This is a genomic window from Neorhizobium alkalisoli, from assembly GCF_007829835.1.
Lineage (GTDB): Bacteria > Pseudomonadota > Alphaproteobacteria > Rhizobiales > Rhizobiaceae > Neorhizobium.
Window position 1 is genome coordinate 277,844 of sequence record NZ_VIWP01000002.1, and the last position, 57,671, is coordinate 335,514.

General features: G+C 59.5%; 52 protein-coding genes (2 of these 52 running past the window's edge). 33 read left to right on the forward strand and 19 right to left on the reverse strand.

The genetic code is table 11. From position 1 onward, the window contains the following. A protein-coding gene (locus FHW37_RS07160) for a type I polyketide synthase (protein WP_145634406.1) crosses the window boundary here: on the reverse strand, nt 1-1,053 show its 5' end (the start). It extends 6,387 nt beyond the left edge of the window; only the first 1,053 of its 7,440 coding nucleotides appear in the window; the start codon lies at nt 1,051-1,053; its stop codon lies beyond the left edge, outside the window. 737 nt (nt 1,054-1,790) lie between these two features. Here FHW37_RS07160 and FHW37_RS07165 point away from each other — a divergent pair. Further along, nucleotides 1,791-2,651 carry a DUF6030 family protein gene (locus FHW37_RS07165; RefSeq protein WP_145634408.1) on the forward strand — a complete coding sequence of 287 codons (861 nt, stop codon included), beginning with the start codon at nt 1,791-1,793 and terminating at the stop codon, nt 2,649-2,651. Between the two features lie 5 nt (nt 2,652-2,656). Here the strand turns inward: FHW37_RS07165 and FHW37_RS07170 are convergent, their stop codons facing one another. The 8 genes from FHW37_RS07170 to clpP form a co-directional block, all read right to left on the reverse strand. Beyond that, nucleotides 2,657-6,109: an ATP-binding protein gene (locus tag FHW37_RS07170; RefSeq protein WP_145634410.1), complete on the reverse strand. Its 3,453-nt coding sequence runs from the start codon at nt 6,107-6,109 to the stop codon at nt 2,657-2,659. 1 nt (nt 6,110) lies between these two features. Then, nucleotides 6,111-7,352: a metallophosphoesterase family protein gene (locus FHW37_RS07175; protein ID WP_145634412.1), complete on the reverse strand. Its 1,242-nt coding sequence runs from the start codon at nt 7,350-7,352 to the stop codon at nt 6,111-6,113. 113 nt (nt 7,353-7,465) lie between these two features. After that, entirely contained in the window at nt 7,466-9,652 is a 2,187-nt protein-coding gene (locus tag FHW37_RS07180) for an esterase-like activity of phytase family protein (protein WP_145634414.1), read from the reverse strand. A 225-nt stretch (nt 9,653-9,877) separates the two neighbouring features. After that, nucleotides 9,878-10,483, reverse strand: coding sequence for an inorganic diphosphatase (locus tag FHW37_RS07185; protein WP_145635938.1), 606 nt, complete (start codon nt 10,481-10,483; stop codon nt 9,878-9,880). A 218-nt stretch (nt 10,484-10,701) separates the two neighbouring features. After that, nucleotides 10,702-10,977 (reverse strand): DNA-binding protein HupB, encoded by a 276-nt coding sequence (hupB, locus tag FHW37_RS07190; RefSeq protein ID WP_085423022.1) that lies wholly within the window; start codon nt 10,975-10,977, stop codon nt 10,702-10,704. A gap of 194 nt (nt 10,978-11,171) precedes the next feature. Then, complete coding sequence (gene lon, locus FHW37_RS07195) at nt 11,172-13,592, reverse strand: endopeptidase La (RefSeq protein WP_145634417.1); 2,421 nt, start codon at nt 13,590-13,592, stop codon at nt 11,172-11,174. A gap of 446 nt (nt 13,593-14,038) precedes the next feature. Next, nucleotides 14,039-15,316, reverse strand: a complete 1,278-nt coding sequence (gene clpX / locus FHW37_RS07200) for an ATP-dependent Clp protease ATP-binding subunit ClpX (protein ID WP_145634419.1) — start codon at nt 15,314-15,316, stop codon at nt 14,039-14,041. 283 nt (nt 15,317-15,599) lie between these two features. Then, on the reverse strand, nt 15,600-16,232 hold the full coding sequence (clpP, locus tag FHW37_RS07205) for an ATP-dependent Clp endopeptidase proteolytic subunit ClpP (protein ID WP_145634421.1): 633 nt from the start codon (nt 16,230-16,232) through the stop codon (nt 15,600-15,602). A gap of 363 nt (nt 16,233-16,595) precedes the next feature. On the opposite strand from clpP, the gene FHW37_RS07210 reads away from it, so the two are divergent. Next, entirely contained in the window at nt 16,596-17,840 is a 1,245-nt protein-coding gene (locus FHW37_RS07210; RefSeq protein ID WP_145634423.1) for a GGDEF domain-containing protein, read from the forward strand. Nucleotides 17,841-17,944: 104 nt separating this feature from the next. Next, nucleotides 17,945-19,699 (forward strand): gamma-glutamyltransferase, encoded by a 1,755-nt coding sequence (ggt, locus tag FHW37_RS07215; protein WP_145634425.1) that lies wholly within the window; start codon nt 17,945-17,947, stop codon nt 19,697-19,699. A 13-nt stretch (nt 19,700-19,712) separates the two neighbouring features. On the opposite strand, the gene FHW37_RS07220 is transcribed toward ggt, so the two are convergent. Beyond that, the gene (locus FHW37_RS07220; protein WP_145634427.1) at nt 19,713-20,552 is read right to left on the reverse strand and encodes a hypothetical protein; all 840 of its coding nucleotides are present in this window, start codon (nt 20,550-20,552) and stop codon (nt 19,713-19,715) included. A 124-nt stretch (nt 20,553-20,676) separates the two neighbouring features. On the opposite strand from FHW37_RS07220, the gene FHW37_RS07225 reads away from it, so the two are divergent. The 5 genes from FHW37_RS07225 (at nt 20,677) to FHW37_RS07245 (ending at nt 23,869) form a co-directional block, all read left to right on the forward strand. Continuing rightward, complete coding sequence (locus tag FHW37_RS07225; RefSeq protein WP_145634430.1) at nt 20,677-21,924, forward strand: cytochrome P450; 1,248 nt, start codon at nt 20,677-20,679, stop codon at nt 21,922-21,924. A gap of 79 nt (nt 21,925-22,003) precedes the next feature. Next, nucleotides 22,004-22,222: a hypothetical protein gene (locus tag FHW37_RS07230; RefSeq protein WP_145634432.1), complete on the forward strand. Its 219-nt coding sequence runs from the start codon at nt 22,004-22,006 to the stop codon at nt 22,220-22,222. Beyond that, on the forward strand, nt 22,219-22,605 hold the full coding sequence (locus FHW37_RS07235; RefSeq protein ID WP_145634434.1) for a type II toxin-antitoxin system VapC family toxin: 387 nt from the start codon (nt 22,219-22,221) through the stop codon (nt 22,603-22,605). Before FHW37_RS07230 ends, FHW37_RS07235 begins: the two co-directional genes overlap by 4 nt. 240 nt (nt 22,606-22,845) lie before the next feature. Further along, the gene (locus FHW37_RS07240) at nt 22,846-23,184 is read left to right on the forward strand and encodes a CidA/LrgA family protein (protein WP_145635941.1); all 339 of its coding nucleotides are present in this window, start codon (nt 22,846-22,848) and stop codon (nt 23,182-23,184) included. After that, on the forward strand, nt 23,171-23,869 hold the full coding sequence (locus FHW37_RS07245) for an LrgB family protein (protein WP_145634436.1): 699 nt from the start codon (nt 23,171-23,173) through the stop codon (nt 23,867-23,869). Before FHW37_RS07240 ends, FHW37_RS07245 begins: the two co-directional genes overlap by 14 nt. Nucleotides 23,870-23,890: 21 nt before the next feature. Here the strand turns inward: FHW37_RS07245 and FHW37_RS07250 are convergent, their stop codons facing one another. Continuing rightward, complete coding sequence (locus FHW37_RS07250) at nt 23,891-24,694, reverse strand: SDR family NAD(P)-dependent oxidoreductase (RefSeq protein WP_145634438.1); 804 nt, start codon at nt 24,692-24,694, stop codon at nt 23,891-23,893. A 167-nt stretch (nt 24,695-24,861) separates the two neighbouring features. Here FHW37_RS07250 and FHW37_RS07255 point away from each other — a divergent pair, with 167 nt between their 5' ends. Next, nucleotides 24,862-25,350: a MarR family winged helix-turn-helix transcriptional regulator gene (locus tag FHW37_RS07255; protein WP_145634440.1), complete on the forward strand. Its 489-nt coding sequence runs from the start codon at nt 24,862-24,864 to the stop codon at nt 25,348-25,350. On the opposite strand, the gene FHW37_RS07260 is transcribed toward FHW37_RS07255, so the two are convergent. Next, nucleotides 25,340-25,684: a cupin domain-containing protein gene (locus FHW37_RS07260; protein ID WP_145635944.1), complete on the reverse strand. Its 345-nt coding sequence runs from the start codon at nt 25,682-25,684 to the stop codon at nt 25,340-25,342. The two genes, FHW37_RS07255 and FHW37_RS07260, sit on opposite strands and share 11 nt — an antisense overlap. 2 nt (nt 25,685-25,686) lie before the next feature. After that, nucleotides 25,687-26,283 (reverse strand): TetR/AcrR family transcriptional regulator, encoded by a 597-nt coding sequence (locus FHW37_RS07265; RefSeq protein ID WP_210249276.1) that lies wholly within the window; start codon nt 26,281-26,283, stop codon nt 25,687-25,689. A gap of 85 nt (nt 26,284-26,368) precedes the next feature. Here FHW37_RS07265 and bdcA point away from each other — a divergent pair, with 85 nt between their 5' ends. The 3 genes from bdcA to FHW37_RS07280 all read left to right on the forward strand — a co-directional run bounded on the left by bdcA (nt 26,369) and on the right by FHW37_RS07280 (nt 28,116). Continuing rightward, a complete protein-coding gene (bdcA, locus tag FHW37_RS07270; protein ID WP_145634442.1) occupies nt 26,369-27,082 on the forward strand; it encodes an SDR family oxidoreductase in 714 nt (237 codons plus the stop codon). Nucleotides 27,083-27,217: 135 nt separating this feature from the next. After that, entirely contained in the window at nt 27,218-27,562 is a 345-nt protein-coding gene (locus FHW37_RS07275; RefSeq protein ID WP_145634444.1) for a DMT family transporter, read from the forward strand. Beyond that, nucleotides 27,562-28,116: a TetR/AcrR family transcriptional regulator gene (locus tag FHW37_RS07280; RefSeq protein WP_348642831.1), complete on the forward strand. Its 555-nt coding sequence runs from the start codon at nt 27,562-27,564 to the stop codon at nt 28,114-28,116. The genes FHW37_RS07275 and FHW37_RS07280 overlap by 1 nt, the downstream gene beginning before the upstream one ends. 10 nt (nt 28,117-28,126) lie before the next feature. On the opposite strand, the gene FHW37_RS07285 is transcribed toward FHW37_RS07280, so the two are convergent. Continuing rightward, nucleotides 28,127-28,999 (reverse strand): LysR family transcriptional regulator, encoded by an 873-nt coding sequence (locus FHW37_RS07285; protein ID WP_145634449.1) that lies wholly within the window; start codon nt 28,997-28,999, stop codon nt 28,127-28,129. Between the two features lie 99 nt (nt 29,000-29,098). On the opposite strand from FHW37_RS07285, the gene FHW37_RS07290 reads away from it, so the two are divergent. After that, nucleotides 29,099-30,040, forward strand: a complete 942-nt coding sequence (locus FHW37_RS07290; RefSeq protein WP_145634451.1) for an AEC family transporter — start codon at nt 29,099-29,101, stop codon at nt 30,038-30,040. 27 nt (nt 30,041-30,067) lie between these two features. Here the strand turns inward: FHW37_RS07290 and FHW37_RS07295 are convergent, their stop codons facing one another. Beyond that, complete coding sequence (locus FHW37_RS07295) at nt 30,068-31,351, reverse strand: O-acetylhomoserine aminocarboxypropyltransferase (RefSeq protein ID WP_145634453.1); 1,284 nt, start codon at nt 31,349-31,351, stop codon at nt 30,068-30,070. A 146-nt stretch (nt 31,352-31,497) separates the two neighbouring features. Here FHW37_RS07295 and FHW37_RS07300 point away from each other — a divergent pair, with 146 nt between their 5' ends. Continuing rightward, the gene (locus FHW37_RS07300; RefSeq protein ID WP_145634455.1) at nt 31,498-31,926 is read left to right on the forward strand and encodes a DUF6455 family protein; all 429 of its coding nucleotides are present in this window, start codon (nt 31,498-31,500) and stop codon (nt 31,924-31,926) included. 6 nt (nt 31,927-31,932) lie between these two features. Here the strand turns inward: FHW37_RS07300 and FHW37_RS07305 are convergent, their stop codons facing one another. After that, on the reverse strand, nt 31,933-32,361 hold the full coding sequence (locus FHW37_RS07305) for a CoA-binding protein (RefSeq protein WP_145634457.1): 429 nt from the start codon (nt 32,359-32,361) through the stop codon (nt 31,933-31,935). An 887-nt stretch (nt 32,362-33,248) separates the two neighbouring features. Between FHW37_RS07305 and rplM the strand changes: the two genes are divergently transcribed. Together rplM and rpsI are read left to right on the forward strand one after the other, a co-directional pair. After that, a complete protein-coding gene (gene rplM / locus FHW37_RS07310) occupies nt 33,249-33,713 on the forward strand; it encodes a 50S ribosomal protein L13 (protein WP_145634459.1) in 465 nt (154 codons plus the stop codon). 2 nt (nt 33,714-33,715) lie between these two features. Then, nucleotides 33,716-34,183, forward strand: coding sequence for a 30S ribosomal protein S9 (gene rpsI, locus FHW37_RS07315; protein WP_145634462.1), 468 nt, complete (start codon nt 33,716-33,718; stop codon nt 34,181-34,183). A gap of 163 nt (nt 34,184-34,346) precedes the next feature. Here the strand turns inward: rpsI and FHW37_RS07320 are convergent, their stop codons facing one another. After that, a complete protein-coding gene (locus FHW37_RS07320; protein WP_246690697.1) occupies nt 34,347-35,519 on the reverse strand; it encodes a Tad domain-containing protein in 1,173 nt (390 codons plus the stop codon). A gap of 297 nt (nt 35,520-35,816) precedes the next feature. Here FHW37_RS07320 and speB point away from each other — a divergent pair, with 297 nt between their 5' ends. From speB to FHW37_RS07335, 3 genes are all read left to right on the forward strand, one after another. Further along, on the forward strand, nt 35,817-36,767 hold the full coding sequence (gene speB / locus FHW37_RS07325; RefSeq protein ID WP_145634466.1) for an agmatinase: 951 nt from the start codon (nt 35,817-35,819) through the stop codon (nt 36,765-36,767). Between the two features lie 74 nt (nt 36,768-36,841). Next, nucleotides 36,842-37,774 (forward strand): N-acetyl-gamma-glutamyl-phosphate reductase, encoded by a 933-nt coding sequence (gene argC / locus FHW37_RS07330; RefSeq protein ID WP_145634468.1) that lies wholly within the window; start codon nt 36,842-36,844, stop codon nt 37,772-37,774. Then, entirely contained in the window at nt 37,774-38,640 is an 867-nt protein-coding gene (locus tag FHW37_RS07335) for an aminoglycoside phosphotransferase family protein (protein WP_145634470.1), read from the forward strand. Before argC ends, FHW37_RS07335 begins: the two co-directional genes overlap by 1 nt. Before the next feature lie 15 nt (nt 38,641-38,655). On the opposite strand, the gene FHW37_RS07340 is transcribed toward FHW37_RS07335, so the two are convergent. After that, nucleotides 38,656-39,756, reverse strand: a complete 1,101-nt coding sequence (locus tag FHW37_RS07340; RefSeq protein ID WP_145634472.1) for a COX15/CtaA family protein — start codon at nt 39,754-39,756, stop codon at nt 38,656-38,658. 240 nt (nt 39,757-39,996) lie between these two features. Between FHW37_RS07340 and FHW37_RS07345 the strand changes: the two genes are divergently transcribed. Next, the gene (locus FHW37_RS07345) at nt 39,997-40,209 is read left to right on the forward strand and encodes a DUF2842 domain-containing protein (RefSeq protein WP_186458177.1); all 213 of its coding nucleotides are present in this window, start codon (nt 39,997-39,999) and stop codon (nt 40,207-40,209) included. A gap of 121 nt (nt 40,210-40,330) precedes the next feature. Next, nucleotides 40,331-41,560: a GNAT family N-acetyltransferase gene (locus FHW37_RS07350; RefSeq protein WP_145634477.1), complete on the forward strand. Its 1,230-nt coding sequence runs from the start codon at nt 40,331-40,333 to the stop codon at nt 41,558-41,560. 24 nt (nt 41,561-41,584) lie between these two features. On the opposite strand, the gene FHW37_RS07355 is transcribed toward FHW37_RS07350, so the two are convergent. After that, nucleotides 41,585-43,921 carry an exopolysaccharide transport family protein gene (locus FHW37_RS07355; protein ID WP_145634479.1) on the reverse strand — a complete coding sequence of 779 codons (2,337 nt, stop codon included), beginning with the start codon at nt 43,919-43,921 and terminating at the stop codon, nt 41,585-41,587. A gap of 214 nt (nt 43,922-44,135) precedes the next feature. On the opposite strand from FHW37_RS07355, the gene FHW37_RS07360 reads away from it, so the two are divergent. From FHW37_RS07360 to FHW37_RS07410, 12 genes are all read left to right on the forward strand, one after another. After that, nucleotides 44,136-44,711: a polysaccharide biosynthesis/export family protein gene (locus FHW37_RS07360; RefSeq protein WP_145634481.1), complete on the forward strand. Its 576-nt coding sequence runs from the start codon at nt 44,136-44,138 to the stop codon at nt 44,709-44,711. Continuing rightward, entirely contained in the window at nt 44,689-45,891 is a 1,203-nt protein-coding gene (locus tag FHW37_RS07365) for a glycosyltransferase family 4 protein (protein WP_246690698.1), read from the forward strand. Before FHW37_RS07360 ends, FHW37_RS07365 begins: the two co-directional genes overlap by 23 nt. An 83-nt stretch (nt 45,892-45,974) precedes the next feature. Continuing rightward, nucleotides 45,975-47,528, forward strand: a complete 1,554-nt coding sequence (locus FHW37_RS07370) for an undecaprenyl-phosphate glucose phosphotransferase (protein WP_145634483.1) — start codon at nt 45,975-45,977, stop codon at nt 47,526-47,528. Nucleotides 47,529-47,599: 71 nt separating this feature from the next. Beyond that, the gene (locus FHW37_RS07375) at nt 47,600-48,793 is read left to right on the forward strand and encodes an O-antigen ligase family protein (protein ID WP_145635953.1); all 1,194 of its coding nucleotides are present in this window, start codon (nt 47,600-47,602) and stop codon (nt 48,791-48,793) included. Between the two features lie 99 nt (nt 48,794-48,892). After that, nucleotides 48,893-49,186 (forward strand): helix-turn-helix domain-containing protein, encoded by a 294-nt coding sequence (locus FHW37_RS07380; protein WP_145634486.1) that lies wholly within the window; start codon nt 48,893-48,895, stop codon nt 49,184-49,186. 164 nt (nt 49,187-49,350) lie between these two features. Further along, a complete protein-coding gene (locus FHW37_RS33480; protein WP_186458178.1) occupies nt 49,351-49,500 on the forward strand; it encodes a hypothetical protein in 150 nt (49 codons plus the stop codon). A 97-nt stretch (nt 49,501-49,597) separates the two neighbouring features. Continuing rightward, nucleotides 49,598-49,786, forward strand: a complete 189-nt coding sequence (locus tag FHW37_RS07385; protein WP_145634489.1) for a hypothetical protein — start codon at nt 49,598-49,600, stop codon at nt 49,784-49,786. A gap of 179 nt (nt 49,787-49,965) precedes the next feature. Further along, complete coding sequence (gene zigA, locus FHW37_RS07390; RefSeq protein WP_145634491.1) at nt 49,966-51,171, forward strand: zinc metallochaperone GTPase ZigA; 1,206 nt, start codon at nt 49,966-49,968, stop codon at nt 51,169-51,171. Between the two features lie 1,010 nt (nt 51,172-52,181). Then, the gene (locus FHW37_RS07395) at nt 52,182-53,525 is read left to right on the forward strand and encodes a tyrosine-type recombinase/integrase (RefSeq protein ID WP_145634493.1); all 1,344 of its coding nucleotides are present in this window, start codon (nt 52,182-52,184) and stop codon (nt 53,523-53,525) included. Further along, complete coding sequence (locus FHW37_RS07400; protein ID WP_145634495.1) at nt 53,522-55,354, forward strand: hypothetical protein; 1,833 nt, start codon at nt 53,522-53,524, stop codon at nt 55,352-55,354. Before FHW37_RS07395 ends, FHW37_RS07400 begins: the two co-directional genes overlap by 4 nt. Before the next feature lie 138 nt (nt 55,355-55,492). After that, entirely contained in the window at nt 55,493-57,472 is a 1,980-nt protein-coding gene (locus FHW37_RS07405) for a hypothetical protein (RefSeq protein ID WP_145634497.1), read from the forward strand. After that, nucleotides 57,459-57,671, forward strand: the 5' end (the start) of a protein-coding gene (locus tag FHW37_RS07410) for a hypothetical protein (RefSeq protein ID WP_145634500.1). 285 nt of this gene lie beyond the right edge of the window; 213 of the gene's 498 nt are visible here — the first part of the coding sequence; it begins with the start codon at nt 57,459-57,461; its stop codon lies beyond the right edge, outside the window. The genes FHW37_RS07405 and FHW37_RS07410 overlap by 14 nt, the downstream gene beginning before the upstream one ends.

Sequence of the window (57,671 nt, forward strand, 5' to 3'; positions counted from 1 at the left end):
CAGGCCGGAGACCGGCTCGGTATGGCCGATATTCGACTTGATCGAACCGATCGGCAGCGGCGCCGGGCGCTTCTGGCCGATGACGGTGCCGATTGCCCAGACTTCGGCCGGGTCGCCGACGCGCGTGCCGGTGCCGTGACCTTCGATGAAGGCGACGCGGTTCGGGTCGATGCCATTGCCCTGATAGATCGTCTTCAGGAGCTCGGCCTGCGCCTCGCGGGACGGAAGGCTGATGCCGTTGGTGCGGCCGGACGAGTTGACGCCCGTCGCGTGGATCCGCGCATAGCTGCGGTCCTTTTCGCGCTTTGCGCGGTCGCTGCGGCGAAGCACGATGGCAACACCACCTTCGGAACGCACGTAACCGTGGCCGTTGGTGTCGTAAGCGCGGCAAAGGCCTTCCGGCGACAGCATGCGCGCCTGCGCAAAACCGACGAAGGACAGCGGGTGAACGAGGATGTTGACGCCGCCGACGATCGCGGTGTCGATATCGCCACGCTCAAGGGCGCGCGTTGCCTGATCGAGGGCAAACAGCGAGGACGAGCAGGCCGTATCGATCGTCATGCTCGGGCCGTTCAGGCCGAAGACATGCGAGATACGGTTGGAGACGATCGACAGCGTATTGCCGGTCATGAAATACGGGCTGCCCGAAGCCGGATCTTCCGACGACAGATTGCCGCTTTCGAGGCTGGACGCGCCGATATAGACGCCGACCCGTTCATTGGCGAGCGTGCTCGGCGCGAGACTTGCGTCTTCCAGCGCCTGCCAGACAAGCATCAACAGGACACGCTGCTGCGGGTCCATCTGCATCGCTTCGCGCTGGGAAAGCCCGAACAGCGACGGATCGAAATCATAGACGCCGTCGATAACGCCGGCTGCGTAAGTGTAGGTCTTGCCGGGCACGCCCTGTGCTGGATGCCAGAACCGCGCAAGATCCCACCGGTCTCCAGGGATCTCGGTGACTGTGCACCGTCCTGCGCTCAGGATCTTCTGGAGTTCCTTGATGGATTTTGCACCAGGGGCGACACACGCCCTACCAATAATGTCGATCGTCATTGTCACTCTGTGTTCGTCACAGCTAAAATGGCGGACGTGGGAGTACCGCGTCAGATAACTTTAACAACATACTTATCCGCAGTTGTCACGAGAAAAGCAAAAACAGACGCCGTACCAAGTCGAGACGGCGGCTAAACAGCAACGGACGAAACGGCCCACTTGATCAACGAGAAGCATGTCGATCACCCGATCGCCTGGAGAATCAGATTGGCCCACTCCAATCCAAAACCCCGACAAAACCTCGATTCCCACCGTCCGACAGGCCCAAGGACCGAGACGGGATTCGACGCTCTTAAGCATATGGAGCGTCCGACAACAAGCCGGACCTTTCGCAACGCAGCGAAAAATAAAATCTGTGCGTTCTTTTGGCGCGGCAGCGGCACGCGCAAGGCGAGCCTCCAAGTTACCGCCACCTGTGTCATGCAGAGAGCCGCAATTTTCGACACAAATCCTGCTGTAACGAAGTAACTCCCTAGGAAACAACGATTTTACCTGTATCGCATTTGAAGCCTTGCGACGATGTGTTATGCCGATCGGGTTAGGTCCTGTGGACAATAGGAATTTTCAACCCGTGCGGGAAATTCAGCGCATCACGCAATATGCAGCCAAGGGGAAGGATTTTTTCCACAAGGCATGTCATGTGCTGATCAAACCGTGCGGAATGTCGGCCCTGCCCCGCCGCGATCTTTCCGTTGTCTGCGCATAGTCACCAGGCCTTCCTCAACCGGAACCCGCCTATGCCGCCGCATGAGGAAAAGGTAAAATTCGCCACCCCCGCTGATCGCCGCCGCCGGCGCAGTGGCGGGTTTCTCGTGTTCTGGCTTCTGCTGGTCGCCGTTCTCGGCGGGCTTGCTGCAACCGTGCTTGCCGTCAATGACGGACGAAATTACCTGCGGCTGGTGCATCAGTTCCACCTCGAGCAATACCTCTTGCCCGCCGCACCGGCACCGGACCTCAAGATCAACCGCCAGCGCCAGCTCTCACCGGCAATCCGTTATCCGGCGTCGCTTTATCCCGGATGGCTTCTGCGAGCCTCGCTGGAGCGCGCCACGACCTTGAGGGCAGCATCCGGTCCTGCGATGGAAGATCGTTGCCGTCAGCTCGGCGGCGAGAGCGGGCCGGTTGCCGAATACAAGGCGCGCGGCCATGAATGGGAGTGCAACTATCTGCGCCCGTTCGGAGACGCGCCGGAAGCGGCTTCACTGTTCGTACAGGCGAAAGGGATCGTTGCGGGAGAACTGCATACGTTCCGCATCAAGACGAGTTTTACCGATCCCGCCCAAGACGATGAAGTATTGGCCAGTGCGATAAGCGCGATCGACCAGTTCGAGCTGCGTCTCAGCCCCGAAAGCCGCGCCTATCTGGAAGACAAGCTCAGGAACCGGGTCAGCTTCAAGTCGACACTCGAAAACTTTCGCGCCGTGTTCGGGCCGGAAATGCTGGACCAGCGCCGGTTCAACCTCGTTCTCGTAGCACGCCCGGCGACGAGCGAATGCCGGAGCGTTCCGGAAACGGCCTTGACCTCCATTACCGCCGTTTCAATCGCCTGCCTGCCACTGCAAAGCGGTCGTTCCTGGGCACCACCAGCCGCAGGCTGAGTGGATCACAGCCTTTCCAGCCTCACCACATCGACCGCATCGCCAAGCTCCTTTTCGGCCGCATCGACAAGGCTCAGCTGATGGGTAAACAGGATTGTCTGGAACCGGTCGCCGGCAGCTGCCAACACCTTGAGGCCTGCAGCCGTGCGCTCGTCGTCGAAAGTCTGAAAAACGTCGTCGAGGATCAGCGGCGCCGGCTCGTTGCGGCTGCAGTAATCCTCCAGAAATGCCAGCCGTAGCGCCAGATAAAGCTGATCACCCGTTCCTTCGCTGAGACCTGAAAGCGGCACCTGCTCGCCTGCCTGACGTTCGACAGCAAGCCGCAGCTCGTCCGCCTCGTCATAAAGCTGCACGAGGCGGGAGAAACGGCCATCTGTCAGGGCGGAAAATACCTCGCCGGCCCGCATCATCACGGGATCGGCCTGCTGCTCGCGATAGGTCTCCATGGAGCTTGCCAGCAGATCGGCTGCGAGTTTGAGCACGACCCAGCGCCGGGCAAGCTCCCTCGCCTCCTCTTCGGAAGCACGCTTCTGGAAAACGGCCCGCTCGGCGCCGATCCCCGTCTCCAGTTCCTGCCGCCGGCGCTCATTGTTGGCCTGGGCGATGCCGAGCGTCCGCAAGGTCTCGACCTGACGATCGTCCTCGGCCTGCAGCCGTTCGATCTCGATGCCGGCCGCGATGCGGTCGAATTCGGCGAGATCCGTTCGGATATCCGCTTCCAGCGCCCCGTCCGCCTGTTCGGCGAAACGCCGCCGCGACTGAGTGAGAGAGGTTTCAACTTCGCGGCGCTCGCGCAGATCGGCGAGCAATCGATGCAGTTCGGCGGGCTCCACCGCGGCCTGCTCTGCGGACCGCGTCAGTGCGAGGTCGACCGACGATGCCTCTTCGCTCCAACGGGTGGATGAAAGCTCGGCACGGGCCAGTCCTTCCAGGAGCGTCGCACGACGGTGTTCCGCCGTCTGTGCCTCGATCGCCCGGCTATTGAGCTGGCCTGCCGCGACATCGGCCGGAAGCGATGTCAGTTCGGCTGCGATCCTGCTGCAGAGCCCCGATACCGTCTCTTCGAAATGCTCCATATCGCGGGACATGCCGCGCACGCGCCTTTCGCGATTGTCACGCTCTGACATGATCGACGGTATCGTGCGCCAGACATCGAGGGCCGCGAGCGCCATCTCGGTCGTCGCATCGTCACCAAGGCCGGCCCGTGTCAGGGAGAGCATAAATCTCTGGCGCCATTCCTCGACCCTTTCATCGAGGCCTGCCTGCTGCTCCTCGAAACGACCGAGCTGCTCCCTTGCTGAGGACTGCAATCTCTCCAGCGTGCGGCGCTCGTTCCAGCTCGTACCCAACTCCTCCAGCCGCCGTTCCAGTTCGCGGGCGAGGCTCGTGAGCGGCAGGACACCACCTGCAACGCCGACGGCATCGGCAAGCGCCTGCATGGCCGGTTGCAACGCCTCTTCCTTCAGGCGCAAGGTCTCGATGGCATCGCGGGCGTCGGCAAGGGTGCCCGAAAGGGCAAAGATTCCATCCAGCGACCGCCGCCATTCGATCATCCGCTCCGGCGTTGCCAGAGACACGGGAACAACCTGAAAAAGGTCCTCAAACTCGGTGACGGCATCGGCGGCAGCGATGGATGCTTCGTTCGCCGCCCGCCTGGCAGCGGCGGCCTTCTGATCCAGTTCGCGCTGGCGGATGACGAGCTGCGTATGCTTCAGCACGCGTTCGGCATCGTCGAGAGCGGCATCAGACAGACGGTCGGCATCGGTCACAGCCTGTCTTGCCGCATCCATTGCAGCAGCCGAAGGCTTTTCTGCCAGAAGGCCGATCAGGGCGTCTCGGCCTTCCCGCGCCTCCGCGATTTTTTCACGAGAGACGATCTGCCCTCCGCCTTCCAGCGCCGCCAGCGCGGCGGTGACGTCGGCCACGTCCTGCTGCAGCTGTGCTACCTTCTGCGCAGCCTGGGCACTTTCCAGCCTCGCCGCCTCTATGACGCGCTGCTGGCTGACCAGGGTGGCAATCTCGGGAAGGTTTACCGAAAGCAGACGCTCGACATCGCGGACCGGTGGATCGAGACGGGCGGCGGCAGCGGCGAGATCGCTTTCGGCACGCTTCACCCGCACCGTCAGATTTTCGATGGCCGACAATTCGGCAAGATCCGGTCTGAGCGCGATCAAGCGATCGGACCAGGGTTTTGGATCGACAAGCCGCCCGCCCGCCGCATCGGCTTCCAGCTTCCGCAGGGCGTCGCGTTCCTCATCGATACGCTTGCGCAGCTGCTTCAGTTCGCGATCAAGATTTTCGCCCTCTCCGACAAGCTCCTTCAGACGCACGAGATCCGCATCGGCAGGCTGGGCGCCTTCGAGATCGGTCGCGCGTGAAAAGCCGAGACGCCGGGCCGAATGCAGCAATCTGGTCTCGAAATCCTCGACCTCGGCACGAACACGGGCGATATCTTCGCGTGCCTTCAGATAGGCGCCCTTGTCAGCGTGCACAGCAAGGATTGCCGGAGCAGAAGCGATCAGCTCCTCATCGACATGCACCGTGGCGATCTCGTCCTTCAGGCGCGAGACTTCCGCCCCTGCGGCCTGATGGGCTTCCGCAACCTGCCGGGCGCGATCGAGCAATGTCGCCAGTTCCTCTTCGAAACCGGCCGGGAGCGTGGCCAGCCCGGCATAGGCCGCCAGCCTGTCGCGTTCGAGGTCGATCTCGCGCAGCAGCGGCTGCAGTCTGAGTCGCCTGTTCAAGCGGTCGAGCGTGCCTTTCGTATCGACGCGCGCTGTCTGCACGGTCTTGATCGAAGCCTCGATCTCGGCCTGTTCGGCAATCAGCTTTTTCCAGTCACCGGCCTTCAGCTCGTTGTCGCGCTCGGCGCGACGTGCCTCATCATGGGCGTCGAGGACCTGATAGAAGCGGCGGTCCTTGGATTTGCGCTGGCCATAAATGCTATCGGCCTCGGCCTCCAGCGAGCGCCGCAGATCCGAGAGACCGTTGAGGCCTGACGCTGCCGAGAAAAGCAGGCTGCCGATCTCGCCGCCGCTTTTCAGCATCGTCTCGCCGCCGGCCCGCAGGCTGTCGGAATCAAGGCCAAAGGCCCGCTGAAAAACATCGCGGGAGAGATTGCCGAGGAAGGGCGCCAGCGCATCGTCTGAGAGCGGCTCTTCCGCCTCCGTGGCAGCCAGAAGCGTATTCTTGCGGCCCTTGCGGCGACGGAAATTTAACGTGCCGCCATCGCGAGACAGGATCTCGGCACCGACCCGCAGCGAGGCGGAATCGTGGCGGAAGGTATAGTCGGACTTTTCCGGGAAGCCGAACAGGAGGTCGGATATGGCCGAAAGCGCCGAGGATTTGCCGGCCTCGTTGGGGCCATAGACGACGTGCAGGCCGGCACCGGGCCGGAAGCGCAGCGAACGATCGGTCAGGGCGCCATAACGCAAAATGTCGAGACGATTGAAACGCATGTCAGCCGACCCTCGCCGCGCGTGCCAGAAGCAGGTCACGGGCCTCCGCCAGCAGGGCTTCCGCGTCATCGCCAAGCGGCGTTTCTGCGGCACCTATACCGCCCGGCAGGCGCGCAACGATCTCGGCGATACGGGCATTGGCCTCCTCGACCAAAGCCGGCGGAAAATCATGCATCGGAATCAGGCCATCGAGGCCAAGCGCATCGGGCTGGGATGAGGATGCAGAGGCAGCAGCCATGGCCTCAACCCGCATTTCAAGCTTTTCCAGCCAGATGTCCTCGTGGCTGCGATGGCAGGCGGCCTGGACCTCATCGCGAAAATAGTCGCCACGGGCGATCAGTTCCGCCCGGAAACGACTTTCACCAGTGAGCCGGATACGCAGCGCGAGCGGCCTGCCCTCCATGCCCTCGGCCAGCGTTTCTAGGCCGGTCTCGACGCGGCGCAGGATGGCGGGGACGCCATCGTCGGGTTCGACGACAATGGCCAATTCGGCGAAACGGGCAATGTCGGCGATGATTCTTTCGACACTGGCCTGGCCATCCTCGACCGTGACCATGACGGCGCCCTTGGCGCCCTGCTCACGGATCGAGCGCCCCTGGAGATTGCCGGGAAAGACGATGAGCGGCTCTTGCGCGACGATCTCGAAATCATGGACATGGCCAAGCGCCCAGTAATCGTAACCGCGCGATCTCAGATCCTCGACCGAACAGGGCGCATAGACGGCATGCGGCTCGCGGCCGGTGAGAGACGTATGCAGCACGCCGATATTGAACCAGCCGGGCTCGGCCGGCGGATAGGCAAGCGACAGGTTCTCATTGGCGGAGCGCTCGGCAAACCCCTGCCCGTGCAGCGCCACCTTCAGATGATCGAGCCGGAAGGTGCCCGGCTTGTTGACGGGAAATTCGCTGACATTCTTCGGCAGCGTGATCGTCCTGGTGATGACGCTTTCGGCATCGTGATTGCCCTTCAGGAGAAAGACCGGGATGCCGGCGCGTTCCAGCCGTGCCACTTCGCGGTTGAAGAAAAGGCCGATCTTGTTGTCCTTCCAGTCGCCGTCATAGACATCGCCAGCCACCAGAAAGAAATCCACCTGGCGTTCGATCGCAACGTCGATGAGCGCCGTGAAGGCATGGCGGCTCGCCTCGATGAAAATGTCGGCAAGGGCCGCATCCTTCAGCGCAAGTCCCTGGAAGGGACTGCCGAGATGCAGGTCTGCGGCATGGATGAAACGAAAGGCGGTCATCGACTCGAAGCCTCATGCGAACACATCGGGAACGCCAGACTTAGGTCATCCGCGGAACAGAAAAAAGGCCGGGGCGAAAAGACCCGGCCTTTTCCTGTTGATGAGCGGCACGATCAGTTGGTGCCCTTCAGATCGACAGCGAAGAACAGCGTCTCGCCGGAACTGTCATCGACACCGTCATTGTCGGTAACCGCAAAGGCCTTGCCGGACTTGTCGAAAGCGAAACCTTCGAGCTTGTCGAGAACATAACCGTTCGATGCCTTCAGCTCGGGAAGGAAGTCATGAACCTCTTCCTTCTTGACGAGCGGCAGATCGCCACCGAGCTTACCCGGCTTCATCTCGGAAAGCGCCACGCGATAGAGCTTCTTCAGCTTGGCTGCATCACCGACCAGATTGTCGCGCTCGATGAGATAGACATGGTCACCACGCGCGGTGATCTCGGACAGGCCGACCCAGCCGCTTTCGCTCTTTTCGAGCGGATAACGGACGGCGCCCCATTCCTTCGACTTCGGCTTGTAGGAGACGAGCTTGACCTGCCCCTTGGGATCATCCTTCCATTCGCGCTGGATCGCCATCCACAGTGTCAGGTCGTCACCGGAACCGGTCGTGGTGACGCCTTCGAAACCGTAGCGGGTCTCGCCGGCAAGCAGTTCGGATGGCAGGCCGATCTCGGTCTTGATCTCGCCCTTGGCGCTGACATTGTAGAGGCCGTGGCCGACCAGCTTGGCGCTATCACCTTCCGAAGCGAGCCAGAAGCCGCCCTTCCCGTCCAGCGCGATGCCTTCGATATCGAGTTTTTGGGCCGGCTGGCCGTTTCGCGTGATACGGACGACATTGGTGATTTCGGCCGGCGACTTGGTCGCATCGATGGTGAAGATCGACGGCTGCATCGAATAGAAGCTGTCGCTGACGGCGTAGAGAATGCCATCCTTCTCGGCATCGCCAACCAGGCCCGACAGGGCGCCCCAGCCGAGAACGTTGCCGTCGAGATCTTTGGAGACCAGTTTCGGATAGTTCGGCTTACCGTCTTCAAGCGCGTAGATCATCACATGCGAGCGCGGGCCGCCATCCTTGCCGAGATCGGCTTCGTTGGCGGTGATGAGAAGATTACGCGACGGAATGGCGACGGCACCTTCCGGCGAGACGCCCGATGGCAGGATCTGCATCAGCTGCGGCTCGGCGCCGGTATCCTTGTAGACGGCAACGACCGAGGCACGTTCGGCAAGCAGGAAGAAGTATTTCTGGCCATTGAAGGTCGCAGCCTCCATGCCTTCGACTTCGATACCCTTGGAGCGGGCGCGCTTTTCCGGGAAATGGCCGAGGCGGGCAACTTCGCGTTCCAGCGAAGCGCCGGATTCGTAAAGCACCTTGCCGGAGCGATCGAAGATTGTGAAGCCGCGCGAGCCGCCCTTCCAGTCGCCTTCGTTGGCGATGACGATGCGGTCATTATCGAGCCACTTGATGGCATCGGGTTCGCGCAGGACGCCGGAGGCCTTGCCGGTGAAGGAAAGCTGGCCGTCGGTCTTGTTGTCGATGCCTTCGAGATCGGCCTTGCCGGCCGGGAAATGGCCGATGACCTTGGCGGTCTTGCCGTCGATCAGAACGATCTCGTTGTTTTCCTGCATGGTGAGAGCGATCTCACCATTGTCGTTGATGGCAACGAATTCCGGCTCCGGGTCTTCGCCACCAATGGCCGCGAGGCCGGTCAGCGATATGTGCTTGATCAAGGCACAATCCGGCGTGCCGTCCTTGAGGGAGACGATGACGAGGTCGCCGGCCGGCATCTGCGGCAGCGCGCCGTCATTGACGTCTTCGTCACGCTCGTTCTCGATCGCGATCGCGGCAAAGGTCTTGTCCTTCGAAACGGCGATCGAATCCGGCTGGCCGCCGAGATCGCAGGTCAGGTCGACCTTCTTGGAGGCAATATCGACAACGGCCAGCATGCCGGTCGGGCTCTGCCTGTTTTCGCTGGTATTGACGGCTGCGAGAGCCTTGGCGCCGACGGCGGCAACCGAGGTGGGCTCGCCCTTGAACGTGACGGCACCAAGTGCCTTCGGCGCCTTCGGATCCTTGATGTCGATGAAACCGATCGCACCGAGCGGGCTGTCGGAATAGATGAGCGTCATGCCGTCTTCGCTGGCGGTGACGATTTCGGCCGACGTTTCCTTCTTCTCACCGGTCGGCAGATTGCCGGCAACCGGGAAGGAAGCGATGCGGTTAAAGACCTGTTCGGCGGCGGCCGGCAAGGCGACCGAGGTCAGCAATGCTGCAGCCAATGCGACGCGGATCGAGAATGTCATGGGAAGCCCCTCCGTGAAACCACAAGTAGCTTCTGGTGTACGCCAATGACAAATAGATGACGTTTTATATATCTTGGGTTGATATTGGTGCCGATATGCCGGAACGCCCCAATCGTGGAGATCGCCAGCGCCCTTTCCATCATGGTGTGAGGATGGGTTTTCACGTTCCCACAACGCAAAAGGCCCGGCGGGTGGCCGGGCCTTTCGACGGAAGATGAAGAAGGATTACTTCTTGTGCTTCTCGGCATAGGTCTTGATGGCGGTCGAAACTTCGGCTTCGGCCTTTGCAGCCGGCTCGAAACCGTTCAGTTCAACCGCCTTGCGGCCGGCCGGGAGCTGCTTGTAGACGCGGAAGAAGGCCTGCAGGCGATCCTGCTCAACCTGCGGCAGGTCGGTGATTTCCTTGATGTTGTCGTAGGTCGGGTCGATCTTGCTGGTCGGGACGGCAACGATCTTGTCGTCAACTTCGCCGCCATCGATCATCTTCAGGACGCCGATCGGGCGAACCTTGATGATGGCGCCCGGAACGACCGGCTCGCGGGTGTAGACCAGCGCGTCGAGCGGATCGTTGTCGCCGCCGAGCGAGCTGGTGATCGAGCCGTAATTGGCCGGATAGATCACCGGCATGGACTGGTAACGATCAACAACGATGTGGCCGGTATCGGCATCGATCTCATACTTGGTGAAGCTGCCCTGCGGGATCTCGATGGCAACGTTGAATTCCTTGCCGTCATCCTTCTTCTGCGGATAGTCGATGTAGGAAACATAGTCGGCGGAAGCGACACCGGCGGTGACGACGAAGGCAGCTGCGGCGAGGAAGATCGATTTCATCATAGGACCCTTCAGTTTAGTGAGGGGTTCCGTCTAGGGGCGCTCCATTACAGATGGATGACATTTCCACCGCTGGTCATCTCGTCTCCCAAAATCTACTGTCAAACCGCAATCAGACCATGAAAAAGCATTGGGCGGAAAATGAAAAAAGCGCCGGAGCATTGCTGCCCGGCGCTTTATTCATGTCCATTGCCGACGCAAAAGCGTCAGCAAAGAGATTAGCTGTTAACAGCGTCCTTGAGGCCCTTGCCGGCCGAGAACTTCGGCACGTTGCGTGCCGGAATGTCGACTTCAGCGCCGGTCGACGGGTTACGGCCCTTGGAAGCTTCACGACGGGAAACGGAGAAGCTGCCGAAACCAGCGAGACGGATGTCGCCGCCCTTCTTCAGTTCGCCCTGGACAGTCTCGAAAACGGCATCAACTGCAGAGGCGGCATCAGCCTTCGAGAGGCCGGCTTTTTCGGCCACTGCGGATACCAGTTCGTTCTTGTTCATGTTTCCACCCTTTCAACGGTTTTGGAACGATTCATAATCGGCGCGACCATACTCAGGCGTCGCGCCTTGGCAACCCAAAAGCTCCGCAATCGCCTGAAAAACAAGGGGTACAGAGCATATTTCACAAAAAAAGCCGGCTTTTGACCGGCTTTTTTCACAGTTCTTATCGGCCTGACATAAAGCCGGTGTCGCAATCAGTGTGCGACAGTCGTGCCAGTGTCATCGACGCCGTCGACGGTCGCAATGACCGGCGTTTCGACAGTGCCGTCCCATTCGATCGGCTCAGGCCGGCGAATGAGCGCATGCTTGATAACCTCGCCCATGCGGGACACGGGGATGATTTCCATGCCGTTCTTCACGTTGTCCGGAATGTCTGCCAGATCCTTGGCATTCTCTTCCGGGATCAGCACCTTCTTGATGCCGCCGCGAAGTGCTGCAAGCAGCTTTTCCTTCAGGCCACCGATCGGCAGGACGCGACCACGCAGGGTGATCTCACCCGTCATCGCGACATCCTTGGAAACCGGGATGCCGGTCATGATCGAGACGATCGCCGTTGCCATGGCAACACCGGCAGACGGACCGTCCTTCGGGGTTGCGCCTTCCGGCACGTGGACGTGGATGTCCGACTTGTCGAAGCGCGGCGGCTCGATGCCGAAATCGACAGCGCGCGAGCGGACATAGGATGCCGCAGCCGAGATCGATTCCTTCATCACTTCCTTCAGGTTGCCGGTGACCGTCATACGGCCCTTGCCCGGCATCATGACGCCTTCGATCGTCAGCAGTTCACCACCGACTTCGGTCCAGGCCAGACCGGTGACGACACCGACCTGATCCTCGCCCTCGGCCTCACCATGGCGATACCGCGGAACACCGAGGTAATCCGAAATGTTGGCGGCCGTGACGGCAACCGACTTCGTCTTGCCCTTGATGATCTCGGTCACCGCCTTGCGGGCGAGCTTCATCAGCTCGCGTTCGAAGGAGCGAACGCCGGCTTCGCGGGTATACTGCTGGCTGATGGCCATCAGGGCATCGTCCGTGACCGAGAATTCGTTCGGCTGCAGGGCGTGTTCCTTGATCGCCTTCGGCAGAAGGTGACGCTTGGCGATTTCGCGCTTCTCATCCTCGGTGTAACCGGCGATGCGGATGACTTCCATACGGTCCATCAGCGGTGCCGGGATGTTCAGCGTGTTCGCCGTGGTGATGAACATCACGTCGGACAGGTCGTATTCGACTTCCAGGTAGTGATCCATGAAGGTCGAGTTCTGTGCCGGGTCGAGCACTTCCAGCAGAGCCGAAGACGGATCGCCGCGGAAGTCCTGGCCCATCTTGTCGATTTCGTCGAGCAGGAAGAGCGGGTTGGACTTCTTCGCCTTCTTCATCGACTGGATGACCTTGCCGGGCATCGAACCGATGTAAGTGCGGCGGTGACCGCGGATTTCGGCTTCGTCACGAACGCCACCAAGTGCCATGCGGACATACTCACGGCCGGTCGCCTTGGCGATCGACTTGGCGAGCGAGGTCTTGCCGACGCCCGGAGGACCGACGAGGCACAGGATCGGGCCCTTGATCTTCGTGGCACGTGCCTGAACCGCCAGATATTCGACGATGCGTTCCTTGACCTTTTCCAGGCCGAAGTGATCCAGTTCGAGGATCTTTTCAGCATTGTTGAGGTCGGTCTTGATCTTCGACTTCTTGCTCCACGGAATGCCGAGCAGCCAGTCGAGATAGTTGCGCACGACCGTGGCTTCCGCAGACATCGGGCTCATCTGTCGCAGCTTCTTCAGCTCGGCATCAGCCTTTTCCTTGGCTTCCTTGGACAGCTTCGTCTTGGAGATGCGCTCTTCCAGTTCGGCCATCTCGTCGCGGCCTTCCTCGCCGTCGCCGAGCTCCTTCTGGATCGCCTTCATCTGTTCGTTCAGGTAGTACTCGCGCTGGGTCTTCTCCATCTGGCGCTTGACGCGCGAGCGGATGCGCTTTTCCACCTGCAGGACGGAGATCTCGCCTTCCATGAAGCCGAGCGCCTTTTCAAGGCGCAGCTTGACGGAAACCGTTTCCAGCATTTCCTGCTTTTCGGTGATCTTGATCGACAGGTGCGAGGCAACCGTATCAGCGAGCTTCGAGTAATCCTCGATCTGGCTGGCGGCGCCGACGACTTCCGGCGAGATCTTCTTGTTCAGCTTCACGTAGTTTTCGAATTCGGAAACCACGGAACGCGACAGGGCTTCGACCTCGACGGCATCCTCATCCGGCTCGGCCAGGATCTCGGCCTTGGCTTCGTAGAACTCTTCGCGGTCGGTATAGCTGCCGATCGTTGCACGGGCACGGCCTTCGACGAGAACCTTGACGGTGCCGTCGGGCAGCTTCAGGAGCTGCAGCACGTTGGCAACGGTGCCGACCTTGTAGATCGCGTCCGGTTCCGGATCGTCGTCGCCTGCATTGATCTGGGTGGCAAGCATGATCTGCTTGTCGGAACCCATCACTTCTTCAAGCGCCCGGATCGACTTTTCCCGGCCGACGAACAGCGGCACGATCATATGCGGGAAGACCACAATGTCGCGCAGGGGCAGGACCGGATAGGTCTCGGCGCCGGTTGCTGCAGACGTTGAATTCGTCATGTCATTTCCTTTCCATCGTCCCGTTGCCGGGATGGCCTGGATCAAATGTTCCAGGCACTTCACTCCCACCCAAAGTGGAGTTTTCAAAAATCGTTTTCAAGCCTTGCATGGCCGCTGCCCGTTACGAACATGACAGAGATGTTACAAGGCGCAGCACGCAACGCTCTACGCTAAAACAACCGGTTCTACACAAAACACCGGGAGACACGGCACGTTCCATCCCATCTGGCTCTCCCCTGCTCCGCGCCTCTGAAACAGAGGCCAGAAAACGAAGCAGTCGGGATGGAAATCATCTGCCCGCCTGATGTCTAAATCAAGATGGCTATCTTGCAACTCCTTGCCCACCAAAAATGGTGGAATTCGCAAAAAAGCACAGGATTAAGACGTAAAACGCAAAAGAGGCCCCAGTGGGGCCTCTCGAAGTTCTCAAAACAATACGTTCAGCCTCAGGCCGATACGTTTGCCTTTTCTTCCGCACGGTCGGCATAGATGTAGAGCGGGCGGGCATTGCCCTTGACCACATCATCCGAGATGACGACTTCGCGAACGCCTTCCAGCGCCGGCAGTTCGAACATCGTGTCGAGCAGGATCTTTTCCATGATCGAGCGAAGACCACGGGCGCCGGTCTTGCGGACGATCGCCTTCTTGGCGATTTCGCGCAGGGCGTCCTCGTGGAAGGTCAGTTCCACGTCTTCCATCTCGAACAGGCGCTGATACTGTTTGATCAGCGCGTTCTTCGGCTCCGACAGGATCTGGATCAGAGCGTCTTCATCCAGGTCCTCAAGCGTTGCCAGGACAGGCAGACGACCGATGAATTCCGGAATGAGGCCGAACTTGACCAGGTCTTCCGGTTCCAGTTCGCGCAGAACTTCGCCGACGCGGCGATCTTCAGGCGACTTGACGGATGCACCGAAACCGATCGAGGTCTTTTCGCCACGGGCGGAGATGATCTTGTCGAGACCGGCAAAGGCGCCACCGCAGATGAACAGGATGTTCGTCGTGTCGACCTGCAGGAATTCCTGCTGCGGATGCTTGCGGCCGCCCTGCGGCGGGACCGAGGCAACCGTGCCTTCCATGATCTTCAGAAGCGCCTGCTGCACGCCTTCGCCCGAAACGTCACGGGTGATGGACGGGTTGTCGGACTTGCGGGAGATCTTGTCGACTTCGTCGATATAGACGATGCCGCGCTGGGCGCGTTCGACATTGTAATCCGCAGCCTGCAGGAGCTTCAGGATGATGTTTTCGACGTCTTCACCGACATAACCGGCTTCGGTCAGGGTCGTTGCATCCGCCATGGTGAAGGGAACGTCGATGATGCGGGCAAGCGTCTGGGCAAGATAGGTCTTGCCGCAGCCGGTCGGGCCGACGAGCATGATGTTCGACTTCGCGAGCTCGACATCGCCGCCCTTGGAGGCATGTGCGAGACGCTTGTAATGGTTGTGAACGGCGACCGACAGGATGCGCTTGGCCTGCTTCTGGCCGATGACGTATTCGTCGAGAACCTTGATGATGTCCTGCGGCGTGGGAACGCCGTCACGGGACTTGACCATCGAGGACTTGTTCTCTTCGCGGATGATGTCCATGCACAGTTCAACGCATTCATCGCAGATGAATACGGTTGGTCCTGCAATAAGCTTGCGAACCTCGTGCTGGCTCTTTCCGCAGAAGGAGCAATATAGTGTATTCTTGGAGTCGCCGCCGTTGCCGCTGCTGACTTTGCTCATATCAATTTCCTTCCAGCACTCCGCCAGACCCGCATGAACGGGTGGGGCCAACTTTACCGCTGTCGACACGCCCGGATCTCAGTCCGGGCCCGCCTTGCTCCGGGGGTACTCTAACCGGCTCTGACGCTCGGCCAGAACCGGCGGCAACGAAACCCCTGAGACGCCAATGCTATGTCATAAAAACTCAACACAGCCTTAATGGGTACTAATAGCGCTTTCCGTGCGACTTGAAACCCCCGAATTCACTCACATAGGGGTGAGCCGCACGAACGCCCTGTTCTCCTTACGCCGCAGGTCCGCCTTCGAGTTCCTCACGGGTGGTGAGGATCTTGTCGACCACACCCCAATCCTGAGCTTCGTCCGCCGTCATGAAATGGTCACGGTCGAGCGTCTTTTCAACTTCTTCGTAGGTACGGCCGGTATGCTTGACATACACTTCGTTCAGGCGGCGCTTCATCTTGATGATGTCGCGGGCATGACGCTCGATGTCGGAAGCCTGGCCCTGGAAACCGCCAGACGGCTGGTGAACCATGATGCGCGAATTCGGCGTCGAGAAGCGCATGCCCTTTTCGCCGGCGCAAAGAAGAAGCGAACCCATCGATGCTGCCTGGCCGACGCACAGTGTCGAAACGGCCGGCTTGATGAACTGCATCGTGTCGTAGATCGCCATGCCGGCGGTGACGACGCCACCCGGCGAATTGATGTAGAGGGCGATTTCCTTCTTGGGGTTTTCGGCTTCAAGGAAAAGAAGCTGGGCGCAGACGAGCGACGCCATGTGATCCTCGACCGGACCCGTCAGGAAGATGATGCGCTCCTTCAGGAGGCGCGAGTAGATATCGTAGGAGCGTTCACCGCGATTGGTCTGCTCTACGACCATCGGCACCAGGGCCATTGCGGTATCAACTGGATTTCTCATGTCCGTCCTTTGTCAAATGCCTTGCCGAAGGCACGAATGCGCTCCGGAATCATTGGAAATTGCTCATCTCCTACATAGAGTGTCAACGCCCGATACTTCAAGACGGAGAGCCCGATATCCTTAATCGCCCGAGGATGCGCGAGGCTGACCGTATCTGCGCTGTCGCGAATAAACGCCCGTTTGGCGAGGCCATTCCGACGAAAGCCACCGGTTTTTCAGCCACAAGGGTAAAGCAGCGGTAAATTCCGCCACGCGGCAACCTATTGCCGCACTTTGCTAAAATGCGCCCACAGGATGCAAACCTCAGCTTAAGCATTCTGGGCTATAGGAGATGGGTTACCGCATCTCGCGGGGAGTATTGCGTTGGATATTGTAACAGGTTTCATGATCTGGGCCGCAGAAGCGACGACGCTTGGCGCGCTTTTGTGCTCGAGATGGTTTTACGAGCGTCAGCGGTTTTATCTCAGCTGGGGCGGTGGTTTCATTCTGCACGGCACCGGGGTCGCGCTCGTCGCGCTCCGCGGCGATCTCCCCGAATTCATATCCATCGAGGTTGCCAATACGGTGGCGCTTTCCGGCGTCGGACTATGGATCGCCGGGATGATGCAGTTCGACAATCGCCGCGTCGATCCCTATGCCGCAATCCCTGCGCTGCTGTGGATCGCCGGCATGTTCCTCAATCCCGTACGTGAGACCTTCGCCTATCGTGTGGCACTGTTTCATGGCGCGGCCTCGATCGGCTTCATGATGCTGATCGGAGTGATGCTTGCGAGCAGGGAAGCCCGGAAATCCCATACCCGCCGGGTCTTTGCCGCCTTTATCGGGATCCAGGTCGTTTCCGGCATCATCGTCGCGGCGCTCGCCCTCACCAAGCAGCCGAGCACGTTTGCCAGCGATACAAAGTCTCTCTGGCTGCTGATCTCGGCCGCCCTGTGTTTTGTGGCCGCCCTGATGTGCGGCGCCAAGCTCATCAACGAACGCTCGGAAGCCAAGCTCAAGCTGCTGGCGCAGACGGACCCATTGACCGGCGTCCTCAATCGGCGTGGCCTGATCGACGAATTCGAGCGCATGAGAAAGGCGGCACCGCCCCATGTTCCCATGCTGGCGCTCATTCATTTCGATCTCGACGGTTTCAAGCAGATCAACGATCGCTACGGCCATCAGGCCGGCGACGAGGTGCTGATCGCCTTTGCGCGGATCGGCGCCGCTTCGCAGCGCGGCCGCGGCTCGTTCGGCCGCATGGGCGGCGAGGAGTTTGCCTCGATCGTGCATGTCAGGGACATGATCGAGGCAGCAAGCCTTTCGGAAGCGATCCGCACGACATTGAAGCACCAGCTGATCAAGGCCGGAGAGCATCAGATCATCTGCACGGTCAGCTCCGGCATTGCGATTGCAGAGACAAAGGACGCGGATCTCGACATGCTGCTCAGCGCTGCAGACAGGGCGCTTTATGTGGCGAAGACGAGCGGGCGCGACCGCACCGCGATCAGCACGGATGGCGATGTCTCGATCATTCCCTCGGTCGATCACTCGGAAGAACCGGCGGCGATCGTCGATATCAGCCGGCAGATCGCGGCGCTGAAACGGATTGCCGCCATCGCCAAATAATCGGCAGGTGGCCGGCGCACCGAACAGTCAGTTCCGATAATTCGCCCTTGTCTTCCAGGCCGGATGGCGCATTTCTTGGCCATTGCAATCTGGAGGGCGCGGCCATGCTGAAACGATTTCTGGGAACGGTTTTTGCTGGTTTTCTGATCATCAGTCCGGCCGTGGCGCAGCAGGCATCCGACACAGTCGCGCCGGAACGGGCGACGGGCTTCAAGCCGGGAAAACGTGTCGAGACGAAAAACTTCATGGTCGCTGCCGCAAATCCGCTCGCTGCCGAGGCGGGACGCGACGTCATCGCCAAAGGCGGCAGCGCGATCGATGCGCTGATCGCCGTGCAGTCAGTGCTCGGCTTGGTCGAGCCGCAAAGTTCCGGCCTCGGCGGCGGCGCCTTCCTCGTCTATTACGATGCCAAGGCGGGCAAGCTGACCACGTTCGACGGCCGCGAAACGGCACCGATGGCGGCAACACCAAAACTCTTTCTCGACGATCAGGGCCAGCCGCTGAAATTCATGGAAGCGGTGGTGGGCGGCCGTTCGGTCGGAACGCCGGGCACGGTGCGATTGCTGGAAGAGGTGCATCGCCGCTACGGCAAGGCGAACTGGTCCGGACTGTTCGACAGGGCGGAAACGCTGGCAACAGACGGTTTTGCGGTTTCGCCACGGCTTGCCGGATTGCTGGCAGTCGAAGGCGACAAGCTGAAGACCTATGAAGGCACACGCAGCTATTTCTACGACGCATCCGGCGCACCGCTGAAGGCCGGCGTGATCCTGAAGAACCCCGATTATGCCGAAAGCCTGAAGGCGATCGCGACGGGAGGGGCGGATGCTTTCTACAAGGGGCCGATTGCCGAGGCGATCGTGCGCACCGTACGGGAGGCCAAGGGCAATCCCGGCGTCCTGTCGCTCGAGGACCTTGCCAATTACCGCATCAAGGAACGCGAACCGGTCTGCTTCGATTACCGGGCGCTTGATGTCTGCGGCATGGGACCGCCCTCTTCCGGCGCTGTTGCGATCAGCCAGATGCTCGGCATGCTTGAAAATTTCGACATCAAGGGTTTTGGCCCGAAGAACGTTCAGAGCTGGCGGCTGATCGGTGATGCCCAGCGGCTCGCCTTTGCCGACCGCGAAAAATATCTGGCCGATACCGATTTTGCCCCCTCGCCGATCAAGGGGCTTCTGAAGAAGGATTATCTCGGAGAGCGGGCCAAGCTGCTCTATGGCGAGAAGGCTCTTTCCAAGGATCAGGTGAAGGCCGGCGAGCCGACATGGGACCACGCGCTGCTGTTCGGCCGGGACGCAGCGATCGAACTGCCTTCCACAAGCCATATCGTCATCGTTGACCGCGACGGCAATGTCGCGACGATGACGACGACGATCGAGAACGGTTTTGGTTCGCGGCTGATGGTGAATGGGTTCCTGCTCAACAACGAACTCACCGACTTCTCCTTCAAGACCCATGACGGCGGCATGGCTGTCGCGAACCGGGTCGAACCGGGCAAACGCCCGCGCTCCTCGATGTCGCCGACCATCGTGATGAAGGACGGCAAGCCGCTTCTGGCGATCGGTTCGCCGGGCGGCAGCCAGATCATCGGTTACGTGGCGCAGGCACTGGTCGCCTATATCGACTGGGGCATGCCGGTCGAGGCGATCGTCGCACAGCCGCATCTCATCAATCGGTTCGGCACTTACGAGATCGAGACCGGTACCGATGCGGAAGCCATGGCCGAGCCTTTGAAGGCGATGGGCTATGAGGTGAAGGCAGGCGATATGAATTCAGGCCTGCAGGCGATTGAAATTACCGCACAGGGCCTCGCCGGCAGCGCAGACCCACGCCGCGAGGGCATTGCCGTCGGGGAATGAGACGCCGCGAGGGTCACACTTCGGCGGAGCCATAAACGAGACCGGTTTTGGTTACGCCCTTGAGGTCGATCCAGGGCAGACCGTAAAGCACCGACAAGGCCGTCCAGGCATTTCGCACCACGGCCTCGTCCACCTCGTCCAGATCGAAGCGAAAACTGAATTCGGCGGCGACGGGCGAAAGTGTGTCCGGCTTCTTCCACCACAGGATCAGGGCGCATTTCGCAGAAAAATCGCCGAAATCCAGCTTGCCGTCCTCAAAGACATGCTCGGTGATATTGAGGCCGCGGACGGTGCAGACGGCCGTATCCTTTGGCGGCAGATCGCGTTGGGGCACATTATCGTAAGGGGCGAGGCAATCGCCGACCGTGCGCGGTAGGCTGCCGGGATCAAACTCTGCTTTCGCGGAACGGCTGAACAGCGCCCAGAAACGCGGCGTATCCGCCGGTGGCATCAGCTTGACGTCCTCCTCGAATTTTTCCTGGGCATCGTCCTTTTCGTCACGCTTTCTGGCCGCGAAATTCTGGGAGGCCGCAAGCAGCCGGTCTCCGTGGCGGAATTTCAGCGTTGCCTCCCAGTCGCCGTTCGAGCCCAATTTGCGGCGCAGGCGAAAGACGAGATCCGAGCGGCGATAGAGGGTGTTCGCCTCTGTATCGAGAAAGATGATCTCCCGCTGCTTGTCGGCATTGTCAGCAACGAGCCTGCCTTTGGTCGCGATCCCGAAAGGTTTCAGGCGGCGCCCGGCATCTTCCCAGAACTGGGCCACCTGCGAGCGGCAGGCCTGTTGATTGCCCGAAAAACGCTCGGCGCGCAGGGTCAGCTTGCATTCCCGCGACGACAGTTCTGCCTGATCCATAACGCCCCCCAACGTATCTCTATCAGCTAAAGTGTGATCGCAATCCAGAATTGCGTCAATCCGGCAATTTTCGCGTCATCGCCACCCCTTCCCCACCCTTGCGAAATCCGCTAGCTCTCGAGGCATGACCAAGCTTGCCGATTTCCTTTCCATCGATCCCGATACCCGCCACGTCTCGCTGAATGGCCGCAATCCGGCCTTTTATGGCGACCCCAACCGGGTCTATGCGGCGCTGCATGCCCAATGTCCGACCTTTTACTGGGAAGAGCAGAAACAGTGGTTCTTTACCGGGTATGACCATGTGAACGCGCTGCTGCGCGACCGCCGTTTCGGAAGGCAGATCCTGCATATCGCCAGCCGCGAGGAACTCGGGCTTGCCGAACCGGAACCGCATCTGACAAATTTCGATCTCGCCGAACTGCATTCGCTGCTGGAAGTCGAGCCGCCGGAACACACGCGGCTCAGAACACTGGTCAACCGCGCCTTCGTCTCGCGCCATATCGAACGGCTGCGCCCGGAAATCGCCGATCTGGCGGAAAAGCTGATCGATGGGTTCGAGAAGGACGGCGAAACCGAACTTCTCTCTGCCTTCGCCGATATCATCCCGGTAACGATGATCGGCCGCATGATCGGCATTCCCGACGAGATGGGGCCGCAGCTCCTGAAATGGTCCCACGACTATGTCGGCATGTATATGTTCAAGCGGACGAAAGAGGATGAATACGCCGCCGACCAGGCCGCAAAGGAGTTCGCGGACTACGTCAAAGAGCTGATCGCCGAGCGCCGCCGGGAGCCGCGTGAAGACCTGCTCACCCACATGATCCATACCGAGCACAAGGGCCAGTATCTGACCGACGACGAACTGGTTTCGACAACGATCGTTCTGCTCAATGCCGGGCATGAGGCGACCGTTCACCAGATCGGTAATTCGGTCCGCATCATTCTCGAAAGCGGGATCGACCCCAGAACCCTGTTTGCCGACGAGAAGGTGACCGAGCGCACGGTCGAGGAGACACTGAGGATCTGCGCACCGGTCCACATCTTCCAGCGCTGGGCACTGGAGGACGTCGAGCTGGACGGGCTGTCCTTCAAGCGCGGCGACAAGGTGAGCCTGATCCTGGCTGCCGCCAATCTCGATCCGCAGAAATTCTCCGACCCGCTGGCCTTCAAGCCGGACCGGCAGGAAGCGCCCAACCTCTCCTTCGGCGCCGGCATCCATTTCTGCATCGGCGCGCCGCTGGCACGACTGGAGCTCAACACCGTTCTCCCCATCCTCTTCCGCCGCCTGCCGGGACTGAAGATCGCGGCTCAGCCGACCGTAAAAGACGTCTATCATTTCCACGGGCTGGAGAAGCTGGAGCTGCGCTGGTAACGCCGCAGTTCCGTTTTGGCGGCCGATCCTGTATGCTTTTCCCTGGACGGATATCGCCACGGCAAATGGATCGACTGGAATGCGGACCGAGCATCTGCAGCGCATGGTCAAAGCAGTGGAGGACGGCGACATCGATACTGCGCGGGCGGTACTCGACGAAGCCGCGGAGACGGCTGATCACGACCCATCGCCAAAAACACAACGGGTGCCGGGGCGCTTCAAGGGCAGGATGACTGTCGGGCCTGAATTTTTCCAGCCGCTGAGCGAAGAGGAACTCAAAGAGCTCACGGCAGAATGAAATATCTGCTCGATACCCATGCGCTTTTGTGGTGGCTCGCTGACGACCCGCAACTTTCCGAAACGGCTGGCGATGCAATCAGATCTCCAGATAACGATATCTATGTGAGCGCCGCATCCGCGTGGGAAATCGCGACGAAATTCGCGAAGGGCCGGCTTCCTGCCGCCTCCCTGCTTCTTCCGGATTTTCGCAGCGTGATCGAGGAAGAAGGGTTCGTCGAGCTTTCGATCAGTAGCGAACACATGGTCAGAAGTGCTTTCCTTCCGGGTGAACACCGTGATCCATTCGATCGCATTCTCGCGGCACAATCGATTATCGAAGACATGGCCCTGATATCGATCGATCCTCAGATTCAGCCGCTCGGCGTTTCGACGCATTGGTGAATGCCGCGGCATCTGCCCGAATTCGGGCGGCCGGATGCACGATCGAAAGGCAGGCTGCGCCGAAAACACATGGCTCGCATGCAATGTCTTCAATTGCTTAAGGGCATGTGTACCGTATAGTACGCGGCAGGGAGGGATTTTTGAAAAGGCCCTTACCCCGTGTCCAGGCGCAAGACAGCCATTCTCCTTTCCCGCAGCCTTCAGAACAGCCGCATCGCGCAGGTCGCGGTGATCGTTGCCATGTGGCTGGCGGGCGAGGCGATCTCGCGGCTGAGCGGCCTTCCCGTTCCCGGCGCGGTGATCGGCATGTTTGCGCTTCTGGCGCTTCTCGCCACCGGCGTGATCCGCCTTTCCAGCATGCGGCGCGGCGCCTATTGGCTGCTGGCCGACATGCTTCTGTTCTTCATCCCTGCCGTGCTTGCCGTTCTCGACCATGGCGAATTCATCGGGCTGATCGGGCTGAAGATCATCGCGGTCATCCTTGCCGGCACGCTTGCCGTGATGTGCATGACCGCGCTTGCGGTCGATCTCGGATATCGTTTGATGGTGGCGCTGGAGAACCGGCGTGTTCACGCTTGAAAACGGCCTGACCACGCTTTTCTGGTCGGCTGCGACAATCTTTTTCTATTATCTCTCGAAGCTCATCTATCGCCGCTGGCCGAAGAACCTGCTGTCGCCGCTGATCGTTGCACCGGCGGTGCTGGTGGTGATCGCGCTCGTCCTGCATACGAGCTACCGCGAATATATCGGCGCGACCCATTGGCTGATGGTCGTGCTCGGACCCGTAACGGTCGCCTTTGCCGTGCCGATCTACGAAAAGCGCGCGATGATCTCGAAATACTGGCCGGTGCTTGCCTTCGGCATCGTGGTCGGCAGTTCTACCGCAATTCTCACCGCCTGGGCGCTGGCGAGCCTGCTCAGCATCGACGGCACATTGCGGCTGAGCCTCCTGCCACGCTCGTTCAGCACGCCGTTCGCCATGGAAGTGTCTGAAAACATCGGCGGCGTGCCGGATCTGACGGCGTTTTTCGTGATCGTCACCGGCGTGCTCGGGGCGATCATGGGCGAAAGCCTGCTGCGGTTTCTGCCGCTGAAATCGACGCTCGCGCGCGGCGCCCTGTTCGGCATGGGTGCGCATGGCGCAGGCGTTGCCAAGGCAAACCAGATCGGCGCGGAAGAAGGCTCCGTCGCCGGCCTGGTCATGGTTCTGGTGGGCCTTGCGAATGTGCTGGCCGCGCCACTGCTTGCCGTGATCCTGCGATAAGACAAGCAGCGGCAGGATGGCTTAGGCGGCGATGCCGTAACGGCCGGCCGGGCGATTGAGCGAGAGATGCGGGCGCAGCTCGCCGCGGGCTGCGATATAGCTGTCGTAAAGAGCCTTGTCGGCGAGCGACGGAATGGTGATCAGTTCGCCCTGATCGAAACCGGCCAAAGCCGCATCCACGAGATCACCCACTTCCATCACCATGTTCGGATCGAGATCGTCGAAGGACCGGCCAACGCGGTCGAAGATTTCGGTGCGGGTGAGACCCGGCAGCACAGCCTGGATGCTGACGCCGGTATTTTCGAGCTCGGCGGCGAGCGATTCCGTCAAGGTCAGGACAAAGCTCTTGGTAGCGCTGTAGGTGCCGTTGAAGAAATGCGGGGCGAGCGCCACAACAGAGGCGGTGTTGATGATCGCGCCTGCACCGCGTGCCACGAAAACCTGCGCGGCGGCAACGGCCAGGCGGTTTGCGGCCGTGACATTGAGATCGACCATCGTGTCGAGATAATCGAGATCGCTCGTCAGCAGCGGGCCGTTCGGGCCAATGCCGGCATTGTTGACGAAGAGGCTGATCGTTTCATCGCTGCGCAGGCGCTGCTCGACCTTCACGACATCGCTTTTCTGCGAAAGATCGGCCGACAGAACATCCGCCATGATGCCGTGGGTGGCAGATAGCTTTTCAGCCAGCGCCGTGAGGCGGGTCGTGTCGCGGGCAACCAGAATAAGATCATAACCGCGGGCTGCCAGACGATCGGCATAGGTGGCGCCGATGCCGGACGAGGCGCCGGTCACAAGGGCGGTTTTGGGTTTCGATGTATCGGTCATTGCTGCTCTCCTTGGATTGGGAATTCCGGTGGATCTGGAATTTACTGGTATATGCCACTAAATATGAAAAGGCGGATTTGATCCTGCAAGAGGGAGCCGCAAATTTTTAATTGGGATGGAAGCATCCCGCGAAACGGGGCATGCTGGCGCGACAGGACGGAAGAACGATGAGCGCGAAACACGAAGAAGACGGCGTCTGGCTCTATTGCTCGAACAGCGCGATCCGTCGTGCGGCGAGACAGCTCGGCCAGCTTTACGAAGATGCGATGGGCGATACCGGGCTCAAGGGAACCCAGTTCTCGCTGATGTCACAGATCGCCTATTCCGACGGGCCGACTTTGAAGACGCTTGCAGAAGCGATGGTGATGGATCTTTCGGCGCTCGGCCACACGCTGAAGCCGCTGATCCGTGACGGGCTGGTGGAGCTTGAACCCGACGAGAAGGACAAGCGCGTCAAGCGCGTGCGCCTGACGGCACAGGGTGTTGCAAAACAGCGGGAGATGACCGCTCGCTGGCAGGTGGCGCAGGACCGTTTCGATGCCACGTTCGGCAAGGAAAAATCGCAGGAATTGCGGCGGGTGATGAGCCTCATCTCCTCGCCGGAATTCGCCAGGACGTTTTCAAAGGGTGACGAAGACCAGGCCTCTAAAGCCTGATCACATAGTCCTTGCGAGTCGTTTTAATCACTTCCCAGCTTCCCTTGAAGCCGGGCCTTAAAACCATGCTGTCGCCGGCCTTTAGCTGGACAGGCTCGCCGCCCTCCTCTGTGACGACGGAATGGCCGGAGAGGATGTGGAAATATTCCCATTCCTCATAAACGATCCGCCATTTGCCCGGCGTCGCTTCCCAGATGCCGGCATAAAGGCCGCCATCCGCTTCCTCGATATTCCATGTGCGGAATTTCGGATTGCCGGAGATCAGCCGGTCCGGCGCAGGCGCGCCCTCCTCCGGTTCGACGCCGGCGAGATCGAATGTCGTCCAGTTCCCCATCATCATGCCTCTTCGATATGCTGCGTCACGCCATCCGCCGCCATGGCAGCGAGCGTGCGCAGCCGCTGGGTCGGAAGGCCGTTCTTGGCGCTGGAGGACAGGCCGGCCAGTGCCATCATGATATAATCGGCGAGAATTTCGGCCTGCGGAAGATCGCGGGCGGCAATTTTGTCGCGGATGAAGCTGCGGCTCGCCTCCATGCGGGACCGGGCCACGGCACCGGCTTCCGGATCGACCGTGCCGCGCGCGCCCTCGATCACCATGCAGCCTCGCGCATCGCCGCTGGCATAGGCATCGGCGGCCTGTTTGAAAATTGCCGCCACGCCTTGCCCAAGTGGGATCTCCGGCGCCAATGCGGTGGCGACATCCAGCCCTTCATTTGCCTCGTAAAGCCACAAGGCCTCGGCATAAAGCGCCGCCTTGCTGCCGAAGGCTGCGTAAAAGCTCGGTGGATTGATGCCGATCGCAGCCGTCAGGTCGGCGACACTCAGCGCATCATACCCCTTCTGATGAAACAGGCGCTGCGCCGTGGCCAGCGCCTTGTCCCGATCGAAAGACCGGGGGCGCCCGCGGGCTGTTATTTTTTTTGTATCAATCACTACATAAATCCTTGACGATCCCTCCAGCGCTATTTATGTATCAGTCACTACATTAAATCTCAACCCCTTTACAGGAGACAAGGCAATGACTGATTTTCATGGCAAGAAGGTTCTCGTTCTCGGCGGCAGCCGTGGTATCGGGGCTGCAATCGTTCGTCGTTTCGCCAAGGATGGCGCCGACGTGGTCTTCACTTATGCCGGTTCGAAGGAAGCCTCGGAAGCGCTCGGCAAGGAAACCGGCGCAAAGCCGGTCCAGTCGGATGCGGCAGACCGCTCGGCACTGATCGCCACGGTCAGCGACGCCGGCCCGATTGACGTTCTCGTCGTCAATGCCGGCACGCTGGCGCTCGGCAATCCGCTGGAAATCGATCCGGATGCGATCGACCGGATGATCGACGTGAATGTCCGCGCGCCCTACCACGCATCCGTCGAGGCCGCGCGCAAAATGCCGGAAGGCGGCCGGATCATCATCATCGGCTCGGTCAATGGCGATCGCATGCCCTTTGCCGGCGGTGCCGCCTATGCGCTGACCAAATCCGCCGTACAGGGCATGGCTCGCGGCCTTGCCCGCGATTTCGGCGACCGCTCGATCACCGTCAACGTCATCCAGCCCGGCCCGACCGATACCGACATGAACCCGCATGACGGCCCGATGAGCGATTACATGCGCAGCTTCATGGCGCTGAAGCGTCATGGCAAGCCGGAAGAGATCGCCGGCATGGCCGCCTATCTGGCCGGCCCGGAAGCCGGCTTCATCACCGGCGCCATGCACACGATCGACGGCGGTTTTGGCGCCTGAGCATAAAGCTCGGTGGGTCGGAATATCCGGCCCACCGCCTCCCCTCACTCTTCCTTGGCCGCAATGGAATTTCGGCCATTGCAAACAAACCGACCGTACGGTATCTTTTTATCGAAAGCCGATGAAAGATACACCATGAATCCCCTCGTCCTCGCCTATGGCGCCCTTGCCGCCGCAATCGTTGCAGAAGTCACCGGATCCTCGATGATCTACCGGACGGCGCAGTTTACAAAACTCTGGCCGTCGATCGGCGTGGCGATCTGCTTCGGGCTGGCGCTTTTCTTCCTGTCGCATGCGACGAAGGTCATTCCGCTCGGCATGGCCTATGCGATCTGGGGCGGGGTCGGCACGGTGCTGACGGCGGCCGTCAGCGTGCTTATCTATCGCCATGCGCTGGATGCGGCCGCCATGCTCGGCATTGCCATGATCGTCGGTGGCGTCGTTGTCATGAACCTCTTTTCGCACTCGGCGTCGCACTGATGTCGGAAGCCCATAGCCGCAAGAAACAGCCCGCCCTGATCCGTCGCCTGATCCTCGACAGCGCCGTGGATCTCGCAAGACAGGAAGGACTTGTCGGCGTGACGGTCGAGGCTGTCGCAAGGGCGGCTGGCGTCACCAAGGGCGGATTGTTTCACCATTTTCCGAGCAAGCAGGCATTGATCCAGGGCATGTTCGAGGACGTGCTGCAAAAGCTGGATGCCGAGATCGACGACATTCTCGAGAAGGATGACTACAGGCCGGGCAGTTTTACCCGCGCCTATATCGAAACCATGCTGTCGGGCGAAGAATTCGGACTGGAATCGCCGTGGTCAGCGATCGGCGTCGCGACGATTTCCGATCCTTCGCTTGGCCTTGCCTGGTCGCACTGGCTGGCCGCACGTCTCGAAAGACATGTAGAAACGGATGGTGCGCCGATCCTAGAGGTCGTCCGGCTTGCGGTCGATGGTGCGTGGCTTGCCCATATCAGCCATGGCAAGGAAGGGCTCGATGTCGCAGCCATAAGGGAGCAGCTGCTTTCCTTGACCAGAGGGTAACAAGTCCCCTTCACGCCATCATCGCGACCTCGAAAAGCGATGGCACGGTCGGGCTTTTCGAAGCGGCCGGAGCGCAGAGAACCACGTCGAATTCCGGCGCATCAATCAGGGGTCTGGAAACCGTTCCGGCAGGAAGCTGCGCCGAGATGGATTGCGGCACCAGCGCGATACCGAGACCTTCCGCCACGAGTTGAACGATCGTTTGCTGCAGGCGCGGCTCGAAGCCGAAGAAGGGCACGACGCCGCCCGCCGCAAAATAGATGGCGATTGCCGAGCGCAGGGTTGGCGCGACGGCGGCAGGTGCCGCAATCAGCCTTTCGCCCTCCATCTGCTGCGGGCCAACCGCCTCTTCGCCCGCCAGCCTGTGATCGGCCGGGACGACCAGTTGCAGCCTGTCACGGCCAAGCGAGGCGGTTTTCAGATGCGGATTGTCTCCCGTCGCAAAATTCACCGCCGCATCCAGCCGTCCCTCCAGAAGCATTTCGTCGATCTCGGTCGGAATCCGCTCCTCGAGGATCAGATGCACGTCGGGCCGGATTTCGGCATAGCGCCGGACAAGGCGGGGTATGACGCTCTGCGCCGCATACATGGTAAAACCGAGCCTGAGTTCTCCCTTGACGCCACTAGCCACCAGCTGCGCATCGCGGCAGGCAGCCTCGAAGGCGGCGAGCGTCTTGCGGCAGTCGCCGAGAAAATGCCGGCCTGCAGGGGTGAGCGCGACATGGCGGGAATTGCGCTCGAACAGTCGCACGCCGAGCGCCTTCTCGATGCCGGCGATCTGCCGGCTGAAGGGCGGCTGGCTCATGTTCATCCTGGCCGCCGCGTGACCGAAATGCAGGGTTTCGGCCAAGGCCACGAAATACCGCATATGTCGCGTATCCATTCGATACCCCAGAGGTATTGATCATGTGTCGCAATGACATTGGATTATATCGATCCACAGATATAGGCAATTTTGACGTTCCAGATCCAAAGTTTCCGCATGCTCACGAACCTGCTCATCGTCCTGCCCATCTTCGCCCTCATCCTTACCGGCTGGATCGCCCGCAAAAGCGGCGCGCTCGGGCCTAATGCGACGCGCGAAGTCAACCGACTGGTCGTTTATCTCGCCCTGCCCGCGCTTCTCTTCGACATCATGGCGAATGCCGATCCGGCGCAGATCTGGGAGCCGGGTTTCATCCTAGCCTTCACCGGCGGCTGCGCGGTCATCTTTGGCGGAACGCTGTGGTGGAGGCTCGCAAAGGGCCGGCATCTGGCGGACGCCTCGATCGATGCCTTGAATGCGAGTTATGCCAATACCGGCTTTGTCGGCTTTCCGCTTGTCGCCGCAATCGTCGGCAAAACCGGTCTCGGACCAACGCTGATCGCGACAATCCTCACCGTCTGCGTGCTTTTCGCCATCGCCATCATCCTGATCGAAGGCGGGTTGCAACAGGAGGCCCGCCGCCGCGATATTGCGATCAAGACGTTTCGGTCGCTGGCGAAAAATCCGCTGCTGATCGCACCCGTGCTTGGAGCGCTGGTGATGGTTTCGGGCTTTCCGCTTCCGGCTCCCGTTCATGCCTTCCTGAAACTGCTCGGCGGTGCCGCCTCGCCCTGTGCGCTGATCGCGCTTGGCCTGTTTCTCGCAGGCACTTCGTCCGGCGAGGCGAAGCAGCGTCTCTCGACGGCGGGCATTCTGGTCGCGCTGAAGCTCGTTGCCCAGCCGATCGTGACCTGGGTGATCGCGGCCTATCTGCTGCAGCTGCCGCCGGCTTCCACCCATGTGGCCGTGCTGCTGGCAGCGCTTCCGACCGGCACCGGGCCGTTCATGCTGGCGGAATTCTACAATCGCGAGGCAAGCCTGACGGGGCGCGTCGTGCTTGCCTCGACCATTCTGTCGATCGTGACGATTTCGGTCTATCTCGCGGTCGTCGGCGCCTGACGGCTGACGGCGACCGCGAGATCCGGATCAGACTTTCGCCAGCGACTGTTCCAGATCGGCGATGATATCGGCAGCATCCTCGATGCCGACCGAAAGCCGCACGACATCCGGCCCTGCGCCGGCAGCAATCTGCTGCTCTTCGCTGAGCTGCCGATGCGTGGTCGAAGCCGGGTGGATGACCAGCGAGCGGGTATCGCCGATATTGGCGAGATGCGAGAAGAGTTGCAGTCCTTCGACAAACGCCTTTCCGGCCTCGTAGCCGCCCTTCAGGCCGAAGGTGAAGACGGCGCCCGCGCCTTTCGGCGAATAGCGCTGCTGCAATTCGTGGTTCGGATCATCCTCCAGGCCGGCATAGTTGACCCAGGCGACCTTGGAATGGGCCTTCAGCCAAGTCGCGACCGCTGCCGCATTTTCGCAATGGCGCTGCATGCGCAAAGGCAGGGTTTCGATGCCGGTCAGGATCATGAAGGCGTTGAAAGGCGAGATGGCGGGACCGAGATCGCGCAGGCCCAGAACACGAGCGGCGATCGCGAAGGCGATATTGCCGAAGGTCTCGTGCAGGACTACGCCCGCATATTCCGGCCGTGGCTCCGACAGCATCGGGTAATTGCCGGAGCGCGACCAGTCGAACGTGCCGCCATCGACGAGAATGCCGCCCATGGAATTGCCGTGGCCGCCTAAAAATTTCGTCAGCGAATGCACGACGATATCGGCGCCGTGTTCCAGCGGGCGGATGAGATAGGGACTTGCCATCGTGTTATCGACGATCAGCGGAATGCCGTTTCTCTGGGCGATATCGGCAATCGCCGCGATATCGACGAAAGTGCCGCCCGGATTGGCAAGGCTTTCGATGAAAACCGCCCTTGTCCGCTCGTCGATCTGATCTTCAAAGCTTTCCGGATTGCCGCTATCGGCCCAGCGGACATGCCAGTCGAAATTCTGGAAGGCGTGGCCGAACTGGTTGATGGAGCCGCCATAAAGCCGGCGGGCTGCAACAAAGTTGTCGCCAGGTCGCATCAGCGTGTGGAAGACCAGCATCTGCGCCGCATGGCCGGAGGCGACCGCAAGTGCTGCCGCGCCGCCCTCAAGGGCTGCGACGCGTTCTTCGAGCACGGCCTGGGTCGGGTTCATGATGCGGGTATAGATATTGCCGAACTGCTTTAGCCCGAACAGGGCAGCCGCATGGTCGGCATCGTTGAAGACGAAGGATGTCGTCTGGTAGATCGGCGTCGCCCGCGCGCCGGTCGTCGGGTCCGGCTGCGCACCCGCATGGACTGCAAGCGTCGAGAATCCGGGATTGATCGTCGGCATGTCTTCCTCCCTTTGTTTCTATCTTTGGCTGGCTGTCTTTGCCTGCTTGTCTTTGCCTGTGTCGGCAGCAAAGCGCGCCGATTGATCGCGATCAAGGAATAGCGTTCCAAAGAGCGCATCTTTGCGCGAAAGGGAAGGATGACGCCATGACACAGGCTGTTAATTTCGAGCAGGACGGGCTTGGGCTGCGTTTCCTGCGCTGGTGCGGACGCGCCTTTGAGGCAGCCAGCGAGGCCGATGCGATCGCCATGCTCGACGAGGATACCGTCCGGAAGATTTCGCATGAATTCTCGATCACGCCGGATGACCTGATGTGCCTCGCCCAGGCGGGACCACATGCGGCCGACGAGCTGCTGGCAATGATGCGCGCGCTCAATGTCGATTCGGCGGAAGTCGCCCGTATCCACCCTGCCCTTTTCCGGGAGATGCAGATCAGCTGCAGCCGCTGCTCGCACAAGGCCCTCTGTCGCGCCGACCTTTCAGCCGGCCAGAGCAGGACCGAGTTCTCTCATTATTGCGGCAACACGGACGCGCTGAATGCGCTGCGGGCCGAGCCGGACGTGCTGATCGGATAGGCGGGCTCAGCCGATCAGTCGTGGATATTCGATGGCGGGGCAGCGATCCATCACCACCTTGATGCCTTCGGCCTCCGCCTTTGCGGCTGCCGCATCATCACGGATGTCGAGCTGGCTCCAGATCACTTTCGGCCTTGTCGGCAGGGCTATCGCCTCATCCATGACCGCCGCCAGGAATTCCGGGGCGCGAAACACGTCGACCATATCGACGGGCTGCGGCACATCGGCGAGACGCGCATAAACGGTACGCCCCAAAATCTCCTTGCCGGCCTGCCCAGGATTGACGGGGAAGACGTCGTAACCCTTGCGCAGAAGAAAGCTCATGACACCGTAACTCGGCCTTGCCGGATTGGGCGAGGCGCCGAGCAATGCAATCGTGCGGGTGCTCTTCAGGATGTCGGCAATATAGCCATCCTCGTAACGGTTGTGATCCATCGCCTAAAATCTCTTTCTCAGCCTTTAAAACCCCCATCATTCAAGGGGTCCCCCTTATCTAGGATCGCTCAGGCAAAACAGCGATACCCATCTGACAGATTATCGACATTAGCACCACCACCGGATGCAACCCTGTGTCGAAAGTTATAATCTTGCCCACAAAGCGAGCAGACGCTCATCTTTAGTAACGAAACAGGAGTTCTATAAATGTTCCTTATTGTTCCGCATTTGTGCGAGTCTATATTAGAAACACCTCATGGTTGAGTTAGCAGATCCTACTAGACTGCACAGGTAATATTGCCGGATAAGTGCGATTTATCAAAAATGACCATCGTCAAAGCAACCCGTTTGTTTTGTGAGCATGAATCATCTTTCAATCACCTGTCATACGACATTCAGGAGCAACGAAGATCTTATGGGTATTCGGCTACCGCAAAAACGGCGCCACAACTATAACTTTAGGTTGAAATCCCGGATGGGGCGCAAGACCGGCAAAAACGCGACGGTCAACGCCTGGCAAAATTCGGAAATGATACAAAAGACGGCACGCAGGATATCCTCGGCCGCACCCTCCGGCAGACAGAATCTGCAAACAATCTTCACAAGCCATACGCGGCCGCCATCAGGAAACCGCGATTTGCCGCCGAATAAATGTGGTAAAATAATACCACATACCTAACTCATTGATTTCGCTTGATCTATTTTTGGAGCCGCCAAATCGCTCCAGTTGACGCATCAGGCCTTGCCGCGTATAAGCCGCCTCGGATTGCGGACCTTCCCGAAGGCCCGCTTTCTTTTTTGCGGGACAAGCCTGCAATCCAAGCAACAAGAAACGCCCATGCGTCCGTCCAACGGCCGCTCATGGGTTCAGATGAAAGAAGAGAACCATGTCAACCTTCGTTCAGAAGCCCGCCGAGGTGGAGAAGAAGTGGGTGATCATCGATGCCGAAGGCCTCGTTGTCGGTCGCCTCGCCACCATCGTCGCCATGCGCCTTCGCGGCAAGCATAAGGCTACCTACACCCCCCACGTTGACGACGGCGACAACGTCATCGTCATCAATGCCGAGAAGGTCGCCCTGACCGGCAAGAAGTATGAAGACAAGAAGTACTACTGGCACACCGGTTACCCGGGCGGTATCAAGGAGCGCACTGCGCGCCAGATCATCGAAGGCCGTTTCCCGGAACGCGTCGTCGAGAAGGCTGTCGAGCGCATGATCCCGCGCGGCCCGCTTGGCCGTCGCCAGATGAAGAACCTGCGCGTTTACGCCGGCTCCAACCATCCCCACGAAGCTCAGCAGCCGGTCGCTCTCGACGTGGCATCGCTGAACAAGAAGAACGTAAGGAGCGCCTGATCATGGCCGACCTCTCCTCCCTGAAGGACCTCGCTCCGGCGACCGAAAACCAGGCCCCTGTTCACGTCCGCAAGGTCGACAGCCTTGGCCGTTCCTACGCGACCGGCAAGCGCAAGAACGCCGTTGCCCGCGTATGGGTCAAGCCGGGCTCCGGCAAGATCATCGTCAACGGCCGTGACTTCACGACCTATTTCGCCCGCCCGGTCCTGCAGATGATCCTGCAGCAGCCGATCGTCGCTGCTGCCCGCACCGGTCAGTTCGACATCATCGCGACCGTCACCGGCGGTGGTCTTTCCGGTCAGGCCGGCGCCGTGCGCCACGGCCTTTCCAAGGCCCTCACCTACTTCGAGCCGGGCCTCCGTGGCGTGCTCAAGAAGGGTGGCTTCCTGACCCGCGACAGCCGCGTCGTCGAGCGTAAGAAGTACGGTAAGGCCAAGGCTCGCCGTTCCTTCCAGTTCTCGAAGCGTTAATCGCTTCAGTTCTATCGATTTTCGAAAGGCGGGGCTTCGGCTCCGCCTTTTTCGTTTGGGCTTCGGCATTGGCCGCAGATTTGTGGCGGACGAGGCAAACAAAAGCCGCCGCATCCATCGAGGACACGGCGGCTTTTTGAGTTTGATGATTTCGGGAGACGCCTTAGTTCATCAGACGAACGGCACCCTTGCCGGCTTTGATGAAGGGCGATGTGCCCGTATAGGGCTCCAAGCTCCAGTTCGACGAATTCATGATCATCGTGTTGACGACCATAGAGATCTTGCTCGTCTGGTTGGTGGTGGAATTATAGGTCACATCCCGGTTCGGCAGATAGATGATGCCGCTCAGCGTCTCTCCCTGCGAGCCGTTGAAGATATATTGCTGCTTGTTGGAATTGTTCGATGCGCTGCTCGTCGCTTCGAACATCAACAGGCCGGCATAGGCGCCGCTGGTCGGTGCGGATGCGTTGAAGCTCAAACCGCCATTGGCGCGGATCTCGCTGTTCACATCGGGAAAAAAGAAGGTAACGCCCTGCGCGTCGACCTTGGCGCCGGAATTGATGATCATCCGCCCCTTGATGATATGAAGACCGGGCTTGAAGGTGATCGTCGGGCTGCCGTTGAACGTCACATCGCAATAGACGCCCGGATTGAGGGTAAAGGTCGATCCCGACTGCGCGCCGGATGCATCGCATTTCGACGGCACGGCCGGCTCCGTCAGCACGCCGGCATAAGGATCCGGCGAGACCGAACAGCCGACCTGAAGATTGGTCAGCGTGCCGCCATTCTTGATGTAGTTGGTACCCTTGACGCAGAAGCGTGCCGTATCGATCGTCGCGCCGCTGTTCATGATAAAGGCGGGCGAGGCTGTGGAATGCACATCGACGCCGCAAGCCTTCGATTTCACGTTCGCGCCGGAATTGATCAGTACGGCCTGCGAAGAATTGCCGAGTACGTAGATGCAGGGCGCCGTTGCGGTCGAGGTACTGCCCGTGCTGATCGCCGTTGCATTGGCGACGATCTCGAAGCTGTTGATACCGATCACCGTCAGAAAGGCGTTCGGAACCTTGTGCGTATAGGTTCCCGAAACGCTGCCGTCGCTATTGGTGGTCACGGCCAGCGGATTTTCGGATGTGCCCCCCGGCACGTCCTCGACCGGCGGCAGGAAGCTCGCGGCACGGGCATAACGTTTGCTGCTATCCGGCTCGCCGGCTGCCGCAAGGATCGCCGCATCGAGCTGTCCCTGAATATGGGTTCTTTCGAGATAGGCCGAAGAGGCATCGACGGCCCCGCCCGCCGCGACGACCAGAACCGGCAACATGATTGCCGTTGCCATGGCAAAGTTGCCGCCCCGATCACTCTTTAACCTTCGAATACAACTCGACAGCCATTTATTACATGCATTCATCTTCAACCGCCCCCTGAAATTGTGACATGTTGTCCGAATACATCTGGCCGCTTAAATGCTCCTAAATGAAATAGGTAGGATTTTCTGCTTCATCATCTGTTCACCATGATGTGGAGCGGGACATCATCTGCACCCCTAATTGCGTGATCGAAAGACGCTGACAGACAGGGTGCGACATGCTTAAACGGCACCACGAAAACGGTTCAACGAGAGGCACGCGGCCCCATGGCGAAAAAAACCATCGACCACGCCTTCACTGCAGGTTCGCTGACATCGGCTGCGACCGATCCGACCTTTGCCGGCGCGCTGTCCTTCATGCGCCGCCGCTTCACGAAGGATTTGTCAGGCGTCGATACGGTGGTCTGGGGTATTCCGTTCGATGCCGCCACCTCCAACCGGCCTGGCGCCCGTTTCGGGCCGCAGGCGATCCGGCGTGCCTCGGCGATTTTTGACAACGATCCGCAATATCCTTTCGACCGCGACCTGTTTGCCGAGATGGCGGTGATCGATTACGGCGATTGCCTGATGGACTACGGCAATCATCAGGAAACGCCCGCCGCGATCGAGGCACAGGCGAAAACCATTCTCGACGCGGCAGACTTTCTGCTGACGCTGGGCGGCGATCATTTCGTCACATGGCCCCTCCTCAAGGCCCATGCGGCAAAACACGGGCCGCTGGCGCTGGTGCAGTTCGATGCGCATCAGGATACGTGGTTCGACGATAACCGGCGGATCGACCACGGGTCCTTCGTGGCGCGGGCCGTGCGGGACGGGATCATCGATCCGGCGCGCTCGATCCAGGTCGGCATCCGCACCCATGCGCCGGACGATTTCGGCATCAAGCTCGTTTATGGCCATGAGGTCGAGGAGATGACGGCGGGCGAGATCGCCAAGGTGATCACCGACCATGTCGGCGGCGGGCCGGCCTATCTGACCTTCGATATCGACTGCCTCGATCCGGCCTTTGCACCGGGCACGGGCACGCCGGTTGCCGGCGGCCCGTCGAGCGCGAAGATCCTGTCGGTGCTGCGCAAGCTCGGGAGCCTCGATATCCGCGGCGCCGATGTCGTCGAGGTGGCGCCGGCCTATGATCATGCCGATATAACCGCCATTGCCGGGGCAACCGTTGCAATGTATATGCTCGGGCTTCGGGCCGAGCAAAAATCCGGCCGTTAAAATTCTGATTCAACCGGCTGGTAATATGATTCCGGCTATCAATCCAAGGCACTGATTTTTCTAGGATAAAGACCATGGCAGCGAAAATCTTCATCGATGGCGAACACGGCACGACGGGACTGCAGATCCGCACCCGCATGGCCGACCGCCGCGACGTCGAGCTGCTGTCGATCCCGGAAGCCGAGCGGCGTAATGCCGCCATGCGTGAGGATCTCCTCAACAGTGCCGACATCGCCATCCTCTGCCTGCCCGACGAGGCTTCGAAGGAAGCCGTCTCCATGCTGTCCGGCAACAACAAGGTGCGGGTGATCGACACCTCGACCGCCTACCGCATCGATCCCGACTGGGCCTATGGTTTTGCGGAAATGGACAAGGCGCAGGGCGACAAGATCCGGTCGGCGCGTTACGTCGCCAATCCGGGCTGCTATCCGACCGGCGCGATCGGGCTGATCCGGCCGCTGACGGCTGCCGGCATCCTGCCCACCACCTATCCGGCCTCGGTTAACGCGGTCTCCGGTTATACCGGCGGCGGCAAGCAGATGATCGCCCAGATGGAAGATTCTTCACGCGAAGATTCGATCTCCGCCAACAATTTCCTCTATGGGCTGACGCTCAAGCACAAGCACGTGCCGGAGATGAAGATCCATGGCGGGCTTGACCGCGCGCCGCTCTTCTCGCCGTCTGTCGGTCGCTTCCCGCAGGGCATGATCGTGCAGGTTCCGCTCTTCCTCGATGACCTCAAGGATGGCGCCACGATCGAAGGCATTCACAAGGCTCTGGTCGAGCATTATGCCGGTCAGAACATTGTGACCGTGGTTCCGTTCGAGGACGGCGCAAAGCTGCCGCGCATCGATGCGGAAGAGCTTGCCGGCAAGGACACGATGAAGCTCTTCGTGTTTGGCAACCCCGCGACCGGCCATGTCAACCTGGTGGCGCTACTCGACAATCTCGGCAAGGGCGCCTCGGGCGCTGCCGTGCAGAACATGGACCTGATGCTCTCGGCCTGATGAACAGGACCGCCCCAGCCTTTCCGGATGATCTCCTGGAACGCTGGGGTGTCCGGAACGCAGAGCTTGTTGCCGATACCAGAAGCAGCGGTGTCTACCGGGTGCGACTCGCAGACGGTTCTTATGCGATTGCGAAACTCCTGAAACCATCCGGTCTGCACGAAATGCCGGGCATGGATTTTCTGGCATGGCGGGCCGGCCTTGGCGCGGCAAAACTGCTCGACCGTCACGACACAGCCTGCCTGCTCGAAGATGCGGGCACGCTGACGCTGCGGCAATACCGGCAGTCGCAGGGCGAGGCTGCCGCCAATGCGGTGATTGCCGATCTCGTCAAAAACCTGCACGCGCCCTCCCCCGAAAAACCGCCGGCAGGCCTCGTTCCACTGGAACGGCATTTTCGATCTCTGTTCGAAGGAGCTGCCAGAACCGAGGTATCGGAGCTTTCTTCGGTGCTGCGCCGTTGTGAGAAAATTGCCGAGGCGCTGCTGCAGGCGCAGACGGATATACGGCCGCTGCATGGCGATCTGCATCACGACAATATCGTCGGCGACACTGGCCGAGGCTGGCTGGCAATCGATCCGCAGGGGCTTTGGGGTGATCCGGCCTATGATGTCGCCAATATCTTTGGCAATCCGGATGGGGCTTTTGCCGAGATCATCGAACCTGCGCGGATCATGACGCTGGCCCGGCTGTTTTCCGAAATTCTCGGCTGCAGCAAGGAAAAGATCCTGCGTTACGCCGCGGCCCATGCCGGGCTTTCGGTCTGCTGGTCGATGGAGAATGGCGATACGCTCTCCAGAGGCGGCAATGCCTTCGAGCGTTTTACCTTCGCCAAGGTAGTCATGCCTCTTGTCGGAGAGGCATGACCGATTTTCAGACCATCAGGCCCTCGCCGTAACTGCCTGTTCCGGCGCATAGGTGCCGACGAGACCGCGCCAGTGAGCGACGGCGTAACCGAGCACGATCAGGGCAACGGCCTGATGGGTCAGCGCCAGATCGATCGGCACCTGCAGGAGAAGCGTCGAGATGCCGATGGCGGCTTGCACCGTGACGAGGCCGAACAGGATCGTGGCGCGGCGGGCGTGGCTGCTGCCGGGGCTAAGTGTGATCGACAGGATCATGTGCAGGAAGGTCGCGGCCCAGACCGCATAGGCGCCGCAGCGGTGGACGAACTGCACCGTCTTCGGGTTTTCGAAGAGATTGATCCACCAGGGGTTCTGGATGAAGAGATCGTTCGGAACGAGCGCGCCATCCATCAACGGCCAGGTATTGTAGGAGAGACCTGCATCCAGACCGGCGACCAGCGCACCGAGATAGATCTGGAAGAGGACAAGGAAAGCGATGCCGCCGGCGGCCCATTTCGAGCCTTTGGTCGGAGCCCTATCCCGATCCTGGCGGCCGAGACCGCGAGCGATCCAGATACAGGCCGTGAAGATGAGGCAGGCGATCGTCAGATGGGTGGCGAGACGGTATTGCGAGACGCTGGTGAGTTTTGTGAGGCCGGAAGACACCATCCACCAGCCGATAAAGCCCTGAAAACCACCGAGCGCCAGAACGCCGACCAGCGGCCAGCGCAGCCGCTTTTCGATACGGCCGGTCACCCAGAAGAAGATCAGCGGCAGCGCGAACACCATGCCGATCGAGCGCGCGAGAAACCGGTGCGCCCACTCCCACCAGAAGATCGACTTGAACTGCTCGACCGTCATGTCGCTGTTCAACAGCTGATATTGCGGAATGCGCTTGTAGAGATCGAATTCCTCCTGCCATTCGGCAGCAGTCAGCGGCGGGATGGCGCCGTGGATCGGCTTCCATTCGGTGATGGAAAGACCGGAATCGGTCAGGCGCGTCGCGCCACCGACGATGACCAGACAGAAAAGCACAAAGACGACGAAGCCGAGCCAGATGCGCACGGCCTTTCGATCTCTCTCACGGTCTCTCGTCTGAGTTTTTACATCGATGATGACTGCATCGGTCGCCGACATGGGCGATGCTCCTGTCTTAAAAGGAAATGGCGCTCCCGTCTTGAGAGCAAACCCTCAGGATCGTGTTCTGAGAGAGTTTGCCCCACCGGTGCGCGACTTTTCGCCTGCAGGCGTTGATTTGCATCATAGGCCCGTGCAAAACAAGTCCAAGCCCTTTGCGGCATGCCGTCGCGGCATTCATATTGGGTTGATCGGGCACATCGTGCCGATCAAAAGACGGGTACCGACGGGAGGAGAACCTTGGTTCCAGGCGTGAAAAGCTTCATCGGCACGATCCTCATCATCGTGCTCGTGATTGTCTATGCACTGGCGGCGACCACGATCGCATCGCTTCTTCTCGGCACCGCGCCCTGGTGGGTGCATTTCCTGTATTTCCTGATCTCCGGCCTTTTGTGGATCCTGCCGGCCATGCTGATCATCAAGTGGATGGCCGGCGGCCGACGTCGGCAATAGTTTTACCAGCGGTTAACCAGAGACACGTGTTTCGGGCAGGCAAAGCTTGCCGGTAAACCTGTTGTTGTTGGACGTCCCCTATCCTTCCCAGCAATGACGCGGGCAAAGACGCAGGGAAGCCATGCAGACGCCAACAGTCCTTCACGATCAATTTTCCTCGAGCGAGGCGCAGGATGCCCGTGAGCGCGAAAGCGCGCGGGAGATTCTTGCCTGGTCACAGGTCGATATCCGGCTCGTGACGGATACCGGGGCGATCGAGAAAGACTGGCGCCGCCTGGAGGCGATGAACCGGAATTCTCTGCATCAGGGTTATGACTGGTGCCGCGCCTGGGGACAGGCACTTGGCCGCCGGCAGATCGCCATAGAGGGCAGGATCGGCGAGCGCTCGGCATTCATCCTGCCACTCGAGATCGTACCGAAGGCCGGCATCCGGGTCGCCGCCTTTCCGGGTGATCATTACAACAATCTCAATACCGGCCTGTTCGATCCGGCGCTTGGCCAGCCAGATGCACAAATGGTGCAGACCATTTCCCGCGCGATCAGCCGTGCGCTTCGTCCGGTCGCCGATCTGATGGTGCTCGATTGCGTGCCGCTTGTCTGGCGCGGCGGCCAGCATCCGCTCGCCGGCCTTGCGACGATCGAGAACCAGAATCATTCCTTCCAGCTGCCTCTCTTTGCCAATTTCGATGCGACGATCGAGCAGCTGAACTTCAAGACACGCCGCAAGAAATTTCGCGCCCAGACCCGCAAGCTGGAGGCGATCGGCGGATACGATCATTTCGTGCCCGAGACGCCCGATGAAAAGCACGCGCTGCTCGATACGTTCTTCCGGCAGAAATCCGAACGGCTGAAACTGTTCGGCCTGCCCGACGTGTTCGAGGCAAGCGAGATCCGCAATTTCTTCCACCGGCTGCTCGATGCGCCGACGAACGGAACCGATAGTCCGCTTGTCCTGCATTCGATCCGGCTGAAGGGCGAGCATGCGGGCCATATCGCCGCCATCGCCGGACTTTCACGCAAGGGCGATCACGTCATCTGCCAATTCAGCTCGATCGACGAGACGATCTGCCCGGAGGCAAGTCCCGGCGAATTGCTGTTCTGGACAATGATCGAACAGAGCTGCCACAAGGGCGCGGCGATCTTCGATTTCGGCGTCGGCGACCAGCTCTACAAGCGCAGCTGGTGCACGCAGGAAACGGTGCTGCATGACTTGCTCGTGCCGGTGACACTCAAGGGCCGAGTGGCAAAACCGCTGCTGACCCTTTCAACCCGGATGAAGGCTGCCATCAAGGGCAACCCGCGCCTCTACGCATTTGCGCAAAAGCTGCGTTCCAAGGCGCATGCCGGATAAGCCTGCGCCTTGGACCAATGCTGATCAGGCGGCCCGGCGGCCACCCGAGAGCGGCGAGCTGCGATCGCCCTCGCCCGACATGATCAGCAGGTTCTGGTAACCGGCATCCTCGAAGGCAAGAACGAGGTTGGCGAGTTCCTCATCCTTGAATTCCGGAACCGACAGGACAACCTCGGCCGCCTCGTTGCGGGTGAGCCGCGACAGGCTTTCAATCTCGGCCGGGCCGCATTCGACGATGACGAGATCATAGGCATCGGCCAGCGCATCGACGATCATCGGCAGGCGCTCGACACCGCGCATCGCCTTTTCGGCGTCGGATGCACCATGCGGAACGATATGGGCGTCCGACAGGCGGTCGCGATGGATCGCCTCACCGAAAGCAGCCTCGCCGCAGAGAAGGTCGGTAATGCCCGGCAGTTTCATGTCCTGCGCCATCAGGCGCGTCGGGCAGGCAGAGCCGGTCATGTCGACCAGCGCCACCGTACGGCCCTGTTCGGAAATCTCGCGGGCCAGCATGACAGTCGCGGTCGAGCCGACATCACCATCCGGAGACACGACGATTGCGATCGGCACATCGCGGCGCTGCAGATAGCGGGCAACGGAAGCGATGCTGAAGGACTGGTCTTCCGATTCGGCCACGGTCTCGATAGCGGGATCGGCTGCTTCCGACCGCATTTCGCTCTGTTCGGCGGACAGCTGCTCGATGGAGACGTGTTCGACGGTCGGATGTTCGGCAGACTTTTTATCAAGCACGACCTTTTCGGTCACCGTGCGCTCGTGACGGATGAACTGGCCGGCTTCGGCCTGCATCTGGTGGACGGCAAGCGGCTCGGCCTCGGCTGCCGTAACCGGCGCAGCATCGGCAGGCTTGCGGGCGAGAGCGATACGGGCCACGGCCGGAGCCGGTGCAGCCGTCGGGGCAACAGGCACGGCTACCCTGTCCTCGTCGCGCGGGCCGTTCAGCGGGCGTAATGCACGCCCGGAGAAGAGTTCGACGACGATGATGATCAGGCAGTTGACGATCAGCGTCGCCAGCGTGACGACGATGACGATCGGGATGATCTTCGGGAAATAGGGTTCGGACGGCTCGACGGCGGCCGAGACGATACGGGCATCCGCCGGGCTTGAATTGGCCTCAAGCCTGGAGGTCGCCGCGCGATAGCGGGCGAGATAGGTTTCCAGCAGCTGGCGCTGGGCAGCTGCTTCGCGCTCCAGAGCGCGCAAACCGACTTCCTCTTCACCGCTCTTGGCCGAATCGGCCTTCAGGCTGTTGAGCTGCTGCGTCAGCTGGCGCTCGCGCAGGCGAGACACTTCCGCCTCGTTGTCGAGGCTGCCGAGGATCTTTTTCGTTTCGCTGTCGATCTGCTGGCGGATGCCCGTGAGCTGTGCACGCAGGCCCTTCAGGCGCGGATGGCCTTCGAGCAGCGAGGTGGAGAGATCGTTGATCTGCGCCTGAAGATTGGCTTCCGCCTCCTTCAGCCGCTGAATGACCTGCGAGCTGACGACGTCGGTCAGTGTGTCAGGCGCCCTGCCCGCCTTGACTGCGGCGCGGACGTTTTCGGCACGCGCCTCGGCATTGGCACGGTCGGTGCGGACGCGGGCAAGCTCGGTCGAAATGTCGTTCAGCTGCTTGGTCGAGAATGTGTTGTTTTCGGTCGTCTGGAACAGGCCGTTGGATGACCGGTAATCGGCGACCTTCGTCTCGGCGTCCTTGACCTTTTCCGTCAGGCTCGCAATTTCGGGCTCCAGCCACTTGGCAGTTTCCGAGTGGTTGTCGAGCTTGGCGCCGCTCTGCAGTTCCAGATAGATCGCCGCCATCTTGTTCGGAATGTCGGACGCGAGCTTCGGGTCATGCGAGGAGAATTCGATGGCGATGACGCGCGAATTCTCGACCGCGTAGACCTGCAGCTTCTGACGGAATTCCTGGATCACGCGATCTTCGGGATCGAGCTTCATCGGATCCTGCTTGAGGCCGATCATGACGAGCGGATCCGGCAGGAAGGACTGCGCCTTGGGATCGAATTCCTTGATCTGCGCCAGCTTCATCTCGCGGGCGACCCGCTTGATCAGGTCGGTGGACTGAAGAAGCTGCGCCTGGCTGGTGATATTGAGCGAATCCAGCACCGGGTCGTTGGCCGCAAGTGCGCCATCTCCGGCCGCCGCCAGATTGGTCGAGCGCGATTCGATGAGGAGCCGGGTCTCGCCCTTATAGCTCGGCTTGATCAGACTGCATGCCACAAGGGCCACGGCTGCCGCGACGATGGTGACCGTCAGGACGCGGGTCTTGCGCGCCCATACGGCGGCGATGACCTGCCTGAGATCGATATCCACGTCCTGATGACCGCTATTTACGCTCGACATTGCGCGCTCCAAACTACCGCTTTCGGTGAATGGTAAAGGCTTATGGTAACGCGAGGGTTAATATTAGGAACGAGACGATATCCGCCTCGATTCCGTCCTGTTTTACTAAGGGCCATTACTGAGCCTGCCGATATTTTCGGCGTCTTTACCCGGCATTAACCCTAACAGTTCGATAATCAGCGGGAATTGTGATTACCGGAGCCTGGACGCGAAGATGGCATTCGTCCGTATATCAAATATGCTGGCCCTGGCGCTTGCGGGCGCTTCACTGACGCTTGCCGGCTGCACGGCAAATGCGCCGGCGCCCAAAAGCTTCGAGCAGGCTGCGCTGCAGCCTTACCGGCTCGACAGCGGCGACCGGCTGCGTGTCAGCGTCTTCGAGCAGCCGGGTCTCACCAATACCTATACGGTCGACCAGGCCGGTTATATCGCCTTCCCGCTGATCGGCCAGGTCGCGGCCCGTGGCCAGACCATGCCGGCACTCGAAGGTGCGATCGCCGCCAAGCTGAAGCAGGGTTACCTGCGCGATCCCGACGTAACGATCGAGGTCGATCGTTATCGTCCGGTCTTCGTCATGGGCGAAGTCGGTCGGCCGGGTCAGTATTCCTATGTGCCGGGCATGACCGCGCAGAATGCCGTCGCCATTGCCGGCGGCTTCACCTCGCGCGGCAACCGGAGCGATATCGACCTCACCCGCAAGATCAACGGCCAGTCGATCACCGGCCGCACGAGCGTCTCCTCGACGGTCATGGCGGGCGATACGATCTATGTCCGCGAGCGGCTGTTCTGACACGATCATGCCGGCCGGCCCTCCCCTGCGCATCGTCCACTGTTTCCGATCGCCCGTCGGCGGGATTTTTCGCCATGTGCGCGATCTGGTGGAAGAGCATCGCGCGGCAGGCCACGAGGTCGGCATTCTCTGCGACAGTTCGACCGGTGGCGAGCATGAGGACCGGTTGTTCGACAGTATTCGGCCGCAGCTTTCGCTCGGTCTCACACGCATTCCGATGCGCCGCGCGATCGCACCGTCCGATCTTGCGGCCATCTACAGGAGCTATCAGCATATAAAAAGTTTGCGGCCGGACATTCTGCACGGGCATGGCGCCAAGGGTGGCGCGCTTTCCAGAGTGATCGGCTCAGTGTTGCGGGTTAACAGGTATCGCGTCGCCCGCCTCTATTCGCCGCATGGCGGCAGCCTGCATTTCGACCGCAAGAGCCTTTCCGGCCAGGTCGTACTCAGGCTCGAACGCGCGCAGGAACGCCTCGGCGATGCGCTCGTCTTCGTCTGCGACTACGAGCGCCGCACCTATGAGGCCAAGGTCGGGAAACCGCTCAAGGCCGCGCGCGTCATCTATAACGGCATCAAGGACGACGAGTTCGAGGCGATCGAACCGGCTCCGAACGCGCCGGATTTCCTCTATATCGGCATGATGCGCGACCTGAAGGGGCCAGACGTCTTCATCGACGCCTTTGCCCGCACCGAACGGGCGGTGGGACGGCCGCTTTCGGCTCTGATGGTCGGCGATGGGCCGGATGTCGAACGCTATCAGACAATGATCGAGCAGACCGGCCTCAGCCGGCGCATCCGCATGATGCCGGCCATGCCGGCGCGCAAGGCATTCGGCCTTGCCGGGACGGTCGTTGTACCCTCACGCGCCGAAGCCATGCCCTATATCGTGCTGGAAGCGCTGGCTGCGGAAAAGCGGGTGATCGCATCCCGCGTCGGCGGCATTCCGGAAGTGCTCGGTGAAAACAGTGCGGCACTTGCCCGTCCCGGCGATGCGGCAGATCTCTCCCGCGTCATGGCCGATACGTTGACCGAAACCGACTGGCAGCAAAGGGTCATGCCGAGGCCTGCGGATTTCAAGGCGGTGTTTTCCGCTTCGGTCATGGCGAGCGACATGCTCGACCTCTACCAGGATCTGCTTGCCGATATCGACCGTCAAGGTTCCAGCCGGAACGGCCGCTAAAGGCTTCCTTAGCTTCTTCTTGCTATAAGACGATGCTAATAATGCCTTCCTATGCCTTGAAGCGGGAAGTGAGGACTTGAGGCGTGAACAAGGTGAACAATCCCGACGATTTCGATGTGGACGACCTGCGCCGCAAGGTGTCGGAATTGCGTGCGCGCGGCGACGAGCCGGCGACAAGCACCGTCCTCAATCCCTTCGCCCGCCAGATTGCCGAACAGTTCCGCGAGACCAGCCATTCGCCGGCCATGCTGATCGGCCAGTTCCGGCTGATCGAGTTCGGGCTGATGCTGGCTGTCGGCCTCGGCGGCGAGCTGGTGTTCGGCGGCGCCAATTCCAACAGTATCCCCTTCCTGCTGCGGCTTTTCATCCTCGGTTTCGGCTCGGCGCTGACCGTGCTTCTGCTGCAGCTAGCCGATGCCTACCAGATCCCGGCTTTGCGGGCTGCGACACGCTCGATCAAGCGCGTCGTCGGCAGCTGGGTCATCGGTTTTCTCCTGACGATCCTGTTCCTGCATCTGTTCGGCATGGGCCTGCCTTCCGCGATCGGCACGATCTCCTGGTTCGTCGTCGGTGCAATCGTTCTCGTCGTCGAGCGGCAGGCGATCGCATTCGGCATCCGCAACTGGGCGCGCAATGGCACGATGGAACGCCGTGCCGTGATCGTCGGTGGCGGCGAACCGGCAAAGCAGTTCGTGCGTGCACTCGAACAGCAGCCCGATAACGACATCCGCATCTGCGGCATTTTCGACGACCGTGGCGGCGATCGTTCACCGACCGTCGTCGCCGGTTATCCCAAGCTCGGCACGTTCGACGAACTGCTGGAATTCGCCCGGCTGGCACGTATCGACATGCTGATCATCGCACTGCCGGCGACGGCGGAGCAGCGTATCCTGCAGCTGCTGCGCAAGCTCTGGGTGCTGCCCGTCGATATCCGGCTTGCCGCCCATGCGGACCGGCTGCGTTTCCGCCCCCGTTCCTATTCGCATGTCGGCGAAGTGCCGATGTTCGACATTTTCGACAAGCCGATCCGAGACTGGGATTCGGTTGCCAAGCGCATCTTCGACATCGGCTTCTCGCTGGTCGCGATCGCGCTTCTGTGGCCGATCATGCTGGCGGCGGCGATTGCGGTCAAAATCAATTCCAAGGGGCCGATCATCTTTCGCCAGAAGCGCCATGGCTTCAACAACGAGATCATCGAAGTCCTGAAATTCCGCTCGATGTATACGGATCTGGGCGATGCGACGGCAATCAAGGCCGTCACCAAGGGCGATCCGCGCGTGACGCCGGTCGGCCGTTTCCTGCGTAAATCCTCGATCGACGAGCTGCCGCAGCTGTTCAACGTCCTGAAGGGCGAGCTTTCTCTGGTCGGCCCGCGCCCGCATGCCGTGAGCGCCCAGACCGGCGAACGCAAATATGTCGATGTCGTCGAAGGTTATTTCGCCCGCCACCGGGTGAAGCCGGGCGTGACCGGCTGGGCGCAGATCAACGGCCTGCGCGGCGAGCTCGACAGCGACGACAAGATCCGTGCCCGCACGGCCTATGATCTCGACTATATCGAAAACTGGTCGCTGCTGTTCGATCTGAAGATCCTGTTCCTGACGCCGATCCGGCTGCTCAATACGGACAATGCCTATTGAGCGCGCTCATCCACGACCAGCCTAACGGCAATCAGGCGCCCCCGGCCGGACCAAGACGGACGGGCATAAGCATGGCCGCCCTGCGGCTGATGACGACATGGCTGCTGGCCTTCGGCGTCTTCCTCTCCGGCTTCGTCATCTCGGAACCGGCGCCTTATGAACTGATCATGGTCGCGCAGATCGGCCTCTGGTTCATGCTGGGGCTGACGATCTCGCGTACCGTGGCGCCCCTGATGGTGATGCTCCTCGTCTTCAACACGAGCGGCCTCTTCTCGATGCTGGTCATGAAGGACATGAGCGGCGCGCCGATGTATTTCGCCATCTCGACCTTCCTGGCGCTGAGCGCGGTCTTTTATGCGGCCGTGGTGGAGAACGACTACCGGCGCCTCAACCTGATCTTTCGCGCCTGGATCATCGCCTCGATCATCACCGCGCTGCTCGGCATTCTCGGTTATTTCAACGCGTTTCCCGGCGCGCATGTGTTCACCCGCTACAATCGCGCCATGGGTGCCTTCCAGGATCCGAACGTTTTCGGCCCCTATCTGGTCGCCCCCCTCCTCTATCTTCTCTACCGGCTCCTCACCGGTTCGCTTTTGCGCGCACCGCTTCTGCTGTTCGGCATGATGATCCTGGCGATCGGCATCTTCCTGTCCTTCTCCCGCGCGGCCTGGGGCCTGATGGTATTCGGCGCCGTGGTGCTGCCGATCGTCATGCTGCTCAAGGAAAGGTCGACAGCGTTTCGCCTGAAAATCCTGCTGATCTCGGTTGGTGCTGCCGTGCTTCTGGTTCTGGCACTTGCGATCGCGCTGCAGATCCCGCAGATCGCCGATCTGTTCAGCAACCGCGCCAAGCTGGTGCAGGACTATGACGGTGCCCGCCTCGGCCGTTTCGAACGCCACAAGATCGGTTTCCTGATGGCGATGGAACGGCCGCTAGGTCTCGGCCCGATGGCGTTCGGCAAGATCTATGGCGAAGACGAGCACAATATCTGGCTGAAGACGCTGACCACCTATGGCTGGGTCGGCGCCATCACCTATCAGATCATGATCTGGACGAGCCTGTGGCTCGGCTTCAAATACATGCTGCGCGAACGGCCGTGGCAACCCTATCTGATGATCGCCTGGGTGCTGATCCTCGGCCATGCGATGATCGGCAATGTCATCGATACCGACCACTGGCGGCATTTCTATCTGCTGCTCGGCATGCTCTGGGGCTGTTTCGCGCTGGAGCACCGGTATCAGAGGACCGGATCGCTTAATCCCTGACCTTGGCCCTTACTCTGGCAGTGACTCTGCCCCTGGCGCGCGATCATATTGCACTGCAAACCTCTTGACTTGGAATGCAGACGCGCCAAATCTTATACTATGCTGACAGCTTCTCAACTTCGCGCAGCCTGCGCACTGACCGGAATGACGATCGAAGAGCTTGCCGAAGCGGCGGGCGTTTCTGCATCGACCATCCACAAGGCTGAAGCCAGCGACCTGCATTCCGAGCCCGAGCTTGCGGCACGCCTGCATTCCATCCTGGAATCGAAGGGCGTGATTTTCCTCGGCGCCGGCGAAGGCGATCCGGCAGCGGGTCCGGGTGTACGCCTGCGTCTCGAAAACCATGACGAAGGCATCAGGCCGCAGAACCTGAACGCTGCCAACGACGGCTGAGCCAATTTCTTTACGACAATCCTAATGCCTCTGCCGCGCAGCGCCTTAGATCGCCGAACTGTTTCCCGGAGTTGAACAGGTCGGCCTCAGATATTTTTTATACTCTACGGAACTAATTGAGTTTTCATGCATTTCCCCGCTGTAATCGCATCTGGGGACACTTCATGACACGTTCGAATAACCTCTACTTCATCATCGGCGCACTGGTTGTCGTGGTCATTGGCCTTGGCGCCTATGTCTATCATGAACAGACAAAGCCGAAGGGCGTAGAGCTGAGCATCGGCGAGAACGGTGTAAAAGTACAAGAAAAATAACCGCTCAATAGCGGATAGATTTTTAACGATAGAAGCGCAGTTTTGTTCAAAGAAAATTTGAGGTGACATGAAGGTCACCTAGAAAAGCGGGAACTTCATGACATCGCACCTCAATATTTCCGACATTCAGAATACTGGCCTCAAGAAGGTCTGGAACGTCAGCGAATTCGCCAAGCGTTATCGCCTCGACAACGAGGAGGAAACACGCCTGCTGAAACTTCTTGGCGCCTTTGCGTCCGAGCAGGAATTGCTGATGAATGCCAGCAGGGCTCCGCGCTTCCGTTAATCTCGTCATCCGTGCAGCGGCGCTTTACGGCGCCGCGACTGCACGCCCCCCTCACTTAACATCGCTTCGTGATGCGAGCGGCTCAAGCTGCCGAACTCCCGTGTGCGCAAAAACGCTTGACCGGAGACAGTTCACAATGTCATTTGTTACTTTATAACGTAACATAACGGACATTCGGCATGCCGAACAAACTCCCTGTCACCGTCCTTTCCGGCTTTCTCGGTGCCGGCAAGACGACATTGCTCAATCATATCCTCGCCAATCGAGAGGGTTTGCGCGTCGCTCTGATCGTCAATGACATGAGCGAGATCAATATCGACGCCGCGCTGGTGCGCGATGGCGGCGCCAATCTGTCCCGCACGGAAGAACAGCTGGTGGAGATGACGAATGGCTGCATCTGCTGCACGCTGCGCGACGATCTCCTGAAAGAGGTACGCGCGCTCGCCGAACAGGATCGCTTCGACTATCTGCTGATCGAATCGACAGGGATTGCCGAGCCCCTCCCCGTCGCCGCCACGTTCGACTTTCGTGACGAGAGCGGTGAAAGCCTCTCGGACGTCGCGAGACTGGACACGATGGTTACCGTGGTCGATGCTGCGAACCTGCTCAAGGACTATGCTTCAGCCGATTTTCTCGCAGACCGTGGCGAGACCGCCGGCGAAGGCGACAACCGCACACTCGTCGATCTTCTGGTCGAACAGATCGAATTTGCCGATGTGGTCATTCTCAACAAGATCGGGACGGCGACCGAAGCCGAGCGCGACGCTGCGCGCAAAATCATCACCGGGCTCAATCCGGATGCAAAACTGATCGAGGCGGATTTCGGAAAGGTGGCATTGAAGGAGGTGCTCGGCACCGGGCGTTTCGATTTTGAGAGAGCCCAGGAACATCCACTCTGGTTCAAGGAATTGCACGGTTTTGCAGACCATGTGCCCGAAACGGAGGAATACGGCATCCGCTCCTTCGTCTATCGCGCCCGGCAACCGTTTGATCCGTCGCGTTTCCAGAACTTCGTCAACCGGGACTGGCCGGGGGTCATTCGCGCCAAGGGGTTTTTCTGGCTGGCGACACGGCCGCATCATGTCGGCGAGATCAGCCAGGCCGGCGCGCTCGTCAGAACCCAGAAGATGGGTCTCTGGTGGTCTTCCGTGCCGAAGGAACAATGGCCGCGCGATCCGGGCTTTCTGCAGATGATGAAGCCCTATCTCGATCCAATCTGGGGCGACCGGCGCCAGGAGATCGTCTTCATCGGCGCGGATCCGATGAGCGAGACGCAGATCCGCGCGGAACTGGACGCATGTCTGGTCGAAAGCGGCGGCTATACACCAGATCTCTGGCGGGGTCTGCCGGATCCATTTGCGCCATGGGAGCGGCAAGCATCCTGAGTCCTTGATGCGCTAACGGCAATACCAACCGGGATCCATCGATTCCCGGTTGTCATCTCATCATTCTCATTTGAAGTTTTCATTCTCTTCTAGGTCGTCAGACCCTTGGGGGAGAGAATGTCAGCACCTTGAATATCAAGGATTTAAATGGTCGGGGCGGCCGGATTCGAACCTTATATGGGCTCGAAGTGTTCACTCCGCATGGCTACATGCTTTCGTGAGCGTCCTGGTTGGCTACAGAGCTGGGTGATCGCCCGAACGAAAATATAGCGACCTGATGTCGTTCGCTGGCCCATGAGGCATGAACTCGTCGGTGACAGGCTGGAGATCACCGGTCTGTTGGCATCAGCGCAGGCCACGATAGGGTGGCCCAAAAGGGTGAACTGCCTTTGGTATTCTAAGCAGAGTGCGGCGGAGCCGCGCTGTGTGCAGAAAACCGATAAGGAAATGTTCCGAGGTTGGCCGGCCACATCCAGCTCAAAAATAAGGGCCACTGCCAGGCGGCTTATGGCCGGTCGGCTGCTTACCGAGCTGCCTCCATGCCTGAACCTCTCCGATCAGCCCGCCTCAGCAGGGAGTGCCACAATTCGCTTTCCGCTAGCCGACCACTCACGCGCTAGAAGCCGCTGTGAAAGTATCGTCGCGGCAACCTGTTTTCGCGCACGAGTACACGAGGCCAGCAGATACAATTCCATAGGATTCATCAGGATCGGCTCAAGGATTCGCGTAATGTTGACAACGGACATCAATCCTTCCATACAATGACCTATCATAGATTTACTCTAGTAGAGCTCAGTCATATCGAATCCTTGTCAATATAAAATTTTGCTTAAACTATATCTATACAGCAATTTATAGTGACTGTACGCCCCACCAGTGTTTGGTATCTCATAGAAGGCCAGAGTTTGGTTAGGGTTGGCGTTTCGCTGATGATGTACGGCATCATCCGATCTACGTCATAGGTTCGGCCTCCGAAACGCCTCCCCATCAGGTCAGCAGGAAGAAGGCCTATGACTAGCGTGCAGTGCTTGCGTGTCGACGACGTCTCTGACTGGAACTGTCTCAAGGGACAAAGAGGGGTGCATCCTCGTATCGTGCCGGGTGTCAAGGTTCTGCTTGATAGCGACTTCAATCCCTTAAGCCATATGAATGAGTTCACGTTAAAGCCGGCACACAGAAAGCGCCGAGCTGGTAAATCGTGGCTGAATACGCAGAACGCGTATGCTGACGATCTATATCAGTACAAAGTTTTCCTGATCGCCGTCGAGCTCGACGAAGGCGACGTAACACTCACCGACCTAGAGGATTACGGGTCGTGTTTCGTCGGCGGCATCTCGATAAAGACGCGACAAAAATTCAAAGTAGCAACGGCGTATCGTCGGCATGGCACAGCCGTGCGCTATCACAAACATCGCATTTTTCGGGGGCTGCCATCGTCGGTATCGCTAATTGAGCTGACGTCACAAGGGGGATTCCGGGATGGCATCCTGAGATCTGATCCCGACTCCCCATACGCATGGCTCCCGAGAGACGTGGATGCCGCCGACAAGATTCATCCTATCCTGAACGGTAGTTGGATGAAGATATTCGAGTGTCTGGGTCCGGCACCAGAGGAAGACAACCAAGACGCTCGGCGCGACCGACTGGCAAGCGAGACGTCGCTAATTACGGGAATGCGGATCGACGAGGTCTGCTCACTCACCGTACAGCAGATCCTTAACCTTGAGCGCCATGTCGATCCACAGCAACCTTCAAAGTTGATCTCCCTGCGCATCACCAAAACGAAAGGTTTGAAGCCCGGCCTTGTCTATCTTCCTTCCTTTCTTGTCGAGCAGCTCTTGAAATACATAAAAGGGGAGCGGAAGTCAGTAATTGACCGCGCTCAGAGGGTAAGAGGCAAATTTGAGCAGACACAAAATTTGTTCGTCAGCGATCTGCGGTCGAATTATACCGATGCCGGAAATCCGATGACTGCAGATACACTTTCTCGACGTTTTACGAGCGCGTGCATTGCTGCAGGAATGTGTAGCAGCGTTGATAAGTACTTGCTCGATGAGGCAGGAAATCCCGTGCTTTCCGCATCCGGCAAAAACGTTGTTACAACGGACATCGTCGCAGACCATACATTTCACGATTTACGGCACACGTTCGCGATGCTGACGTACCAGGATTGCGCGCGGTCGGGCAAACAAGAGCCTTGGAAAGCCGTGCAGGTTCGCCTTCGCCATGAAAGCGTTTTGACAACTCTGCGCAGCTATTTGAGATGGTTGGACCGTATCGAAGAGACGCTGTCCGATGATTTGATGAGGTTCTACGGCCTGATCGACACGATTGGCAGTGCTCAGCCGGCATGACAAAACGTCCATCCATAGCGGTGAATTTCAAAAGACGCCTTGATCGCGGTGCGAAGGTCGAAGAGCGTCTTTATGAGAGTGTTACGGAGGTTGTCTTTCGGGGCAAGCCTGGACAGAAAAACCACACCGTCGATTTCTCCAAATTTGCAACGAAGAGGCCGGAGCTCACCAGCGCTTTCTGCCTTTTCTTCGACGCAGAAGCCACAGAATTAGCTGAAACCTCCCGAAATAAGCTTGCAGGGACATTAGAACAGTTCATCGATTTCCTGGAAGCTTACGAGGACGCCTTTGGCGTCCGTGTTTTCAAGCTCTTAGATCTCACGAACACCATTACCCGCGGTTACGGCGATTGGCTGGACGGAGACAAGCACATTGGCTCTAGCTTGAAGCTCAGCACGAATACTAAGAACAACCGATATCGCGCGTTCATTCGGTTCATAAAGTATTGCCAGCGCTCTGAAGCTACCAAGGCGAAAATTTCTCAGACGCTCGGATTTCGCGAACGATGGGCGGAAAAGCGAAGATCTCCTCCAAGCACACGTTCGCTATCGATCACTGATGTGGCGAACCTGCGGAAGGCTTGCAAATCATCGATAGAAGCTGTGAGACGCCGATTTGAGCGGACCTCAAGGATTATCAGTTCTCCGTCGATACGAGTTCCAGATCTCTATAGGACTACGTCCCTCACACCGTTCCACGATCATGACGTACGGCTCAAGGCAGCCGCCCAAGCGTTCGAAATCAATCGTCTCAGCGGCTCTTTTCGGAAGTCCATGAAAGGCCTCGCGAGGTCGCTGCGTCAGCCTTATGGAGACACGGGAGCGATCATTGAGGAAATTCACTTCACGGTACAGACGCTTATCCCGTTCATTGTGATGATTGGTCTTATGACATGTTTCAACGAGATAAGTCTCGTGACACTCAGACGATCTAACATAAAGCGTGGTCACGGGATTCTTGGCGACGCACGACTGTTCGTGATTGGGGTCAAGCCCCGAGCGGGGCGCCATCAACGACGTTCCTTTCCGATTGATCCTGACGACCCGTTTTGTTTGGACTCAATCGTGACTACCGTCGAGCAGTTTTCCGAAGCTCTTCGCCAACACGTCAGCAGCGCATACACCGACACGTTGCTTATAGCAGCCCGGAAGACTGGAGAGGAACCCGGAGGCTTTTTCAACGAAAGAAATGAAATAACGGGGAGCCTTGGTATGGCGCTCGAGAGATATCTGAAAACTCACGGGATCCCAGACTTTCGTCTCAATGATCTACGAACTATCGGCGCGGATGTAGCGGCGATGATGTCGGCCGGTGATATAAAGGTGCAACAAATCCTGCTGGACCATGTTTCGATCCAGACAACGCAGGATCACTATCAAACCTACCAGGCTGCAAGGGAGCGGCAAGAGAATCTGGCTCATCTGATCAATGAACGCGAGCGGTTTATCACGTCAGGCGGCCGCATCGATCCACGAAACGCAGGAGCAAGCGTGGGGCTCTATCGCGCCGCAACGCCAGGAATCGACTGCCTGGATGCGATGAATTCTCCAGTTAGGGGTCAACGCAAGGGCGCGCTCTGTTCAGCTTATGGGAAATGCTTCAGTTGCCCAAGGGCAGTTCTATTTCCAACGCCGACGAATGCGGGGAGGCTCCTCCAAATGCACGCGCGCTTCGAGGAGGCGCGAGCGACGATGAATGGCGCTAGATGGACGCTAGAATGGGATGCAGAGTATCGGGCGCTGTTGGACTTCTGGCTTCTAGTTATCCCCGTGGAGATTCTCCAGGAGGCTCGTGCGATCGAGCTTCCTCCTGTGCCATCGATCGAATAGGTAAACGCCGTGTCCTCACGAAAAGGTCGCCGCCTTGAGCCGAGTGCAAACCATCTGAAACCAGATACAGTTCTTCTCGTCACAAAAGTTACACCTCATTCCTTCTGGTTTGATTCCTGGTGGTACGAGGATAACTCCTTGGGAGGCGGGAAGTCGCTGCAGATCAACTGGTTTAAAGGCTTTTCGACCGATGAGCTACAGGATCCGCGGTGTAAAGCGTTGATCGATTCTGCTCGCCGTTTTGTTGGGGCGATGCGCTATCCTCTCCTCGCGAAGAGTAGGGCGACACGCACGGTTTTCAGGCAGAAAGCGAGGAGGTTGCTCGATCTCGTTACCTGGATGTACAGAAACGCCGTTTGGACGTTTGCTGACCTCACACCTGAAATCGCAGACTGGTATAAATCTGATTTGCTTGAAGCTGGCCCCACTGGGATTGAAGGCGACGGAGAGGAAGAGGAGCAAGATTCCGACCTGGAGTTTGAAAATGATCGCGACGAAATCAGTGTCTCGAAGCTATTCGTGCGGCTTCGTGTATTGGTGGACATATTCGAGCTCTCTCAAGAATTTGAGAGCTTCCCTGAGCTCCGTCTGCCTGCTCATCCATTCAGAGGCCAAAGTGTCACTTCCTTGGCTGAAAGCTTAGCCATCAGCTCCGATGGATGGATCCCTCGAATTCCGGATGAGGTTTTCAACCCATTGATGCAGGCCGCTTTGAATTGGATAGATGTCTACAGTAAAGACATTCTGTTCGCCCAGGACGAATATTTTCGAGTTATGGACAGTCGTCGCAAGTACACTGGTCACAACTACGGCGAGTTCGTCGACGCTGCTCTTCTTAATGTCCGTTTTGATTCTTGTGGGCAATTGACCTATCAATGGAGACCGCCCCTCCTACCGACAGTGGCACGTCGAAAGGGAGATGCATTGCCGTCAGACGCGACACGCGGACCGACCAGTCAACTAAGAGATCTAATCGAACACTTGGAAGCTGCCGGTCTGGGTTCCGTTCAAGCGATTACAGGAATTCGCATCAGCGAGGCGCTACATGCGAAGGCCGAGCCTCGTCAGCCCAACGGCTGGCCAGCTTGTTTAATCCAAAGAGCCTCCAGGTCGGGGCTCTACGATCTTTTCTATCTTTCAAGTCACATTTTCAAAGGCGAAAGAGATGATCAAGGGACGCCCTTCGAATGGCTACTAGGGGTTAGGCCCGCAGGAACACAGTTCCTGCCTATTGCGGCTCGAGGGATCCTCATTCTCGACAAATTATTCCTGCCTTGGCGGGACAGATTTCAGTGTGATTACCTTGTTATGTCTTTAGGCAAGGGCGGAGGGCTACCCCATTCCGCACCGGCCCACATGAAGCCTTTGACAGATCGACAAGCTAGCAACTTGAAGCGTTTTATGAAGCAGGTCGAGGTTCCCGAGGAATTCGTTGATTGGAACGTGACATCGCATCAATTTCGGAAGACCTTTTGTCAGGATATCGTCCGCATCAATCCACGCGCGCTCCCGGCGATACAGGAGCACTACGGTCACGCTTCGGCTTACATCACGGACGAAGCCTACACTGGCAATGATGCAACGATGCTGAAGCTGATCGATGATGTGGCGACCCGAGAGGCCGCAAAGATCATGTTGGACCGGGTATACGGCAAACTTCCACTTGGCGGAAAGCTCGCCGATGTGATTGACGCCCGCGAAACCGTGATCCGCAAACTACTCGACGGCTTGGACACTTACGAGAGGCGCTTATCGGCATTGGCCAACGCCCTGTCCGTAGAGGGCATTATGATCTTCACGTCGGACTACCTCGATTGCCTTTTTCGACCCGACCACGCGATGTGTCACTACGACTTTCTCGGATACTTCGACAAGAATGCGACTAGGCCGCTTCGTGCCTACCGAACAAAAAAGAACTGTTCGGTCTGCCAGAACGGTGTCATCAACGGCTACCACACTCCCTATTGGGAGGAAGAATACCGCTTCAATGAACACGTCCGGCGCGCGAACGAAGAAATCGGAGATCTTAGAACGGCGGCAGTCGCCGCGTCTCGCGCCGCACAAGCACGAAGTGTTTTGCGGAAATGCGGGAGGTGGCCAATTCATGACGCAAACTGACACTGCCCAAGCAACGGTGAAATCTTCGGTCGAGAATGAGCTCTTGGCCGCTCTCGTAAGGCTGAAGAACAAAATTTCCAAGGGGCGAGCAGTCCGAATTTCCTACAGCGCCGTGGCGGCGGAGGCGGCACGATCACGAACACTGATTGGCCACGATGCCTGCGCATATCCGGCAGTGAGGAAGGCAGTTGGTGAAGCA

Excerpts from the sequence above, each read along its gene's own strand:
- FHW37_RS33480 (WP_186458178.1), top strand. The coding sequence starts at position 49,351 with ATGACACGTTCGAATAACCTCTACTTCATCATCGGCGCACTGGTTGTC.
- FHW37_RS07185 (WP_145635938.1), bottom strand. The coding sequence starts at position 10,483 with ATGAAATCGATCTTCCTCGCCGCAGCTGCCTTCGTCGTCACCGCCGGT.
- lon (WP_145634417.1), bottom strand. The coding sequence starts at position 13,592 with ATGACGAATTCAACGTCTGCAGCAACCGGCGCCGAGACCTATCCGGTC.
- FHW37_RS07170 (WP_145634410.1), bottom strand. The coding sequence starts at position 6,109 with ATGCGTTTCAATCGTCTCGACATTTTGCGTTATGGCGCCCTGACCGAT.
- rpsI (WP_145634462.1), top strand. The coding sequence starts at position 33,716 with ATGGCCGACCTCTCCTCCCTGAAGGACCTCGCTCCGGCGACCGAAAAC.
- FHW37_RS07380 (WP_145634486.1), top strand. The coding sequence starts at position 48,893 with ATGCTGACAGCTTCTCAACTTCGCGCAGCCTGCGCACTGACCGGAATG.
- speB (WP_145634466.1), top strand. The coding sequence starts at position 35,817 with ATGGCGAAAAAAACCATCGACCACGCCTTCACTGCAGGTTCGCTGACA.
- FHW37_RS07220 (WP_145634427.1), bottom strand. The coding sequence starts at position 20,552 with ATGGATCAGGCAGAACTGTCGTCGCGGGAATGCAAGCTGACCCTGCGC.
- clpX (WP_145634419.1), bottom strand. The coding sequence starts at position 15,316 with ATGAGCAAAGTCAGCAGCGGCAACGGCGGCGACTCCAAGAATACACTA.
- clpP (WP_145634421.1), bottom strand. The coding sequence starts at position 16,232 with ATGAGAAATCCAGTTGATACCGCAATGGCCCTGGTGCCGATGGTCGTA.
- FHW37_RS07385 (WP_145634489.1), top strand. The coding sequence starts at position 49,598 with ATGACATCGCACCTCAATATTTCCGACATTCAGAATACTGGCCTCAAG.
- FHW37_RS07180 (WP_145634414.1), bottom strand. The coding sequence starts at position 9,652 with ATGACATTCTCGATCCGCGTCGCATTGGCTGCAGCATTGCTGACCTCG.
- FHW37_RS07230 (WP_145634432.1), top strand. The coding sequence starts at position 22,004 with ATGCGGACCGAGCATCTGCAGCGCATGGTCAAAGCAGTGGAGGACGGC.
- FHW37_RS07275 (WP_145634444.1), top strand. The coding sequence starts at position 27,218 with ATGAATCCCCTCGTCCTCGCCTATGGCGCCCTTGCCGCCGCAATCGTT.
- zigA (WP_145634491.1), top strand. The coding sequence starts at position 49,966 with ATGCCGAACAAACTCCCTGTCACCGTCCTTTCCGGCTTTCTCGGTGCC.
- FHW37_RS07400 (WP_145634495.1), top strand. The coding sequence starts at position 53,522 with ATGACAAAACGTCCATCCATAGCGGTGAATTTCAAAAGACGCCTTGAT.
- ggt (WP_145634425.1), top strand. The coding sequence starts at position 17,945 with ATGCTGAAACGATTTCTGGGAACGGTTTTTGCTGGTTTTCTGATCATC.
- FHW37_RS07350 (WP_145634477.1), top strand. The coding sequence starts at position 40,331 with ATGCAGACGCCAACAGTCCTTCACGATCAATTTTCCTCGAGCGAGGCG.
- FHW37_RS07300 (WP_145634455.1), top strand. The coding sequence starts at position 31,498 with ATGACACAGGCTGTTAATTTCGAGCAGGACGGGCTTGGGCTGCGTTTC.
- FHW37_RS07255 (WP_145634440.1), top strand. The coding sequence starts at position 24,862 with ATGAGCGCGAAACACGAAGAAGACGGCGTCTGGCTCTATTGCTCGAAC.
- FHW37_RS07235 (WP_145634434.1), top strand. The coding sequence starts at position 22,219 with ATGAAATATCTGCTCGATACCCATGCGCTTTTGTGGTGGCTCGCTGAC.
- FHW37_RS07175 (WP_145634412.1), bottom strand. The coding sequence starts at position 7,352 with ATGACCGCCTTTCGTTTCATCCATGCCGCAGACCTGCATCTCGGCAGT.
- FHW37_RS07355 (WP_145634479.1), bottom strand. The coding sequence starts at position 43,921 with ATGTCGAGCGTAAATAGCGGTCATCAGGACGTGGATATCGATCTCAGG.
- FHW37_RS07375 (WP_145635953.1), top strand. The coding sequence starts at position 47,600 with ATGGCCGCCCTGCGGCTGATGACGACATGGCTGCTGGCCTTCGGCGTC.
- FHW37_RS07225 (WP_145634430.1), top strand. The coding sequence starts at position 20,677 with ATGACCAAGCTTGCCGATTTCCTTTCCATCGATCCCGATACCCGCCAC.
- FHW37_RS07395 (WP_145634493.1), top strand. The coding sequence starts at position 52,182 with ATGACTAGCGTGCAGTGCTTGCGTGTCGACGACGTCTCTGACTGGAAC.
- FHW37_RS07360 (WP_145634481.1), top strand. The coding sequence starts at position 44,136 with ATGGCATTCGTCCGTATATCAAATATGCTGGCCCTGGCGCTTGCGGGC.
- argC (WP_145634468.1), top strand. The coding sequence starts at position 36,842 with ATGGCAGCGAAAATCTTCATCGATGGCGAACACGGCACGACGGGACTG.
- FHW37_RS07305 (WP_145634457.1), bottom strand. The coding sequence starts at position 32,361 with ATGGATCACAACCGTTACGAGGATGGCTATATTGCCGACATCCTGAAG.
- FHW37_RS07260 (WP_145635944.1), bottom strand. The coding sequence starts at position 25,684 with ATGGGGAACTGGACGACATTCGATCTCGCCGGCGTCGAACCGGAGGAG.
- hupB (WP_085423022.1), bottom strand. The coding sequence starts at position 10,977 with ATGAACAAGAACGAACTGGTATCCGCAGTGGCCGAAAAAGCCGGCCTC.
- FHW37_RS07290 (WP_145634451.1), top strand. The coding sequence starts at position 29,099 with ATGCTCACGAACCTGCTCATCGTCCTGCCCATCTTCGCCCTCATCCTT.
- FHW37_RS07320 (WP_246690697.1), bottom strand. The coding sequence starts at position 35,519 with ATGGCAACGGCAATCATGTTGCCGGTTCTGGTCGTCGCGGCGGGCGGG.
- FHW37_RS07285 (WP_145634449.1), bottom strand. The coding sequence starts at position 28,999 with ATGGATACGCGACATATGCGGTATTTCGTGGCCTTGGCCGAAACCCTG.
- bdcA (WP_145634442.1), top strand. The coding sequence starts at position 26,369 with ATGACTGATTTTCATGGCAAGAAGGTTCTCGTTCTCGGCGGCAGCCGT.
- FHW37_RS07165 (WP_145634408.1), top strand. The coding sequence starts at position 1,791 with ATGCCGCCGCATGAGGAAAAGGTAAAATTCGCCACCCCCGCTGATCGC.
- FHW37_RS07365 (WP_246690698.1), top strand. The coding sequence starts at position 44,689 with ATGTCCGCGAGCGGCTGTTCTGACACGATCATGCCGGCCGGCCCTCCC.
- rplM (WP_145634459.1), top strand. The coding sequence starts at position 33,249 with ATGTCAACCTTCGTTCAGAAGCCCGCCGAGGTGGAGAAGAAGTGGGTG.
- FHW37_RS07335 (WP_145634470.1), top strand. The coding sequence starts at position 37,774 with ATGAACAGGACCGCCCCAGCCTTTCCGGATGATCTCCTGGAACGCTGG.
- FHW37_RS07250 (WP_145634438.1), bottom strand. The coding sequence starts at position 24,694 with ATGACCGATACATCGAAACCCAAAACCGCCCTTGTGACCGGCGCCTCG.
- FHW37_RS07340 (WP_145634472.1), bottom strand. The coding sequence starts at position 39,756 with ATGTCGGCGACCGATGCAGTCATCATCGATGTAAAAACTCAGACGAGA.
- FHW37_RS07280 (WP_348642831.1), top strand. The coding sequence starts at position 27,562 with ATGTCGGAAGCCCATAGCCGCAAGAAACAGCCCGCCCTGATCCGTCGC.
- FHW37_RS07240 (WP_145635941.1), top strand. The coding sequence starts at position 22,846 with ATGTGGCTGGCGGGCGAGGCGATCTCGCGGCTGAGCGGCCTTCCCGTT.
- FHW37_RS07295 (WP_145634453.1), bottom strand. The coding sequence starts at position 31,351 with ATGCCGACGATCAATCCCGGATTCTCGACGCTTGCAGTCCATGCGGGT.